The sequence below is a fragment of the Lysinibacillus sp. NPDC092081 genome (assembly GCF_044755845.1).
Taxonomy (GTDB): domain Bacteria; phylum Bacillota; class Bacilli; order Bacillales_A; family Planococcaceae; genus Lysinibacillus.
On record NZ_JBIVRU010000003.1, the window covers coordinates 115,343 to 173,013 of the forward strand.

The following is a 57,671-nucleotide window of genomic DNA, read 5'->3' on the forward strand; positions in this document are numbered from 1 at the left end:
GTTAGACTTAGTGCGTACGTAGGGAATAATGCTATTAAACTATATGAAAAAATGGGATTTAGTTTAAGAACAGTAGGTATGAAATTACAATTATAAAAGTCCTTATTTAATCTGAAAATGACAAATGACCAGCAATCGCTACAAAATGAGTACCTGGAAATCGAAATATACGACACAATGGTGATTATTACGAAGAAGGTAATGTGTTAACAACATATGATTTAAAACGATTTAAACCTGAAGAAATTGATAAATTAGTTAATACGGGTACCCTTAGAAAAATAAATGTTTAATTAGTTTTTGACGGATTCCATACTGTGAGGGTATTTATTATCAACAAGATCTAAGCAAAGCACTGTGCCGAGCAGTGCTATTTTTTATGATGTAAGCTATTCTTATAATTGACCAACAAAAAAGATTGAAGCAAATTAGCCTCAATCTTTCTTACTCACACATTCCTGTACACACGCTCGCCGTATTTTATTAGCCCCAATTTAGCCCCAAATACATGCTGTAATATGCAATAACTTGCCTTGGTCACAAGAGAGCCTGTTACCTTAAAACGGTTGATATACCAACGTTTTGTTGTTTAGTGTGTTCAATTTGCATTCCTGTCACTTTACATTTGGATAAATCATCGTCGCAGGGTCCACATATTCATCGAACTGTTCCTCTGTTAGTAAACCAGATGCAATCGCTGCTTCTTTTAATGTTGTTCCTTCTTTATGGGCTTTCTTCGCGATTTTTGCCGCATTTTCATAACCGATATAAGGGTTTAATGCAGTTACAAGCATTAATGAGTTTCGTAAATTATGGTCAAGCACTTCTTTATTTGGTTCGATGCCGACAGCACAATGATCATTAAATGATTTCATAGTGTCTGCTAATAGGCGAGTTGATTGTAAGAAGTTATAGATAATGACGGGCTTAAAGACATTTAGCTCAAAATTACCTTGGGAAGCGGCAAAGGCAATTGTTGCGTCATTACCAACGACTTGTGTAACAACCATTGTCATCGCTTCACTTTGTGTTGGATTCACTTTACCTGGCATAATGGATGAGCCTGGCTCGTTTTCTGGAATCGTAATTTCACCGATGCCTGAACGAGGACCACTCGCTAACCAGCGAACATCATTGGCAATTTTCATCAAGTCAGCTGCAAGCGCCTTTAATGCGCCATGTGCGACAACGGCTTCATCATGACTCGTCAGTGCATGGAATTTATTGGATGCTGAAGTAAATTGTTTTCCTGTTAATTCACTAATTTCCGTTGCTACACGCTCACCAAATTCAGGATGTGCATTAATACCTGTACCAACTGCTGTTCCACCAATCGCTAGTTCTTTCATATATTCAATATTTTGGATAATCATTTGCTCGGATTTAGCAAGCATTGCTGCCCAACCACTAATTTCTTGACCTAAAGTAAGTGGTGTTGCGTCTTGTAAATGGGTACGACCAATTTTAATAATATCTTTAAATTTCTCAGCTTTGTCATCAAGTGTTGCTTTTAGTAAGCGTAGTCGAGGCAGTAAATAATCTTCAACTTTTAATACTGCTGCGATATGCAAAGCTGTTGGGAATGTATCGTTTGAGCTTTGAGATTTGTTGACATCATCATTTGGATGAATACGATCAGCTTCACCAGCATTTTGTAAAATTTGGTTTGCTCGGTGCCCAATTACCTCGTTGACGTTCATATTTGACTGTGTACCACTACCAGTCTGCCAAACTACAAGAGGGAATTGATCGTCCCACTGACCATTTAAAATTTCATCAGCTGCTTGCACAATCGCATTTGCTTTAATATCTGAAAGCTTACCTAGTTTATTATTGGCGATCGCAGCACTTTTCTTTAAAATGGCCATTGCTTGAATTAGCTCAATAGGCATTTGTTCTGTTCCGATTTGGAAATTCTCTTTACTGCGCTGCGTTTGAGCACCCCAAATTTTATCTGCAGGTACTTTAATTTCACCCATCGTGTCTTTTTCAATACGATAATCCATGTAAAACAGCTCCTTTATTTATGTAAATATCTTAACGATCAATTATGCCTTGGCATAATTGCGTCCGGATTTGGCTTTGTGCTTGCACAAAGAACTCCTTTCCAAATCTGTGACATCCGCCGGGGGCTTTCAGTGGGTGGTAAATATCCGCTGATTAAAAAACGGATAATTCTTAGTCTGATGTAAGAATATCTGTTTAATACATGCTTATTTCAAAAAAATAGGGGGATTCTGAACTAAGCACTTCGGAGTAAAGAAATAATCTAATGATAATGATAATCGTTATCAGTTGAAAAATCAAATGTTTTGCTTGAGATATTTATCACATTGAGAAGCATAGGTAATGGATTGAGTTCGATTCCCACTTTTTAAAAGTTAAAACGCTACCATTAAATGATAGCGTCGATCGGTAAATAGGGAAGAGCTATCTCTTTTTCTTGCCAATCTCTTTTACTGGTTGTTTTTTAGGCACTTTTTCAAAAATGATACTTACGTGATAGTTGTTGCTGTCGTCGATTTGAACAATCTGGACAATCTTTGCTTTACGTCCTTTAATTTTAATGTTCTCTTCTACGGTAGGTAGACTTACTAGTAACTGGCTTAAAACGGACGTCTTATTTTCATAAAAATGAGTTACAAACATATTTTTTCTCCTTATAACTTTTTTATTGAACCTAGAAAAAAGCCCTTCCTTAATTATTCGTATGTAATGTAAAAGAGACAGAGTTTTTACGAGGTTATTAGCATGGGAAAGGTTTTACTCAATGTATGAAAAGAACTTATAATATAGAACATTTGTTATACTGCAGGGGAACCAATTTTGGATAGGCGCTTGACGAAAAAGTAGAATTCAATTATGATGTATCGAAAATAATTTAACAATGATTGGAAGTAAACAGGGGAAATGTATGGAGATTACAAAAAAACAGGCAACTACAGTAGGATTAGTAGCTCTTGTATTTTCAGCACTTTTAACCTCGATGAGCCAGGTTTTCTATGCAAAGCAGGTGCAAGAAGTACCGACATTTCTATTTACTGGTATTAGTTTTTTCATTACAGCTATTTATTTCTCTTTCTTTGCACGCAAACATAAACAAGCTAATCGGTGGAAGGGAAATATTAATTATGTAGTGAAGTTGAATGTCGCATCTGTGTTAGCATTTATGGGCTTTTATTTTGCTTTAAAATATGTAGAGTCAGCGATTGTAAGTGCGCTTGAGATGGGCATTGGACCGCTTTTTGTCTTGGTGTTAGCTGTTTTTGGCAAGGAATCCATTCCGAAAGCACAATGGGTAATTGCCACGGGGACATTTATTGCTTGTACTATATTAATATTAGCGGTTGTTAGTGGGAAATCAGCTGTTCAAATGGACCTAACATTGCCAGTGATTGTAGCATTAATAGCGAGTGTTGGCTGTGGAGTTGGAGCGGTACTTTGTACGATGTATTCTAAAAGATTAAGTGAGGCTGGTTGGACTACTTCAATGATTTTAGCCAATCGTTATTATGGCATAATTTTATTATCTTTTTTCGCGACTTTCGACATATTTTTTAAATATTTCTCGGGAAATATTTCATGGATAATCGCAGTAACAGCAGTGGGTGTCATGCTTCCGATGTATTTATTGCAGATAGGCATTCAGGATTGTTCAACTTTAATAGTAATGATGAGTTTATGCTTTGTTCCAATATTCACGTTTTTCTTTCAGATGTTTGATTCAAGGCTATCATGGTCGCCAATTTCCCTTTTAGGAATAAGTCTATTGTTTATTTTGGGAGTGTCTAGCTTGTATTTGGAGAAAAGGGCGGTTTCAGAGTAGCGAAAGCGCGTTATAATAGTAGTAAGGGAGGAAACGAAATGTATTTAAAATCATGTAAGGTAATACAGGGAGCTATTGTTGATAAAGATCAGTATCCCTTTAATATACCAAGTTTACAGGATTTACAAGAGCTAGAGTTTCCTACGAATGTGACCTTCTTTGTTGGAGAAAATGGCTCTGGGAAATCAACCCTATTGGAGGCTATAGCTGATCGCTGTGATTTTAATACTGCGGGAGGTGGTCGCCAAAATCTATTTGAAGTACATAAAGCGGAATCTGCACTCGGGGAATTCATCCGTTTATCCTGGTGGCCAAAGGTTTCAAATGGCTTTTTCCTACGTTCGGAAACGTTTTATCAATTTGCAAGTCATATTGATTTGTTAGATAGTCATCCAAATAAGTATGCCGCTTTTGGTGGTAAATCGTTACATCATCAATCACATGGCGAGTCCTTTTTATCGCTATTTATGCACCGCTTTAAAGGGAAGGCCATTTATTTATTGGATGAGCCTGAAGCGGCGTTGTCGCCAACGAGGCAGCTAAGCCTACTCAAAATTATTAAAGATTTAGAGCATGAGGCACAATTTATTATCGCCACACATTCACCTATTTTGCTTGGCTATCCAAATGCTACAATCTATAGTTTTGATAATGGGGAGATTGAATCTATTCGTTATGAGGATACTATACATTACATTGTTACGAAGCGCTTTTTAAATGCACCGGAAACCATTTTTTCAGAGTTATTTGATGAGGAGAGGGAATCATGAATCAACGTAAAGGCTTAGTTATGCGAGAAATTCGATTAGATGAAATGGCACAGTTTATAGATTTACTTAATTATGTTTTTCAAATGTCCATGTCCATTCATAAGGATCGTCGCTTTGTGAATGCCAAAAGTAAGCAATTTAATGAGGGGCATGCAATTGGTTGGTTCGATGGTTCACATCTTGTATCTCAAATTTTAAGCCTACCTTTTGAGGTAAATGTTCATGGAAAGATCTATGAAATGGGAGGTATCACTGCTGTTGGAACGTACCCTGAATATTCTGGGCATGGTTTGATGGAGAGCCTCATTATTGAGAGCCTAGAGCGGATGCGAAACGAAGGACAATGTATATCCTATTTATTTCCATATTCTATCCCTTATTACCGAAAAAGGGGCTGGGAAATTATGAGTGATATTGTGGAATTTCAGGTCAAGGATACGCAGCTTCCTCACTATAAAGGCTTAAACGGTAAAATCCGACGTGTCGATCCGAAACATGAAGACGTTGTGACCATTTATGCGCATTATTCAAAGAAGACGCACGGTGTCATGGTTCGTAATAGTATCGCTTGGAATGAAAAGTTTCAGGAAGATTTTTGGGAAGAAAAATTTATCGATAGTGATGTGAACCTTCAGGCTGCAGTGTATTATGACGAAGATGATATGCCGCAGGGTTATATGTTTTACCGTATTATGGAGGAAAATTATTACATCGATGAAATTGTCTATTTACAGGAAGAGGCGCGTAAAGGTTTATGGAATTTTGTCTCAGCACATAGCTCGATGATTTACAATGTTTATGGTAAAACAACCGGCAATGAAGCCGTTGCCTTTTTGTTAGAGGATAGTGAGATTATTCAAAAGGTATCCCCTTATTTTATGGCACGAATTGTAGACGTAAAAGAATTTCTGTTACGCTACCCATTCGCGGGAAATGATTTTCAACTTCGACTCGCTGTTAGTGATCGCATTGTCGCATGGAATAATGGCACATTTGTCATTACGAAGCAGAATGGAAAAGTTACTGTCGAAAAGGTGAGTGAGACACAATCTGAAAATGCTATTCAACTAACGGTTCAAACACTTGCTACGATGTTACTAGGCTATAAACGACCGAGCTATTTAGAAAAAATCGAGCGTTTACAAGGCAATGCCATTGAAATTGCATTATTAGAGACGGTGCTACCAGTAGGCATCCCAACGTTTATTGATTATTTTTAACTTCTTTCAGCAGGTGTTTGGATACCTGCTGAAAGAAGTTAAAGCCTCCGGCGGATGTCACGGAATCGGAAAGGAGTGCTTTGTGCATGCACAAAGCCGATTCCGGACGCAATTATGCCGAGGCATAATTGATGGAAATTATGGGAATTTGTGCAGAGACAGCTGTGCAGATTCCTTTTTTTATGGATTCAAAAGAAAATTGATCGGGTCAGCGCGAGAACTGATCGGGTCCCCCAAAAAACTGCTCTGATGAGTTATTTTCCTAATTCAGGAAACATCTACTCCTCTGAAATCGTCTCAATATAAACCGATTGGGGGATACAAATGAACGATGCCGAGAAGTTAGAAAGAAAGAAAATATACAAAAAAATGCTTCTAGTGCTACTTATTTGGATTTTGTTTTTTGCTGGTATTATAGGGTACGGTATTTATTGGCTGTTTTTTGATTGGACTAGATTTAAACAAGAGCTGATTGCTGAATCTACATCTCCACAAGGAACCTATACAGTGAAAGCTTATGTTTCAGACGCTGGTGCGACGACTTCTTATTCTGTGTTGGGAGAGTTAGTATTCAATCATGAGAAGAGAAAGTCCAAGAAAATATATTGGCAATATCGAGAAAATAGAGCATACATTAACTGGAGCGATGATGATACAGTAAGTATTAACGGTATGACATTGAATGTGCCTGATGAAACATATGATTATCGTGATAATGAGTAGCCATAACCGTTACAGTTATGGCTAATTATACCGTGATCCAAGCTTTTTTTAGCAGTCGTACACCGTGGATGATTTCCTCCGTTTTTAACTTACTAAAGCCTAATTGAATAATAGGAACAGTGCTTGACTGTTGTAGGAAATATGGGCTGGTAGAGTAAACTTTGACTCCGTAATGTTGTGCATTTTGAATGAGCTGCTCTTCTGAAAATTGTGTTTGCACCTTGACCAATATATATAGTCCAGATTGTTCTCCAAGTATCGTAACTTTTTCTCCGAACTGTTTGTTAAGCTCCTCTACAAGAGTATTTATTTTATGTTTATAAGTAATACGCATTCTTTTAATATGTCGTGCCCATTCACCTTGTTCTATGAATTTCGCCATTGTTAATTGATGTAAGGACGAGGCGTTATGTTCAAAATGAGCAAAGCGATCTTTATATGGCTTAACAAGTACTTTCGGTAGCACCATATAGCTTAAACGAATAGCTGGTAAAAATGATTTTGAAAATGTCCCCATATAAATCACACGTGACTTGTCAATTGAGGCGAGAGCAGGAAATGGCTGTTGCGTATAACGGAATTCCCCATCATAATCATCCTCAAGTATATAGCCATCAACATTTTTGGCCCACTGAATTAAAGCTTGCCGTTGCTGAATACTCATGGAAACACCGTATGGGAAATGATGAGAAGGTGTGACATAGAGTAGGCGCGAATGTAAATGCGCTAAATGGTCGAGCTGCGCACCGTTTTCCAACACAGGTAATGTCTCTATCTGAAAGTCATGCAGCTTGAACGCTTCTCGTGCACCGTTGTAGCCAGGGTCTTCTAAAATAACGCTTGGGAAATCTTGCTTTAATAGAAAGCCTAGATAAATTAACATTTGTTGCGTGCTGCTACCGATAATAAGGTCCTCTTCATTTACATGAACGCCACGAGCTTGAAGCAAATAATGCACAAGCTGTTCCTTTAAAAGTGGCTCACCGAAAGGGTCGCCATATTCATAACACTTTTTTAAAGGTAACACTTGATTTGCCATTTGACGCCATACTTTTAGAGGGAAATGCTGTTGATCGACAGCACCAGCCCGAAAGTCAATGATGATATCTCCACCGTTAGCTGTTCCTTTTTGAGTAAGGCTTGGTCGTTCCTCCTTCTGAAGAAAAACTTGTTCAAATTCATTCACGAAATATCCCTTTCGCCCTTCACCACGTATGTATCCTTCCGCTACAAGCTGTTCATAGGCAGTTAAGGTTGTATTCCGACTGACATGTAAAGTATCAGCTAACCTTCGAATAGAGGGAAGAGAATCATTCGTTTTCAATTTCCCTTGTTCGATTAACCATTTGATTTGCTGATAAATTTGTTTATATTTTGCCTCTTCATCTGTGAATAAGAAAATAAAATCCTTCATAATGTCCCTCCTTGACATGTTGGAATGTCTAAAACTGTTTCTTTTTAAATGTCAGTTTGTTTTTTATCATAATACAAGAATTACATATTAAAAGAAATGGGGAGAAACGAAAATGGAGATTTGTACAGTAACGTTAGCAACAGTTGGAGACGTGGTACCATTATTTAATGCTTATCGAGAATTTTATGGTCAACCATCCGACTTAGAGCAGGCTGAGCAGTTTCTCATGGAGCGTTTAAATAAGGAGGAGTCAGTCATTTTTCTAGCTTATTTGGATGCGCAGCCAGTTGGTTTTGTCCAGCTCTATCCTATTTTTTCATCTGTTGCGATGAAAAGGGCTTTTATATTAAACGATTTATTTGTGGCAGAGAATGCCAGGAAACAAGGTATAGCACATGGCCTAATTGAACAGTGTTATTCATACTGTTTACAGAAGGATGCACGTTATATGGGGTTAGAAACAGCGACAGACAACGTTCGTGCTCAAAAACTTTATGAGAAGCTTGGGATGAAAATAGACGATGGAGTATTTCATTATATTAAATATTGGTAAAAGGAGGTTCGAAAAATGACCGTAACAATTAAACAATTAATAACGCAGCAGGAATGGATGGAAGCATATGCTGTTATGGTGCAGCTTCGTATGGAATTAACATTAGAAAAGTACTTCCTATTATTAAAGGAAATGATCCAAGATGGCTATATGTTATTTGCTTTATACGAAAAAAATAACATTATGGCAGTCGCTGGATTAAGTTGGAGAGTCAACTTCTACAGTGAACGTCATATGTTTGTCTATGATTTAGTAACGGATGAGGCCTATCGTTCAAGAGGCTATGGTGAAAAATTATTGCATTATCTTCACCAATGGGGCAAAGAAAATGGCGCGCACTATATTGCTTTAGAGTCTGGTATTCAAAGGACTAGTGCGCATCGTTTTTATGAAGATCGATTAGGATATGAAAAATGGTGCTATTCTTTTCGAAAAGCATTGTGATGAAATATTGAACGAAATCCGAATAAAGATTGAAAGCGACTAGTGTTTTTCTAGTCGCATTTTTTGTGCATCTATTGATTAACATTTAATATTTAGTTATAAAAGATAATTATTTAATGATTATCATTAAGAATATCTTGATTTCAACTTTGCTATTTAATATGCTTAACATGAAGAAGGACGCAATATAGAGTACCGACGAAGCTTCCTCATTAAGCGACGGAAAAGCGGGAGTTAGCGGCGAAGTTTCCACATTAAGCGGCGGAAAAGCGGGAGTTAGCGGCGAAGTTTCCACATTAAGCGGCGGAAAAGCGGGAGTTAGCGGTGAAGTTTCCACATTAAGCGGCGGAAAAGCAAATGTTACCGGCGCGAACTTCAAACATCAACCAGCGATTTCAGGAAACACCTTACCATCGCTTGTCATTCTTCATGTAAAACATTTTGAACAGGGGGAAAGATTATGGTTCTGGAAAGTGCAATAAATGCAATTATACAAGTCATTTTATTTTCGGTCATACCGTTTATTTGGTGGTTTTTCTCAGCAAGAAAGGAACAATCATTTTTAAGATGGCTCGGTCTCAAAAAGCCTGTCATTGAAAATAAAGGGAATTATTTTGTATGGTTTTTATTTATTATGGTTTTATTATTCGTGCCACTTACTACAATTACCTATTTCTACCTAGACAGTTCAATTTTAGCGTCCAATCGTTTTATAGGACTTGGTTTTTCAGCGCTCATACCAGCACTTTTCTATGCTATGGTGCAAACAGGATTGTCAGAGGAGCTGTTGTTCCGAGGCTTCTTACTAAAAAGATTCAAGCATAAGTTTGGTTTTCAAATGGGAAATATCATGCAAAGTCTACTTTTTGGTATTTTACATGGATGGATGTTTTATTCTTTAGTTCCTTTTGGAGTTGTAGTATTAGTTGTTATGGCAACCGCGTTTACAGGTTATTTAATGGGATGGATCAATGAACGAAAATCCAATGGTTCCATCCTAACAAGCTGGGGCATACATGGCATTGGCAATCTGTTTGCCTCCTTCATGGCAATGTTTAATGTGCTCTAAAGACCTAGCTCATTTGCATTTCATCATTTTCCCTTGCATAATAAAGCAGAAGAGGTGATGGAAATGCAGTTCATCGAGCAGCTAGTAAAAGGATGCTTGATTATCGGTTTTATATTAATGGGAGGGCGTATTATCACCGCAATATGCCGTTATTATAATATAGCATTTACGACTTTTTTCGATGACTATCATGTCGCCTCACTAGTTATACTATTAATAGGTATTATAGGAACTGAGATACTTAATAGACGAAAAAGAAAGGGACGAGCATAAATGACGGAATGGCCAAAGGGAATAGCGAAGCCTGCTATACGTGCATTAAATGCGGCAGGGTATACACAATTAGAGCAATTGGAAAAGGTTGATTTATCAACGTTGGAAAATTTACACGGGATGGGACCGAAAGCGCTAGCGGCCATTGAAACAGCACTGAATGAAAGTAGGAAGCACAGTGAATAAACTGACGTTATTTTTACTGTTAATGGTGGTCTATTATATTTTGGTTGTTTTCTTGATTAGCAAGTTATTTATTATTCCTCTCATGAAGTTTATGGCGTTAGTATTCTTCCTTGGAGCTGGCTTTATTTTTTCTCGAAAAATGCGGAAGAAACTACAGTAGGAGGAATTATGAAAATTACAAAACTAGCCATATTTTACTTGTTCATTTTTATTTTAACATTATTACTATCATTAGCAGGAGTTCGTCTATTCATTACAATCGGCATTATTGCTCTTATTGCGATCGCAATGATTTATAGACATATACATATTTTATTTAGGACAAATAATATGAAGATGGTAGATAAACTACTAAAAGATCGTAAAAAAGATCCGTTTTTTGCCTATCCTTACGCTCTTGCTTATGGTACAAGGGAAGACCAGCTTCACTCATTAGAAACAGCCATCGTAAAATATAAGCAGCCAGCAATAAAGTATAACTGTAAATTTCTGATGGCGATCATGAAAGAGAATTTAGAGGAAGCAAAGGATGCGGCCGATAAAATAAATAAAGAGCCATTAACTAGCTATGCAAAATGTTATATCGCTGCACTTGAAGGACGAACAACTGACATGCGAAGCAATCAGCTTACAAAGCCGTGGATGCAGCCAGCAATTGAAGCGGTTTATGCATACAAAATGAAGAATGAAACAGCCCTTCATCATCATGCCCAGGAAAGCATTGAAATGGCTCGTGGTGTACAAAAATATGCGTTAATACATGCATTTGAAAAAATGAAAACGGATCTGTAAAAAGTTTTAGGCTACTTGATGCTATATGGTGTCAGGTAGCCTATTTTTTAACTTAGTAAATTTACACTTAAATATACAAATCTTGTTTACTCATTCGTCTAATAAAGTAAGAGAGGTGAGAAGATGGAGTTTGATGAGCTTTATGAACAATATTTTCAATGCATTTATCAATTTATTTACTATATGGTCTCGGATCCAGGTTTAGCGGAGGATTTAACGCAGGAAACCTTTATCCGCGTTTATAAAGGACAGTTTAGAAATGAGGCTGCTATGGGCACTTACATAAGGAGAATTGCACGAAACCTTGTTTATGACACATATAGAAAAAAAGCACTAATTAAATGGCTACCATTTCAAAGAGAACATGAAAAACGGGAGACGCAATATGTACCACATGATTGGATCGTGCAGTCTGAGGAGCGTCGGCTATTATATGAAGCAATCCAATTATTAAAGCCTGAATATCGAGAGGTTCTTATTTACAGAAAAATTGAAGAGTTGAATTTAGCCGAAACTTGTGAAATTTTAGGGTGGTCTACAGTGAAAATAGCGAATACACAGAGAAATGCTATGAAGGCTTTGGAGAAAATACTTGGAGGTGATGAATTTGGATTTAAACAATCGACTGAAGGAACTCAATAAATTACCAGAGGATAAGGCAGTAAAGGCCAGTATTTATGAACACATTCACCATAAGAAAAGAAATGGCTTAACGTTATGGCAGGAAAGTTTTTTACTACTAACGATTGCCACGATTGCTCTATTTTTAATTTTGATCCCACAAAATTTATCACCGCCTCAAACTGCTGATCAATCCATCCAAGCAATTTATAAGCATTTCGGAGGAAAAGAAGGGAAATTCTTTGCGCGAAGTTCGAGTTTGTATATTTCTATAAAGAAGGTTGAAGATACAATTGTTTATAGCTTTTTTGAAGACTTAACACAGTATGTCGAAAAGGCAGATGGAAAGTTAGGTAACCATATTGCAGATGTAGTCGTTGTTAAAGATTATCGGGAAGAGCGCTATCAGATTTCAGATGCAGGCATGCTAAATGTTGATTCGGGCCAGTTTTTTGTTGGGAATTCTGACATGTATGATGAAGTATTTCAAACATTATACTCTGTAGAAACAATACCATGGATATTTATCCTGCCACTTATTGTGGTAGCTGTAAATATATTCTCTATGTACTATTATAAACGTCATAATCTAGAAGGATCTAAACCATTTAGGCGTATATGGTGGCTGTTAGTACTTGTACTTGCGATGCTTTCAAGCGTTTTTGCTTGGGCAACATGGGTCGGTCCATTGTATAAACCATTAATGGTTATGTTTGCGTTTTTATATGGTTTCATTATTTGGCATAATCTAAAGCGAGAGGTACAGACATATTCCATATATAAAGTAGAAACAATAAAAATAAGTATTATTAGTGCAACACTTTTTTTAATTATTATGCTTTATTAATAGATTTAATAATAAAACCACCTATACCTTTTGCATAAGAGACAATTGCAAAGGTATAGGTGGTTTTAATTACCCATCAACGAAGTATTGGAGTGAGGTATGCTTTATTCCCTCTTACTCAATAAAATCCCACGAACGACTCCCATTATAAATATAGTACACAGTACAAATAGAAATAAATAAGCATGCCACTGCTGTAAAATACGATTATGGCCTAAAGCGACTGTTAAGTCATTGAAAAGTGAATATGTAAAGTACAGTAGTATACTATTTTTGATGAGACAAAAAATAATGATTCCATTTTGTCGCTCTGTATGAGATAAGGTAGACTTATTTTTACGTGGGATAGGATAAGCAACTCTAATCTCTAAGTAGTGTAAAAGTAAAAATAGCATGAAGGCAATAAAGGGTAAATAAAAAATAGCGATTTTCGGACCAAATTGCGCTTGTTCACTTGTAAAGCTTTGCAAAACGGGTATAGATGCGGGGAACTTACTGTATTGGATCAGCGTTGCGGTAATGGCAGCTAAAAAAATGGTCGCGACAATAAGCGTTAGTGGCTTACAAAAACGCGGTGTAAGTGTTTTTTGTTGTTCAAGCATTCGTTCACCTCGTAGTTTATCTATTTACAATTATACCTCGGCATAATTGTAGCTGACGCTTTACTTTCGCTACTAAAACATTTGTAGCTGACGCTTCGCTTTCGCTACTAAAACATTTGCTGAAAGAAGTTAAATAGCAGTCTGTTATACTGTATCATATGAATACCAGCATGTGTGGCATAGAAAGAAGGATTAGATGGAATACTTGTTGTTTTTAGTTATAGGCATCACTGGCAACGTCATTGGGACGTTAGTGGGAGGTGGCGGGTTAATTACATTACCGACCATGATGTTAATGGGGGTACCGGTCCATTCAGCGATAGGTGCGAATAAGGTTTCAAATATGGTCAGTGCCTTTTCAAGCTTCTATACGATTTTTAAAAGAAAAGAATTGTTATGGTCAGAAATGCGATCAGTATTACTTGTTTCCCTAGTAGGTGGTACACTTGGTGGACTGTTTGCATCGTTTATGAGCAGTCAAACATTGACGTTCATCGCAATTATTTTATTAGGCTTTGCACTTGTTATGTCCTTTATAGGTGGGGCTGAGTTTGGAGAAAAGGAAAGCTTTACAATGAATCGCAAAAACGGTCCAATACTTCTTGGTGTTGGTTTTTATGATGGGATGTTCGGTCCTGGGAGCAGTACACTGGCACTTTATACATATGCTCATGAGAAGATCTCTTATATGAAAGCTGTAGGCCTGTCACGTGTAGGTGTTTTTGCGATGTGCTCAGGAGCCGCAATTACGTATATTGCCACAGGTAAAATTGATTGGCCATTGACCATCGTTTTAATGGTTGGTTCTGTCATTGGTGCGCAAATAGGAATTATCCTTGCAAGAAAGGTGAAAGCAAATCAAGTAAAACTATTGCTACGTATTGTGACTATTGTGCTAATAGTACAACTCGTATACGATTTTATCAAACAGATATAGGGAGGCGATATCCATGTTTGAAATTACACCTTTTCCATCTTTTTCGTGGTCACTGTCACGTCATAAAACGTTAACAAGCTGTGCGCGAAAATATGGCTATGAATATTATTTTTCTCATAATGGCTGGCTAAGCTACAATGTGGAGCCATATCATCAACATGTCTATCGCTTAAAAAAGCTTCAATCCATGCCGATTTTATTTGGGCAAATCGTCCATCATTTAATAGAGCAATCGATCAATGATTATTTACAAACCGGTAAGGCGCCGACTGTTGCTGAACTTGTAAATCGTGCGCGTGGCCAGCTTAATGCTGCTTTTATCGATTCTACACGCCATATAGATTTATGGAGACACAAGCCTAATAAATTTTATATGATGCAGGAAATTTATTACGAAGGGCAGTTAAATCCTGAACTTGTACAGGACTATAAGGATCGCATGACGGCTGTCTTTGAGAACTTTCTTAATAGTGAAACGTTCCAGCAAATTACCGCACGAAAAGGCTCCCTACGAATCGGTGAGCCTGAACAATTTCGTTCCATGAAAATAGAGGGGATACAAGTTTTCGTCGTAATGGATTTTCATTATTATGATGAGATGGCAGACAAGTGGATCATTATCGACTGGAAAACAGGCGGAGAGTCCGATGACGATCGCCAGCAATTAGCGTTCTACGCTTACTATATACAGCAGAAGTATCGCGTATCTCTTGACCAGATTGATGTCTATAATGAATATTTATTGACTGGCAAACGAAAAAAATATGCCTTTACAGCATTTGATATGGACAATATTTTACATACGTTTCAGCGAAGTGTACTAGAAATGAAAAAATATCAGGCTGATATTTTCTCTAATGAACCCGTGGACTTTGAGAAATTTGAGCAAACCCTTGAAAAATGGCACTGTAAAGGGTGTAATTTTAAAGAATTATGTGTGCAGAATTAAGTAGAAGATGGAGCGAGTGATCAAAAAAGTGACCAACTAAATGAAGTCATCAAAATAGTCACTAGCCTTATTTTTTATCTTTACTAGTTAAATGGCTTTGAATGTTAACCGTCATTTTTATATCAGAGTGCCTAGAGATAACAAATTATTTTGGGGAGAATCACTCTATTTTTGTAAAATTACTTCCATTATCACATTTTAATTGGTAGGATATTGGATTGTTCGTATATACTAACAAATTGTGTTTTCTAAAATAAAGCTGAGTAGGGAGAGAATAATGAAAAAATTATTTATTGTGTTACTAGCAGCATTTGTATTTGCAGTAGTAAATCCAACAAAATCAGAGGCTATTGAAAGGTATGATGGAGCAGATGTACATAAAGACCAAACAGGAAAAATGACCTTTACAAAAGACATCAAGGTATACAAGAAAAATGAAGATGGTACATTTGATTCGCTAGTGGTGAAGCGAAATAATTATTTTAGAACGTATGATATTGAAAAATATGATGGCAAAACATTTTATCAAATGGGGCAATATCGGGTACAAGCAACCAATCTGGTAGTTTTTAAAGAAGTTCCGATGAAAATTCGCTCATCCTTCTATCCAAATCCAACTTATATTAATATTAATCGTGATAGCGGAGGATACGGGAAAATGTTCACTGAATGGCGCGATTCTCCAATAGTGGATATGAACGGTGATCAAATGTTGAAATATTGCAAGAGCGATGGGGAAGGGCTAAAGTGTGAAAAGTATTATCCTGGTTCAGATATGAAAGTAGCTGATACAAAATTTAGAAAAACAGGTGTACGTTATGAGGTAACAGAAGATACCAAAGCAAAATCCTATCCATTAATAGATTCTAAAACTGAAAAAGTCATGCAAAAAGGAAGCATTGTTTATTCAGTGAGTGATTCAATTAATGCTTATCTATGTGTAAAGGATAACTTGGAAGCAAATGACGAACAATGTATTTGGCTTCCGGTAGGTATATTAAAGCCAGTTTATTAAAGCCAGTTGAAGATAAGTGATAGATTAAGAATTATATAAAGCCCTCTTAATAAATATTTGTTAAGGGGGCTTTTTTATATGGTAGGTTGACATGCTGATATTTGTACACAATCGAAAATTGGCTGGAATGGTAGAAGGGTAAAATTATGTTAAGGTAAAACACGCTGTTTTTGTTAAATTTATTTCGTATTATTATGTTTTTGTTAGTAAAATATTGAAATGTTAGTATATAATACGAAGAAATTAAGTTTTATAAATTTAATTTGAGTAGGGGGATAATAATGAAAAAATTATTTATTGGGTTACTAGCAGCATTTGTATTAGCGGTAGTAAATCCAACAAAATCAGAAGCGAAAGTGATGTATGATGGAGCAGAGGTTGTAAAAGACCAAACCGGAAAAATGACCTTTACAAAAGACATCAAGGTATACAAGAAAAATCCAAATGGTACATTTGATTCGTTAGTGGTAAAGCGAAATAACTTCTTTAGAACGTATGATATTGAAAAATATGATGGCAAAACATTTTATCAGATGGGGCAATATCGCGTACAAGCAACAGATTTGGTAGTTTTCAAAGAAGTACCATTAAAAATGCGTTCATCTTTCTATAACAATCCATCTTATATCTTTATCAATCGTAATGGTATTTATAGTGCCTCATTATACGGAACGTGGTTCACAGGAAGCGACCCGGGTATTTCTATTACAAATAATGGACAACAACTTTCTTTTTGCGGTGGCAATGATGTTGGTACTATAGAGTGTTCACAGTATCCTGGTACAGATCTTAAAATCGCTGAGACGAAAAGAAGCGAAAAAGGCGTGCGTTTTGAGCTAACAAAAGATGCAGATTTTAAACAGAATCCATTAAAAACATCTGCAACTATAAGTACATTGAAAAATGGAAGAATTTTATATTCAGAAGGTCTTGAAATTAATGGTTATCTATATGTCACTTGGAAAAAAGATGACAACAATGAGTTCACATATTGGATTTCGGTGAATTTATTAAAACCAGTTGGAAATAAGTGATAGATTAGGAATTATATAGCTCTCTTAATAAATATTTGTTAAGAGGGCTATTTTATATGGTTGGTTGACATGCGGATAGGATGTTTGTATTTTCTCCAATGAACCAATTGATAGCATTATGTTTGCAGAGTTAAGTAGAAGATGGAGCATATAGAATGTCATACCTAACGAGGTGTGACATTTTATTATGTTTCATATTTTTTGTCATTACAACCCATTATATAAGTAGATGGGAGGTGTTGATTTATGGAGTATGAATATACAGTAAAGTTTTACTTTGACGAAGGGCGTGAAGAAGAATATAAAATCAAGAATAATATTGAACAAGAAACATTTACAGAAGAACTTTCTAATGGGTTCATTGAGAAGTCTTGGTATTCATTTACTGAAACAGAACATTATAAAACGATTTTAATCAGTACTAAAGAAGTTTATCAAGTAGTAGTAGAAAAAAATATTTTAGAATTTGATTAATCAAATGTATGAAGTCACATCTTCTAACAAGGTGTGGCTTTTATTATGCTTTGAAAGGATGAAATAAATTATGTCATTTTTAAAAGCTTTTTCTAAAAGTATGTTGCTGTTAAAAATAAAGACAGGATTAATCTATAAATTCTTGTAGAATCATTTTCTGTCTTTATTTTGTTCATGGCTCATTGAATTATTAAACTGTTTGCAATCAAATATTATTACGTATAAAAGTTTGATACATTATAGCAGTTAAAGAGGCGATTTCATCATTGATTGCTTCAATATGGATACGATTCGTTAAATTTGTATTTGTACTATCTAAATTTCTAATTACAGCAATTTTTTCACCGTTTAACGTTAAGGTACCTGAAGAAGTGTAATCTTTCTCAAATTGGTACACGTCCCCGTTGATAGTAAAAGATTGCACTTTTTCAATTAATTGCACACGCTTTTGAGTAATTGAAACCTTATCCATTGTATTGCGGCTATAAAGTGTATAACGAACACCAGTAAATACGCAATCAATTTTGTATATTGGACTTTTATCAATTGAAAAAGCGTTATAGCAGTATGGCATTCCATATCGGAGAAGCATCTGAAACAGTTGTGTTAGGATACGGTGGCGATTTTTTTTGAGGATACTTATCACTTTGTTGTCCTTATTATAAATAGGAATACTTGTGTAATAAGAATCAGATTCTGGGATGCTATATGAATAAATCTGCATGGATGTCTCTCCTCAATGATCACTCTTAAATAATTCAATCAATATCAATTAAATCGTACCGTTTGTTGAATAACAACATTTTTTTTAGAAAACAGCCTCTTTGAAAGATTGTGTATTAAAAAGTATACAACGTCATGGTTATTCAAAAGCGGATGCAGAAAATGTAATTCATCTTTTCCGGACTTTAGTTTATGGAATGTAAGATACCAGACAAAATTACTACCTTCTTGCCTGAATTAAGGTAAACCAAATATCCCCATTAAATTTCCCGGAAACTCTGTATATTGGCTGATAGAAGCCTTTCGTGTCATACATATACGAAAGTTCAATTGTTTCTATTTCAAGTTGGTCTCCTTTTTTTATAACAAGTTGTTCTTCTGTTATCAGAGCATTAATTTTTATTTGGGGAAAATCACCTTTCTCTATTTTCTCATACACTTCAGCAGGAGATAGTATATTCACTTCTCGTATAAATTGATATTTATGCAGACTATATGTTAACGAATAAACACTGCCATCTTGTTTAAGACCAAGCGTTAAATCTCCAGCACAATAATCTATGTTTGAATCATGACTATCTGGAAGATTCCATTCAAATTCACCATTTTCCAATACAGTAAATGCAGCATCTTGGGGTAGTATAGAAAGTTCGTCCATAATTGCCTGTGCCTTTTCGATCATTGGCTTTTGTCCTGCAGATGAAGTTTGCTCCGGTGTATAATTGTTCGCTGTTAACGACCAATTTCCCTCTGAACTTATAAACAATGTGTATTGGACCCCTGCTTTGTCTTCCAATAGAAGCTCACGATCGTTATGAATAACCTGTGTATTCAACTCTGTTAATCCTAATTTCTGTTGCAACAGAGCTTCCACTCCATCATTATTAACGATTTTCTTGTAGACTGGGGCAGCTGTGGGTAATGAGCTAAATTCCAATGAAGTTGATAAACGAACATCTGACATATTCGATTTTGTATAGAAGTTTATTGCTAAATTACCAAACTCCTGCTGGGCGTAGACAATATTTATACCAACAAAAATCAAACCCATCGATAGAGGTATTGCAAGGTTTCCAACCAGACTTTTTATTTTTACTTTTTTGTTTTGAGCAATGGAAGCCACAAGTCTATATAACTGATATCCAATAATACCGCCGAGTGAGTTGTTAATTATATCATCAAGCTCAAAAATCCCCGCTCCTGAAAGTGTCTGATACGTCTCAATAGATACCGTAGCACTAACAACTACAAGAAGAAGCCACTTAAACACTTTAAATTTTTGGCTAATTAAAGGCAACATTAATCCTAATGGAATAAACATTAATATGTTAAAAATACAATTTTGAAGATCACGTAAAGAGTATTTATTCCACGCTTCAATATAACTACTGAACGGATGAAGGTTCATCTGTAAGTAATGTGAAGTGCCACGGCCAAAAATAGTTAGCTCAAACACAAAAACAATATACCCGATGAAGACTGCACAAATAAGAAGCTTCTTTATGTGAATCTGTTTATTTTGATCTGAATGTTGTTTTCTATAATAAAAGAAATAATATAGTGCAATAAGTATAAACTCTATTCCAATAATAATTATTACTGGCAACATTAATTGTTGAATGTAACTAGAAATTTCTGTAAAATCCAAGGTGATTCTCCTTACTTATTTTATTTTGGATGATTTTCACACATTTTTAGCGGTCTACAAATGATTAGAAAATCACTCAGATTTTCTAAGGGTTTTATTTCATTGATTCCTTGGCTTTATCATTATTGTAAATGGAAATTATTAATAATTAATGAGGTTATTTATGAAGATTTCTTAAGAACTTGCACTATTTAAATAGTGCTTTATATGTTGTAGGGCAATGCAACGGACTGTTTATTAATAAACGAACGTAAGTGTGAGTGAGGGACTAATTAAGGTTATGAGGCGAAATCAATTGGTGAAAATGATGTGTGTATCTAAGTCGGAGAAGTAAAAAAAGATGTAAATGATATGACTAATACACCTTTTTCAGGTTCTCGTTATCCTTAGAAGTGGGTAAAACACATTGAAATGATGGTCGAAGGATATACACTTCCAAAAATAGCTGAACGATTAGAAATTCATCTATCAACTGCATTTTATTGGAGACATAAAATCTTGATTGCGTTAGAAGAAACGGTTTCAATCATTTGTAAGGCATGATTGAAATGTGACGAAACATTCTTTCGTGAGTCAATGAAAGGTCGGGAAATTACTCATAGAAAGGCAAAGGAACGTGGGGAAAAGGGTGAAAAAAGAGGGATTTCAAAACTCAAAATTGCCGTTGTAGTAGCACAAGACAGGAACGGAAGCGTAGTTGCTCGTAAAGCAGGAACAGGTCGAGTGAAGGCAGAACAAATCGATGCTGTGATTGGCGAATACATTCACCCGTCTGCTTTGCGCTGATACAGCTACTAACTACAAGAAGTTTGCTAAAAATAAGAAGTTACAACACGAAACAGTGAATGAACGTTAACAAGAACGAGTGAAGAAAGGGATATATCATATTCAACACGTTAATAATTTTCATCATCGTTTAAAAGGTTGACTGGAACGGTTCCAGGGTGTTGCCATTAAATACTTGGATAACTATCTCTACTGGTTCCGTTGACTTGAATTTGGAAAGAGTTTAGCATTTGAAAAACAAGTGGAACTAATGCTTATTTTAGCGTGTCGAAATTCTGTTATTACAACTGTTGAAATGATTAGAAGAGCATAAAAACGACCCCATTAAAGAGGTCAGATACTTATCTATTATCCTTCGAGCATCTTCAGATAAGGTATTTCCTTGCAATCTACAATAGCAATATCGATTGGTGTATCGGTTTCATAAATTATGGTTCCAACGGGTAGTTTGTTAGATGTTCCGTTTTCAAAACCCTTTGCTTTATTGGTTTGTTTTGTTATTTCGCCAATTTCTTTACCTATTGTGTAATCTAATTTTTTTACCCAATCTATGTTTTCAACATTAGAATATACAATATCATCCAGAACAAAGATGTCTGCTTTACCATCTTTAAGAAAATCCTTTGGTGTAGGATTACCATTAGTTACACATCCCGATAAAACTACAAGTGAGAGGCAAAGAAATAAGAGAAATTTTTCTTTCAAGCAAAATGATTTTTTCACTTTTTTCCCCCTGATAATCAATTGTTCATCTAAACCCCTTACAATTTCTTACACTTATTTTACCAGAAAGTTTAATCATTAAAAACTTATTCTAAAAGCAACAATCTTTTAGAAAACCGCCTTTGCAAAACATGAATCATACAAGCAAGATAGTTTAATAAGGGCATAAACAATAATAGATGAGAGATTTTAATGTAAAATAGAAAGGTGTGTTTAATTTTGGTATTTTTACCTTGATTTTACGTATATCTATAAATAGTATTTAATGGAGGGAGGGATATTACTTTGGCTAAAAAACAAAAACATATTCCATTTTTGAAAAGACCTTGGGTATCTTCTATTGGTGTATTTGTATTGTCGCAGATCATCTTTATTACATTTGAAGCAACAGGGTGGATACCTAATTATCGAGATATTAGTGGAACGTTATTTGGGAGAATTACTGAATCTTCCATTTTCAGAGAGTGGTTTACTTTTTATGAAACACAACATTTCAATTTACTTACTATCTTTTTTGCCATCGTATTTCTCGTGCCGGGAATAATAGGTGCGATAAAAAACGTTTTTTCACCAAGGTCTACATAAGTAAAAACTATAAAAGACTGTTGTCGAGTAATAGCCAATAAAATCTATTTAAACGACCACTCCTTGTGTGAAGGGTAGTCACTTATGTTTTTGGCGACCAATTTATGATAAAAGAAGATAATTAATTTATTATTGACCATTCTATGATCGACATCATATTAAAAGGTGCTGCTCCATAGTCAAAAAACTACAGCGACAGCACCTAGTCATTTATTAGTGGAAATATTTGTCGACACGTTGAAGTACTTCGTCAGCAGAAAGACCATCAGCGTCAATAATAGGTCCTGCCATGATAGGATCACTAATTCCCATAATATCTCTGTCTTGCCCAGTGATTACACAGGCATCACATTTTTTTGCATCTTCTTCAGTACGAAGTTGAATAACTTCATAACCTTTTGACTTTAAAGCGTCTTCAACGTTTGTTAATGTTTGTTCCACACCAATTATTTTAGACATTATTCTTCCACCTCCTATATGTAATGTGTCATATAGGCTTGCTAATTATTCACTTAATTCATTTTTTTGTTATACATAATTTAAATGGCGGGTTAGTAAAATTCATTTTCCACTGCAACGAAATGATATTAGCAATTATATATGCTGAATAGGAGAGATTTTAAATGAGAAGTCTAAAGATAAAAATAATTAGTATGTTATTTATTATCGCATTTATCTGGATGATTATGCTACTTAATGCTGGACCACCAAAGCCTGTTGTATTGTCTGAGGATAAAGAAGTACCAACAGTACAAGGTACATATTGTTGGCGAAATATTATAAATAATGAATGTGTTAATAAAATTCCACCGCCGGATATTATTGCTAATAATAAAATTGTTCCGTTTACTGTTTTACCTCAAAGTGAAATTAAAATCAATTTTAAGAAACCACCAATTGATAGGATAGAAGTGGAAAAATGGTTGAGTCATGATGAGATTGAGCTAGTAAAGGTAAAAGATAATGTTTTCTCTGTACCGAAAGAGAAGGGGACTTATATATATAGTATTTCCGGAAGATGGGACAAAGGAGGTTCTTCTTATATTTTTGCTATAGAGGTAAAATGAATAGTATAAGAAGTGATTGATTTAAAATAATAAAAGACACATTGAAGGTTAATTTCCAATGTGTCTATAAATTATAAATTACTTAACTATACGATTGATTGCATAAATTGGATAACTTGATCCTCTTGAATGGAATCAACAGCTATTTTATTTCGACTAATCTTTTGACATTTTGTACATTGATGGATAAGTTGAAAGCCTTTTTTTCCTGTATAATCGACTCCAATTGGTCTCATCAAACCTTTACAAGTACTCGCTCTGTCTCCAGAAATATGATCCATATGTTTTGAAAATAAACAGTTTGGACAATGATTTCTGAAACTTCCGTTGGTTAATGGTTCAACCATCGTACTGCAATTTTCACATTGAAACGCTGTATTCTCATTTTTTCTACTCAATTGCTCTTCCTCCAATATATTATTTCAACATTGGAGAAAGGGTTCCGTTTTATTTTTCTACTATAGTAGTATCAGGCTTTTATAGGGAATTAACCAATTCACCGTCTTGCTCTTCAAAACGATTACTTCTAGTTCCTGCTTCACAAAGACTTATTTCATCCTTTGATCCGGACCACGATTGATTTTGTTTATATTTGTCACAACCACTGTAAGACGGACCGCTCCATCTTCCATTAGTAGGTGTTCTCCTATAATCACTGACTTCGGCATTCGTCCCCTAACGAGCAATTGTTTTGAATAGATAAAATGTCAATTCATCACCCCTTATCATATAAGCATTCGTATTAACCATTTAAAGGTTATCAAATTTATCGAATTATTTAAATAGTTTATTTTTGCGACAAAGTTTACTTTATGTCTAAAAAAGGGGAATCCCACCAATCATTTTCAATGATTGGTGAGACACCCCGATTCTTTTACTTATTGTGGAAGATATACTTGGCCGTTAATTGTTATTTTAGAAGCAGAGAGTAGAATTTCTTTATTTGCTTTAAAATATGGTTCTAAAATATTGTTAATTGCTTCCCATTTCTCTTCAATTTTTGCTTGCTCTTCTTTATTATCTAGCTTTAAGATTTCTTCATAAAGCTGTTTTAATTGCTTGTTATCTGCTTCACTAACTTCGAATTCAAAGTCAGCCATGTATTCTTCAAATGTTGGTTGCTTAAAGAACTGACTAACGATTCCATGGAATTCATTCCATAGCTTTTCACTTAATTCATCATTTTCAGCTTTTTCTGCTTTTTGAGCATCATCATAAATAATTTTTAGTTTTGCTAAAGTTTCAGCAGGGATATCTAACTCCATGCCTTCCATGTATTCTTCAAATGTTGGAGGTGGATAAAGTTCATTTAGATATGGTTGAAGTATTTTGTAAAATTCATCCATTTTTTCGTTAGACTTTTCCTCTTGACCATCTTTTTCAAGTTTTACCCATGCTTCATAAATAGCTTTAAGATCTTTTTTATCATTTTCTGCAATAACTATATTTTTTTCACTAAATCCGTAATCTTCTAAATACTCTTCAAATGTTTGAGGCTGCCAATTTGCTAAATAATATGGCTTAGTGATTTTATACATTTCTTCATAAATTTTATTCATTTCATCAAATAACTTTTCTTGCTCTTCTTCTGTCATATTTGTCTTTTCTTTTTCTTCTTTTTGAAGCGTCTTTACTTCATTAAACATTTTTTCTAATTTTGTTAGTTCTTCTTTTGTTACTTCTTTAGGCAATTCTTTTTTATAAACGTCGAATGTAAAGAAGTCTGAATAATCCTCTACTACACTTCCTTCTACAGTGATTTCCTGTCCTTCAACTAAGTTCATTTTTGCTAGTTGTTCTTCAGAGAATTTATAGAAACTGATATAGTAGTTTTTACCGTCTCTTCCTTTTAGGTCCATCCCGTCTCCGTAGATTCCTTTAATCGTTCCTGTAATTTGTTGTTCGATTTGAACAGTAACACCATTTGTTGGTTCTACTGAAGTAGCTCCTGCTTGAAGTGGCGTCAAAACAGCCATTCCTATTGTTAGTGCTGAAGCAATCATCCACGTTTTTTTAATCGGTTTTTTCATGATCATTTCCCCTTTTATTTACTCTGGAACTTAACACTTCCAATATTTAGACGGATTACCAATTGAAAAGGTTCATTACTTTTTAAAAAATTTATAACATTCCATGTTAAGTACTTAAATAGTTGTATAACATCAAAGTTTGAGCAGTCTGATTAAATAAAGTACCAATAGTACAAGGTACATATTGTTGGGGAAATCTTATTAATAATGAATGTGTTGATAAAATTCTACCACCAGAAATTATTGCTAATAAAAAGATTGCTCCGTTTTCTGTTTCACCACAAATTAAAATTAGATTTAAGAAACCACCTATTGAGGGGATAGAAGTAGAAAAATGGTTAAGCAGCGATGAAATTGAGCTAGTAAAAGTACAAGGTAATGTTTTCTCTGTTTCAAAAGAGAAGGGGACTTATATTGGAAAATGGGCAGAAGGAAGATCTCCTTATATTTTTTCTATAGTAGTAAGCTGATTACACTATGGTATAGACTTTGGATAAAATCCCTAAATATTAATGTGGAATTAACAAAAAGAGGAATCCCAACAATCATTTTCAATGAATGTTGAGACACCTCGATTCTTGTACTTATTGTGGAAGGTATTCTTGGGCGTTAATTATTACTTTAGAAGCAGAGATTAGAATTTCTTTATTTGCTTTAAAATAGGGCTCTAAAATATTGTTAAATGCTTCCCATTTCTCTTCAATTTTTGCTTTGTCTTCTTTTTTATCTAGCTTTAAGATTTCTTCATAAAGCTGTTTTAATTGCTTGTTATCCGCTTCACTAACTTTGAATTCATAGTCAGCCATGTATTCTTCAAATGTTTGAGGCTTTATGAATGGATCAATAATGTCATAGAATTCCTCCCATAGTTTTTCAGACAAATCAGCATTGTCATCTTTTTCTGCTTTTTGAGCATTCTCATAAATATTTTTTAATTTTGTTAAAGCTTCAGCAGGGATATCAAACTCAAATCTTTCCATGAATACTTCAAATGTTGGAGTTGGATAAAGTTTATCTAAATATGGTTGAAGGGTTTTATAAAATTCATTCATTTTTTCGTCAGCCTTTTCCTCTTGACCATCTTTTTCAAGTTTTACCCATTCTTCATAAATAACCTTAAGCTGTTTATTATCATTTTCTTCAATAACTATATTTTTTTCACTAAATCGGAAATCTGCTATAAATTCTTCAAATGTTTGAGGTTGCCACTTAGCTAATATATATGGCTTTGTAATTTTATACATGTCTTTATGGATTTTACCAATTTCTTCGAATTTCTTTTCTGATTCTTCTTCTGTCATTTCTTTTGACAATTCTTTTTGCAGTTTTTTCATTTCATTAAACAAATTTTCTAATTTTGTTAGGTCTTCTTCCGTTACCTCTTTAGGCAACCCTTTTTTATAGGCTTCAAATGTAAAGAAGTCTAAATAATCCTCTGCTACGCTACCTTCAACTGTGATTTCCTGTCCTTCAACTAAGTTCATTTTTGCTATTTGTTCATCAGGAAATTTATTGAAGCCTATATAGTAATTTTTACCATCTCTACCTTTTAGATCAATCCCATCTCCGTAGATGCCTTTAATCGTTCCTGTAATTTGTTGTTCGATTTGAACAGTAACACCATTTGTTGGTTCTACTGAAGTAGCTCCTGCTTGAAGTGGCGTCAGAACAGCCATTCCTATTGTTAGTGCTGAAGCAATCATCCAAGTTTTTTTAATCGGTTTTTTCATTATCATTTCTCCCTTTTTTTACTCTGGAACTTGAAGTTTCCAATATTTAGACGAATTACCAAATGGAAAGGTTCATCTTTTTTTCGAAAAAGTTAAAAAGTTTAAAATATTCCATGTTAAGTGTTTAAATAGTTGAATAACAATAAAGTTTGAGGGGACGAATTTAGGTAAAGACTTCAGAAGAATTAACGACAAGAAACTAAATTCGGAATGACGAAAATCAGGTATCTGGTGGTGTGAATATGGGAATCGCAGAAGTATTAACAATTGTCTTTGTAGCATTAAAGCTAACGGATGTTATTGCATGGTCTTGGTGGTTAGTGCTTTTGCCAACGATCATTTCCTTTACCATTTACGCATTAATTTTGGTGATGAAATTAGTAATGGTGATGATAGCGGTAGTGGCAGTGAAAAAACGTAAAGAATTGTAGAATGGAGGATTAATTAAAGGGGATGCATACTAATGATTCATGCGGTGATTTTTGATTTAGATGGAACATTGTTAGATCGTGACAGTTCAGTAAGCTCATTTATTGATCAGCAATACGAGCGATTAAAGCCGAATCTATCACACATTTTAAATGAGAACTATGTTCAACGCTTTATTGAGCTGGATAATCGAGGCTATGTATGGAAAGATAAAGTTTATCAGCAATTAATCGAAGAATTTTCTATTGAGTTATCTCCAAAAGCAATGTCAGAGGATTACATACGGGAATTTAAGCATTATTGTGTTCCATTTGTAAATTTGATAGAAATTCAAGGTATCTTAAAGGTTTGGCAAGGCACTTGAAAAGACTAAAATTCATATACCTTCTGATTTAGGAGAAAGTAAAGGAAAATGAAATCAGGAGGTTAAAAAACAATTGAAGAAAATAAGTGTATGTCTTTTACTATTTCTATGTTTTCAAATCAATCATGCGGAAGCAATTACTACTGATTTAGAAAAAATCTATTTAGAAGGTGGAGAGTATACAGAGGTTAATGAAGCAATTCAAGAAAGTGAAGTGTTTTTCAAACGTGATATACCTTTACCCACACGACTTCCACCTATTACTTTCACGCATGTTTTTGGATCATTTAATCATAAACATCCTCAACTATCTATCGAATATTTAGTAGAGGACGCAGGTCGTACACATTATACGATAGTAATAACAGACAATGAGTATGGACGTTTATTTCCGAAGAGTGCGAAGACAGTGAAATTACCTGATGGAAATGAAATTGTTTATTTTAAAAGCTTAGATTTTGTCATTTTTAATATCGTGAAAAATGATTTTCAATACACTTTTATTGTTGATGAAGTTAGTGCAAACGCTATTACCATTGATGGCATGGTGAAAATAATTAGTTCCATGAGATAATGGGGAAGGCCAGTGATTCACAAATGTTGAATACTGGCCTTTTCGATATTAACTTATTTACTTATCTTATATCTTTTAACTCAAGGAATTTAGCGGAGGAAAAAACAACTTATTAAAGTTAACTTACATTGCATCGCTATCATGCTTATATTGAAAAATTATCACGAACGCTATCGCAAGAACGAGTGTATACGCTCAAAAAACCAACCAAATATTTTGCCAATCCCTTACACCGTCTACAGTGAAATAATCAACTACTTTTCCACTAATAATAGCCCCTGCATAGGCACCAACCCCATTTACCATAGTGCTGAATAAGCCTTGAGCGCTTGCATGAATTCGAGGATCTACTTCTTTTTCTACAAAAATGGCACCCGAAATATTAAAGAAATCAAATGTACAACCGTAAACAATCATAGATAGTATTAACAAGAGGAATCCTACACCGGCTGGATTTCCGAATCCGAAAAATACAAATCGTAATGTCCATGCCAGAGTGCTAATTATTTTTGTGAAAATAGGCTAATAAAAGGGGTAATGTATTTGTCTTACGAATATATTCTTATTAATTATTTGTTGTAGGAAAATAGAATGTAGTCAATATTTGTAAATTCAGTTTGGTGATTTAATGACTGTAATTTTTGCAAGTGCTTATACAATTAATCTGGTAGCTGGAAGAGGAAATGGTGCGAGGGGGAGATATATGAAAAAAATATTGCTTTTTGTAGTACCTGCTTTTTTATTACTATATTTACTTTTCAATCAAGGAGATCCAAATACAAAAAAGGTAACACTGTATAGCCAAGCATTAGAAAAAAATATGAAGGTAAATATCTATTTGCCAGAAGAATATTCCACTGATAAAAAATATCCTGTTCTGTTTTTATTTCACGGTAAAGATGGAAATGAAGATAGTTTTATGAATGGATTTTATGGATTTAATGGTATAAAAATAGATCGTACAGCGGATGAATTGATTCAAAAGGGAGAAATAATACCTCTTGTTATTGTATCACCTGAAATTGACAACAGTTACGGCATTAATTCCTCTGCAACAACGATTTCAAGGGATGGCTATAATTTAGGAATGTATGAAGATTATATTTTAAAGGAATTGGTTCCTTATATTCAAGATCACTACTCGGTAGAGAAAACTCGTGATGGAAGTTTTATAGGAGGAATATCCATGGGAGGATTTGTGGCTTTGAATCTGGGGTTATCACATCCTGATGTGTTCAGTAAAATCGGTGGGCACAGTGCAGCGATATGGGAAAATCAAAACGATATTCCAAAGGGTTTGTCTTGGTTGGCAAAATCAGACATGAATCTTTTTGAGCTTGCAAAAAAACAGGATCTTACAGGGATTCAACTGTACCTGGATCATGGCGATATGGACCATGATTGGCTTATTCAAGGGAATACTTATCTATATAATCTTTTAGACTCACAGGGTGTTAAAACACAGCTCCATGTAAGAAATGGAGGACATGATTATTCGTATTGGAAATCGCAAGTTGAAAATTATCTGTTGTTTTATAACAACTAAGATATCTGGAAATGAAACAAAAACATAAGCAGTTAGATTATTATTTTTTACCTAATAAGTGAAAAGAGTATTTTCCCATGGAAGCTCTATATAAAAGTAAGATTGGAAAAAATGTACTTAAAGTAAAGGGGGCTTTAGTTGAAGATTCGGTTTGCAAAATATAAGTATTTAATATTACACCCAATTTCATTGACGAAATAGTTTTTTAAAACTACATGAAAAACAGCTGAAATCGTATATTTCAGCTGTTGAGTATGTAAGATAGTAAAGAATTTTTAAAAAATCCAGTACAATATCCTATAGTTCCATGGTTAAAGAAGTCTTTATTCATTTATTCGTTTGATATGTTTTAACTGCAGGTGGAACATAGGCTGCACATTTATCTAATAGTCCCACAACGTCTTCATCTACAAGTAGGGCATTTCGATATTGGGCTTGTAAAAATTGTTCGTTTTGCATATGGTCAAATAACCCAATGAGTAAATCGTAATAATGATTGATATTTAAAAGTCCACAAGGCTTTTGCAGGAGACCGATTTGATTCCAAGTGAATACTTCAAAAAATTCTTCTAACGTACCAGGTCCTCCAGGCAAAGCGATAAAACCATCAGCTAGTTCCATCATTTTGCTTTTGCGCTCATGCATAGAATTGACGACTATTAGCTCTGTTAAATGCTTATGAGAAATTTCGCGCTCCTCTAACAACGTCGGAATAACGCCAATCACCTTACCACCTTCACGAAGAACCGTGTCTGCAACTGTTCCCATCACACCTACACTCGCTCCGCCATAAATTAAGGTAATATTACGTTTTGCTAATTCTTTTCCTAGAAGAATAGCTCCTTCTTTATATGCCTCAGAAGCTCCGATGCTTGATCCGCAAAATACTGCAATACTATCCATCATTGTTCCTCCATATCTGCTAAGTTTCTTTCCGCATTAACGGGTAGTGAACTTTAAGTGGGGATGAAAAAACCCCACTGATTCACGTTTCACTTTTATAGTATAATTTAATTTTGAAAAGAAAGAAATGGAGGAAATAGAAATGGAATTAAATGAATTTCAAAAATGGTTGAAGGATTACTATGATACACGTGGTTGGTCTGATTTAAGTATTTTTACGCGTATTGGCTTCCTAGCTGAAGAAACTGGGGAAGTTGCAAGAGCCATACGAGCGTTAGAGATTGGTAGAGATAGACCAGATGAAAAGATACAATCATATGAAGAAAATAAGCAAGAATTAGTAGAGGAGCTTGGAGACGTTTTAGGGAATATTATTGTTATCGCTAATAAATATGATATTACACTGGAAGAAATTTTTTCAGCTCATCAGGAAAAGCTAATGGAGCGTTATAAAGCATAGAATACATATGGAAAGGAGATTCATATGGATTATCAAGTAGAAGTTTTATTGGAAAAACACGATGACTTTACTACGTTTTTAAATGCAAAGATTAAAGAGTACAACGATGAACATTCACCGTATCATAAAGAAAGTAGACAAAAGGGTTCTGTTCGTCCGTTAAACTTAATCGTTACGGATCATCAACAGCAATGGATAGGCGGCATCACTGCTGAAGTATATTGGGGATGGGTAGAAATCAACAAGTTTTGGTTTAGCAAAGAATACCGTGGACAAGGTATTGGTGGAAAGTTACTGGCGAATGTTGAAGAAACAGCCAAGCAAATGGGAGCAACGAGGGCATTGTTAACTACATATGACTTTCAAGCACGTACGTTTTATGAGGCGAGGGGCTATGAGGTTGTAGGTGAAATAAAAGATTATCCTCCTGGAAGTAGCTATTATACAATGGTAAAACATCTAATTTAAGTTTAGAAAGGCTGTCTTTTAGCTCTTTGTGACAGCCTTCTGTTATATCTCTACATATCCACGAATCCCCAATATTAAGTGAACAATACCACAAGACTTGTCAACCGCTATTATTAAAGCTTTCATGTCATTTCCTACAGGTACGCAATCTCCTCGAAATCAGATTATTGTTTAAAAAATATATGGCTGAAAGATGACTAAAAAAACGCCCTAATGTCAAACTTATAATAAAGGGGAGATTAGTGTGTATTCGATATCAAATTTTAAATTACTTGTTGATAAGCAGACAGAAATTGATACCATTCATCAAAATTGTGATCAATTAATACAGACAACTGTAACACCTAAATTGGATGCGGAAGTCAATACTTTGTTAGATGCCATAAATAAAAAACTAACCGAACAAGGCTTTACGATTACAGTGACATCTACTGGACTAATCGCAAAATATAGTGAAGCAGTCATTAATGTTGACAAGCATTCGAAAGATTTGGAGGAGTGCTTTTTCATTAATTTAAATAATTATGCGGAGGATCAAGTGGCCATTGTTTTAGACGTTTCGGATACAATGATGCCGAAAATCTCCAATAATCTCGACGGTTACGCTGAGATTATCGAGCAAATGACCGATACATTAAAGTACGCAAAAAGTCTCGAAAAAGCTTGTACTTCACCAAAGTTTATTTATAAAACTCAAAGCAATATCATTTTTCATTCTGCTGATGAAGTAGTCAATCACTATTTTCAGTAAAGAACAGCCACCCTAATAGATATATAGGGTGGCCGATAAAGGAAGTGCTATTGATTATATATTCCCGCTACAATATTTTAAACAATAAACCTTCTTCCGAATAATAACAGTATCATCGATAGGATGAAGAAATATAGTGGCATGATCATCAATGAACCATTATGCAGGAAGCTCATACCTGATGTTATGAAGCTTACTAGTAAGTAATAGCCTAAGCTGAAAATCGCGCCAGCTGTCCCAATAACGTCCTGAAAGTTAACAAGCGCAAGGCTTAAGCAGTTAGGTAGAGCAATCCCTGATCCTAATAACGTTATAAAAATGGTTACTAAAATGCCTATTAGTAAGGCAATATTAGGCAATGGTAATGTACTAACGATTAATAGTAATAAAGCACCGACAGTCATCACAAAACAACCGAGATGAATTATTTTTTCTGGCTGATATTTGTTGACGAGTCTTTTGGAAATCATGGCACCAATAATAGAGGCAAGAGCCACAATTATGCCAAGAAAACCATAAAGTCCTGGTGATAAATTGAAATGGTCAATAATGATAAAGGGAGCTTCAGCATAGTAACTGAATAACACGCCGTTTATCCCACCAATTAGCAATCCAAATACAAGAACCCTTGGTGATGAAATAATACGTTTTACAACTGGGAAAATAGCAATTCTTTTTCTCGCTGATTTATCTGTTGTTTCAGGAAGTCTGAAATAAGCGTAGATAAACAACAAAATACTCATCGCAACGAGCACAAAGAAAACAGCTCTAAAACCAAGGGCTTGATCGACCCAGCCACCAATCAGCGGCCCTACAGCAGGGGTAAAGGCAATCACCGCAGAAATTTGGGCAAACATTGCATGCCTTTTACTGCCAGATACGCTTTCTCGCAAAATGGTTTGCGTAATAATCGAGCCTGTCGCTGCCCCAAAAGCTTGTATAATTCTACTTACTAATAGAAAAGTAATTGTTTCTGCATAAAAACACATGAAACACCCAATACCATAAAAAATTAAACCGCCAAGCATGGCCGGTCTTCGTCCAATAAAATCAGAAATCCATCCCCAACAAAAGACACCAATAGCAAACCCTATAAAATAAATACTTAAGGTTAACTGAACAGAGCTATTGGAAGCATTAAATGCGTCTGAAATATCAGGTAGAGATGGTGTATAGATTGTCTCGCTAATCTGTGGAAAAGCTACAAGAACAATCATTAATAATAAAGATGGTGCTACATGTTTTTTCAACTTATTGCCCTCCTACAAGCAAAATCTACTTCTTTAGAAAAGAGTAGACGTAGCTAGGGAAACGGCGGGACCATTATAAGTATTCGTTCATAAGATGTCATTTTCAATCACCTAAATATGCTTAAAGTAGGAGTGCATAGTCTAGCTACTATTATAGAGATATTTGCTATTTTTAATAGACTTAAATAGAAATTATTTCAACATTTATTGAAATTTAGGTAAATGATTGTGGTATAAGGTTTGAGTAACATGTTTCTTAAAACCGTTGCTATGTATAAAATTTAATTAGAGTGGAGACTGGACGCCCCCAGGAAAGCGCCCAGTCGGAACGGAAATCAATCTCACGTTATGATGATAAATCTAAATTTTTTTAAAATTCCACTTGTACATAATAGAGTATGCATTTAAAATAGAAACAAATGTTCTTAATTAAGGAGAGAAGAATGGCTACATTTAATCAATTACAGTTAGTAGTATTCGATGCAAATGATATTCCAGGTTTAATGGCTCTTTCTGATTCTGTCGGCTGGGATTACGATGAATTTGAAATTAGAACGGTGATGATGTCAGGCAAAATAGTTGGGCACAAAAATGCTGAGGGGGAGATTGTTTCAAGTGCTGCCATTATCACATATGATTCACATTTAGCTTCGATAGGTATGGTCATTGTACATGAAAATTACAGAGGACTTGGTTTAGGGAGATTAGCTACTCAAAAATGTATTGAAAGTGTTTCAGAACATACAGCAATTATGCTCGTCGCAACGAAAGATGGTGAACCGATGTATAAGAAAATGGGCTTTACCACAGTAGATTATGTACATAAATATCTGACTGACAATTATGTCGGTGCCTATAACTTAACTTCTAATGAGTATACGATTGAAGATTTTACTGAGCAAGATTTTGCTGAAATTGTCAGCCTAGATGCAGCTGCCTTTGGAGATAAAAGAAGTAATTTTCTACGAAATAGGATAAAGCAATCAAAGAATTGTATTGTTGTCAAAGATCACCATGCCAATATTATAGGCTTTGGATTATCAATTTTAGGGCCAATCAATCTAATTTTAGGTCCGATTATAGCACCTGATTCTAAAACAGCTAGTCTTATAATTAATATTTTAGCGAAAGACCATAATGGGAAATTTAGAATTGATATACCATCTGGTCATGTTGAATTTATAAAATGGTTAGAACAAAGTGGTTTTACAGAGGCAAATACACCTCCTGTTATGATTCTTCATGCCGAGAAAATGCCGAATAGAAATAATACGTTATTTGCCATAGCAGCGCAAATTTTTGGATAAAATCTCTCTTAAAAAATTTGAGCATACTTATTATTGAGTGTGCTTTTTTGTTTTTAAAGGATTTTAATGGAAGTTTGGAGAATAGATGATAATAAAGGGGGAGAATCAATGTTTCCAAATTTAGAGACAGAAAGACTTATTTTAAGAGAGCTGACGCAGGAGGATGCGGTAAGTGTCTTTAATTGCTTTTCTAATGAAGAAGTCACTCGCTATTATGGACTAGAGCCATTTAAAGAGATACAGCAAGCAGAAAATTTAGTGGAATTATTTTCAAAGAACTTTGCTGGAAAAAGAGGAGTAAGATGGGGAATTGAAAGAAAAGAAACAAAGGGTATAATCGGGACAATTGGTTTTAACCTCTGGTCGCCTATCCATAGACGAGCAGAGATCGGTTATGAAATTCATCCTGATTATTGGAGAAAAGGATATACGGAAGAAGCGGTAACCGAAATTGTGTCGTATGGCTTTGAGCATATGGGGCTGACTCGAATAGGTGCTGTTGTATTTATAGAAAATGAAGCCTCCAATAAGCTACTAACTAAAATTGGCTTTCAACAGGAAGGAATTCTAAGAGATTATATGGTTCAAAATGGCCAGGCACATGATACATTTGTCTATTCCATTTTGAAAAATAGATAAACTCAACATTAAATTCTCTTAATCTACGGAAATATATTTATTAGTACAGTTATATACCTTTTGTTGGATAATAAATAGTATCTAAGACGTGGTTTCGGGCTTACTTTTTTCGGTTATAGTGCTAGTAAAGGCTAGTATTTTTAATTAGTAGTGAAAAAGTAACGGTAAGGAGCTTAGGGAGAATGGAAATACAATATAGCGCAGCTTATTTTGAAAAGTTAGATTTACTTGAAATTCTATATGCAGGGCAGGAAGCGTTAAAAGAAGCGCTACCTACGCACAATATCAGTAAAAGTCATTTGGAGCGCTTTGAACAAATAGAAGCGGCTATTGCTAAGCTAAATAAGGAAATACGTATTCTTGAGCTAAATATTATCCAGTCCGTAGATTCAAAATAAATAAAATAAAAAAACTCATGCAAAAAGTAATTAATTGCATGAGTTTTTTGTTGGGAATAATAGCTTTTTATTTAGGATTGTCGAAAGTGCCACGACTTAGTTAAGTTAATTTCTCATTCTTAATAAAATGGTAAGAGAAAAATACTAGTCTCATAGTTTTCTTTATCCTTGGATGATTTCTAAAAGTGAGAAAATCCAATTTTATAAAAAAATTAAGATTTTGGGATTATTGGAGATGGTATTTATATATTAAATGTTAAAACCAATAACTCTTTGTTTGCACTGATTATATAAAAAATGAAACTCAAATATGATTAAGGGGCTGTCCTAATAGAAAAAAATAAAGTTAAAAATCCGTGTAGACTCCTGATGCTTTTTCAGCTGTAACGAAGCATGACTCTTTCATAGTAATTCTCCTTTCAGATAATGTACACTGTGTTGATTATTTCTTGCTTTGATTATATACTCTAAAAAACCACTTCCTATAATCAAAAGTAGCCAAAGTGTTCAATACTAAACATATAAAAAATGTGTTCATTAAAAGGGAGAAATGATTCCATGACAAAAACGGATCGACGAATTATACGAACAAAAAATGAAATTAAACAAGCATTTTTCTCTTTGCTTTCTGAAAAGAATTTTGAAGCTATCACGGTTCGAGATATTACGGAGCGTGCCAATATTAACCGCGGTACTTTTTATCTACATTACGTAGATAAATACAATTTGTTAGAACAGTACGAGAACAAAATTTTTGAAAAGTTCAACGCGATTTTAGATGAAACTACAAACTTAGAGTTGGATGTCAATCAGTTTAAACAAGACCGATTGCCTGTAATGATCCAAATTTTACAAGTGTTTTATGATGAAGCTGATTTCTTAAAATTAATATTAGGTCCCAATGGTGACCCATTTTTCCATGAAAAAATGAGACAGTTTTTTGTGAGATACTTCAATACTTATCTAGGTAATCGTATTGATAAAAACAATTGGAGATTTCCGATTGAATTAATATTAGCGTATAACTCAAATGCTCTTTTGGGAGTCATTACGTATTGGCTTCAACACGATATGCAACAATCACCAGAGGAAATTGCTACTATGTTGATAGAAACCATGTTAAAAGGAACTTTTGAAGCTAGTGGATTACGTTCAATTATTGAAAAAGAAAGTGAGTAGAGGGAAATAAATAGGTACCTGGGGTCGTTGGAAACTCGACGAAATTTTCAGTATCACTGCCAATCGTCATAATAAAAACTTATGGAAATTAATAATTAACATTGATTTTACTTATGTATAAAATGGATGTAAAATAATGTTAGCAAGAATATCCGTAAAGATTGGTATAAAAAACAGAAAAGAGTGATGAAGATGGGCATTGATTTTCACAATAAGGACAATCAAACTACTTATACAACTCGACATGCTGACCACACGTGGATGGAAGCAATGAAAGAACTTGTCCATAACAGGAATATTTCGAAGGCTGCAGATATTGGCTGTGGCGGAGGAATTTATGCGAAAGCATTAGAAGATTTGGGCGTAACTTCTGTGATAGGAGTTGATTTTTCACAGGCTATGCTCGTTGGGGCAAAAGAAAATTGTAAAGACTATCATAATATTACTTTCAAGCAAGGAAATGCATTGGCTACAGGCTTAGACAATGACAGCTTCCAGTTAGTACTGGAAAGAGCTTTAATTCATCATATCCAAGATTTAAAGGCTTGTTTTCAAGAGGCATATAGAATTTTGGAGGATAAAGGGGCCTATATTATCCAAGACCGTACACCTGAAGATTGTTTATTAAAAGGTGATGACTACCATATTAGAGGCTATTTCTTTGAGCGTTTTCCAAAATTAAAGGAACAAGAAATTAAACGCAGACATAGTAGTGAGTTAGTGTTTGAGACACTTAAGGCAATTGGGTTTAGCGAGATTGAAGAAGTGAAATTATGGGAAACAAGAAATTTGTATGAACAGAAAGAGCAATTGTTAAAAGATTTACGGGAAAGAACAGGTAGAAGTATTTTACACGAGTTAGACAATGACGAATTAAATGACTTAGTGAATTATATTGACAAGTCGATTTCAACTGAGAGTTCTATAGTTGAAAAGGACAGATGGACCATTTGGAAAGCAGTGAAATGATTATTGATTTAGAAAGTGTTGAGGGAAGCTATCCGTCAGTTCGGCCTTTCTATCCGTCAATTTAATAAAATGAAGCTCTCGTTCGCAGTTCAAACGAGAGCTTTTTTCTATTTATTCTCCTACTAAAGCGAGGAGGTATTTGTCTCGATCTGCTTCCTCCTGCATTTTATTATCGATCAGCATTGCACCGTTTCTCACATTTGTCATATCACGATTAACTAAAAATTGAACATTCACTTTTGCTGTTTTATTATTGACAGGACAGTCTCCTTTATATTCTACAACATCCTGTCCTTTTTGAGTTTCAAAATACACCCAATACGGATTTTGACAAGCGTTTGCAAAGCCGGATTCTATTGTTTTACTACTATTTTCGAATGAATAGTTTTTAACATATGTAATATATTCATTATCGGTAATGTCCTTTTGCGGACCGTAAAAGTACCAGAATACCCCTAAAATTCCGATTGGCACAATCCACAGTATATTCCTTTTGCTTAATTTTCCCATATATGAAGCCCCCTTTATTAAAGTATTTTATCATCTTTATACTCATTTTTGCTAGCTTACAATAATATTTTCTAGCTTAGGATTTAATCTTATAGAAAGCGTTTTAGGGAGAGGTATGGATTTTCCCCAGCTCGTCTGAAGTTTGTTGATGAATTTTGTAAATAAAAGAAACTATAAGGCTTATAATGACGTCATTTATGAAAGTAAGCAGGTATTAAACTGGAATTATTTGAATTAAGTCTCTACTTTTGGACAACTATAACACTAAGCTCACGTTTACCTCCTTATTATTAGAGGACATTACTTGCTACATTTTTTAAAATGAATTGGAGGCACTTTATTTTTTAACCGAGAAATCAATATTAAAAGCAAGGAGATTTACAAAATGAATTATGGAATATTTCACTGGATTAATGATTTAGCTGGTCGCTATCCTTTACTAGATAAAGGGATGATTTTCATCACTGACAGCGTTCCTTATGTCGTAATCCTATTTATGTTATTTTTATGGTTTACTGCAAACAAGGAAAAAAGGGCAGAAAAACAATATACTGCAATATACATTGTCTTTACATGTTTACTTGGATTGGGTCTAAACGCACTCATTCACTTTGTAAACTATCATCCACGACCATTCATAACGTATAATGTTCATCAGTTAGTACCGCATGCTGATGACTCTTCGTTTGTAAGTGATCATGCAGTATTAGTATTCGCAGTAGCATGTACATTGCTTTTACGAAAAGACTCGTGGAAGTATCCTGTATTAGTATGGGCTATCCTAGTAGGGATTTCACGTATCTTCGTCGGCGTTCATTATCCAGCGGACGTGATTGGCGGAGCCCTTCTGTCATTAGGGGCAAGTTTTGTCATTATCAAGTTCTCCAAAAAATTGGAGCCGGTCGTACAAGTCCTATTTAATATTTATAACAAACTTACAAAACGTATCCCTTTTTTAGCAAAATTCGGCCATAAAGATCTAAGTCAGGGAAATTAAAAAAACAAAGATGGGAGTCACATTTTAATGTGGCTCTTTTAATTTGTTAACAAAAGAATAATTATAATTTGATTTTCACTCCGAGTGGGCGCTTTCTGGGGGCTTTGCTTAAATTCATAGCTGTTAGCTTGAAAAATGTATGCAATATTGCGGGTTTAAGTTACTTTTTCAGTGGGTGTGTGACCAACATCACGTTGGCCCAAAGTCTCCGGCAGATGTCACAAAATCGGAAAGGAGTTCTTAAAGGATGTTAGCCGTTATCGCATTCATGCGATAACGGCTAACTGACCTGCATCGGTAAAAACGCCACGTCCTGTGGCATTACCGAAACGGCCGACATCGTGTCGGCCCTCAGGCAGGCCTAATGTTAGTGTAGCTAATTTCATACTTGTATTGATCTATTTACTTGTTGAAAAATAGAGTGTTAGTTAAATTCTGAAGTAATCTCAATTCCAACATCAATTGTTTGTTCTGTGCCAAGTAAATTTAAGATTATTTTAGCTCTATTCTTTCGTTTATCTATTTTTTTAATAATGAATTCCATTTCTTTTAAGGGGCCTGATTTGACGAAAAAATCAGAATTTTCAAAATGTATTTTTGAGTATTCTATGATTTCTCCATTCTCTAATAGGCGGAGCAACAGTTCTACTTCTTTCTCATCAATCTTAGAATAATAAGTTCCTTTTTCTTTAGAATAATATAAACCAGAGTTCACTAAACGGTAACATCTAGGTATTTCTCTTATTTTGCGAAATATAAGACCATTCATATTTGTTTTTATAAGTACATATCCAGGAAATATCTTTTTTAAAACAGGATAAACAATCCCTGCTTTTTTCTCGGGAACTTTTCTTTTAGGTACAATTGGGTATATAGAGTGTTCGTCAAAATGTAATTGGATGTACCTTTTTACAATTTCCTCTTTGCCATTTTCTACAAAAAGAACATACCATTCCATTGAAAGTGTGCCTCCTAATAAGTTAATTAGTTTTCTTAGTATAAATTGATTACTACTAAAGGTAAGGTTAATAAAATCAACAATTTATTTCCTGCGAAGGCATAGGAAACATCCTCTAAGGAGTGGCCATGAAATTAGGAGCTTTGTCATTTTCCGTTTGGTTACGCTGGAATCTTAATGCGACCCGTTGGTGTCCGTTTATCTTTACTACTAATATGTGTGTTGATTGGTTCGTTCTTCCACGGATTAGTTTTATGTTTTGCAAAATTTTAAATATAGATGTGATAAAAATGCATTGTTATGACAAGAAAAAAGAAGCTTACATTTGGACAAAATGATGATTGTTAGTTTCGCTTTATAAATGTTTTTTTGAATTAAACACAAGTTAAAGTGATGTATTAAATTAAAATATTTGCCATCTATAACCAATTATAAATCATGATAATTAAAATTAATGGTTAATTAAATAGGTCGTTTTTACTTTTTTTGAATTTTATGGATAAGATATTTCATTCTTCAATTAATATTTGTTATTATTGTATTGGAATGTTCTGACAATTCGTGTTGTATTAATATTAAAAGTAAAAATTATGGGGGTAAGAAGAGTGAGGAAAGAAATAGTATTTATGTTTTCTGGACAAGGATCACAATACTTTCAGATGGGAAAAGAGCTATTCGAAAAACACTCAATATTTCGAGACTGGATGATTAAATTAGATCAAATTGTAGATAACTTAATTGGAGAATCTATTATAGAACAAATATATGATGTTAATAAAAAAAGGGACCAAGAATTTTATCGTATTTTACATACAAGCCCCGCAATTTTTATGGTGGAATACTCCTTGGCACAAACTTTAATTGAAAGTGGAATAAAGCCTAACTATGTTTTAGGTACTAGTTTAGGTGAATTTACAGCAGCTGCGGTTGCTCAAGTTATGAGTGTTGAAGAGATTTTAGAAGTAATTATAAGAAAATCAGATTATATAGAAAAACATTGCCCAGCAGGAGGAATGCTTGCAATTCTTCATGCATCGAGCTTATATTTTGAAACACCCTTCCTTTATGAGAATAGTGAGTTAGCATCTATCAATTACTCCGATCATTTTGTGATTTCTGGCAAAATAAATAATTTAACTGATATTCAACATTTCTTAAATAATAAGGGAATTATTAATCAGAGATTACCAGTACGTTATGGTTTTCATTCCCATCTTATAGATAACTTAGAAGTACCTATTAAACAGTTTCTAGAAGGAAAAAATATGCATGAACCAAAGATCCCTTTTATTTCTTGTTTGGAAGGTAGAATTATAGAACAGTTATCAAAGGATTATTTTTGGAAGGTTATAAGGGAGCCGATTAACATTCCCAAATTTTTAAATAAGTTAGAGAAAAATAACGCTTATATATATTTAGATTTAGGTACATCAGGTACAATGGGCAACTTTGTGAAAAGAAATATAAATCGTAACTCACAATCAGAGATATTTTCCATAATGTCTATTTTTAATCAAGATTTTGAGAATTTAGAACATGTCAAAAGTTTATTTGTTAAAAAAAGCTTTTTAGGAAGATGAAAAGAAGGGGAGGTAAAAAAGAATATTCGATTACTTTCTCCGTTAAAACATTTCATCTTGCATTTAGGTATTTTTTGTAAAATTTTAATAAATAATATTGACTAATTTATTTTAATTTAATTATAATTGTTATTATTAGAAATAATTGTATTTTATTAGCCCTGGAATAGATTTAGTTTATATAGACAAACCCCTTTGGTAATTTAATCGCTGTTTCGGCACGTTAAAGGACATTGGGGCATATAAAGAACTGTGCTGTAGTGTGAGTTTAAACAGACGACATGGGATATGTATGTCTTCATGGGTACTATATATGCTCTTGATGTAAATATATATAATATTTTACCATTATTTGAATATCGTGATAAAACTGATTTAACTTTTGTTTATATAGACAAACTCCTTAGAGAATTTAATCGCTGTTTCGGCACGTTAAAGGACGTTGGGGAATATAAAGAACTAGTACTGTAGTGTGCGTTTAAACAGACGACATGGGATAAGTATGTCTTCATGCATATTTTATGTTATCTTAATGTAAAATATTTACAATTTCATCACAATTTACTGAAGTGATAAAATTGCTTTAACTTTTATTTGTATATAGACAAACTCCTTAGAGAATTTAATCGCTGTCTCGGCACGTTAAAGGACATTGGGGCTCATAGTTTATGTAGATGACTTGGGAAAAGAGTTTATCTTCATACATGCTTTAAACACTATCGTTTTATCTAGAAAGTGTATTTGTAACAATATATCAAATTATACAAAACAGGTTTAAAGGGAGAGAACTATGGCAACCAGTCGTTTTCCTCAAATAATTACAACGGAACTGATATTAAGAAGTGAGAATGAAGATTATATAGCTAGTTTGTGTATATGTTATTCTTCTATACTTGAACAATATTTAGAAACAGTTGAATATCTACACCCTAAAGAGTTAGATTACTTTTTAAAACTTAGTTTTGCACGAAGAATTAAAAGTTTTCTTGCAGGGAGATATACAGCAAAAAATGCTGTTTCATTTTTAACTAATGATAAAAAACTAAATCAAATTTTAATTAAAAATGGAATATTTAATCAACCTATAGTGGTCTATCCCAATAACTCCAATATTCAAGTCAGTATAACACATTGTGATGATCTCGGAGCCGCAATTGCTTTTCCAGAGTCGCTTCCTATGGGGATAGATATAGAAAGGATAGACGATAATATTAAAGATGTCCTAGAAAGCCAAATAACAGACAGTGAGAAACGTATTATTCAGTTGTTACCATATCCATATGAAACATCACTTACTCTTTTGTGGACAATTAAAGAATCTCTTTCGAAAATTCTGAGAACAGGTTTAACAACTCCTCTTCATATTTTTGAAATAAATAAAATTGAAATACAGAACGAAAATATATATAGCGACTTTATATATTTCTCACAATACCGAACTACATCATTTATTTTTGATCGGTATGTATGTTCAATTGTATATCCCAAAAGTGTAGAATTTAATAAAGTGGCTATTAAGAAAATTTTCCTTAAATTAGAACAATTAATCACTTATTCAAAAAATGATTAATATAAAAGGACCATCAAGCTAGAATATGCGTGTGAACTAATTAAAACGAGACTGGACATAGTTGAATGTTCAGTCTCGTTTTAATTAGATTATACAAATAAAAAATAGGGGGGATTTTACTAAGAAACAGATAAGTCTTAGCCACTATGTTTATCAATTTTTTACAATAACCTTAATTAGGAGGGAAAATATGAAATTTTATAGCAATATTAGTGACTTGGAGAAAGTAAACGGTAAAAAGGTGTTTAAAATCACAAAACAAACAGAAGAAGTAGTTGACGTTTGGGTCTCAGAAGGAGAAGAAGATATTTCAGAAGGCCGAGATGGAATGATTACTTATAGAAAATCCGAAGAAGGAATATTTGGCAGTATTGAGTGTGAGATAAAATTAGGTGATGGAAATAATATAGAAAGTACTGCAACTACTTTGTATAGGCAGATATTTAAATTCATTACAGAACTACCAGAATATAAGTTAGTAAGGATATGGAATTACGTTCCAATAATATTGGGAGATGTGAGCCAGTCTGCACCTGATTTAGATATTTATCGCTGTTTTAATAGAGGAAGATATAAGGCCTTTTCAGAAAAATATGGTCAGGATATGGAAAAGTGGATAATTCCAGCAGCATCTGCAGTGGGATCAACTAATAATGTTCTTAAAATTGAATTTTTTGTTTCGAAAGAAGACTGTATATTCTTCGAAAATAAAGTACAAACACCGGCCTATCATTATTCAGCTAAATACGGTAAATTGCCTCCTGTTTTTTCGAGAGGGGCATTATATAAATTTAAAGATGAGATTTTACTTATTAGTTCAGGTACGGCCAGTGTGTTGAATGAAGACAGCTCACATATAAATGACATATATAAACAAGTTAGGCAATCTATTGAAAATCTTTTAATTCTTGTAAGTAGTTCCAATCTCCAACAATATAGTATAGATGATTCGTTTGACATACAAGATCTTGTTTTGCTAAGAGTTTATTATAAATCAGATCAAGATAGAGATTTTATTGAGGAAGAAATAAGAAAAAGTATAAACGCAAAATGCCAAATATGTTTCATGAAGGCAGATATATGTAGGGATAACCTTCTGGTTGAAATAGAAGGGATATTTCAAAAAAAAGGAATAAAAGATCATAGCAATTCAGAAAAAGAATACGCGATAAAAAACTGATTGTTAAGGGGAAATTTATAATTTAACTTCTTTCAGCAAATGTCTTTCGTACCGAAAGCGTAGAAACAGGTGCAAATGTTTTATGTAGTGAAAGTAAAGCGTCAGCTACAGAAGTCTCTCACCTCTATAGATGGTGAGATGAATGCGGTTTTAAGTCACTTTTCAGCGGGTGTCCAAACATCCGCTGAAAAAAGTTAAAGCCTCCGAACGCATTATTCCGAGGCATAATTAATCCAGTTATTTATTGTTCTCGATATAAAAATGTATTTATTTTTATTCCAGGTAGGTGAAAACAAATGAAACAAGAAGTTAATCAAGATTATATTTTAGATATTCCAACTGTTATTTTTACTGAAAATTGCGAAAAGTACGCTAAGAAAAAGTTATTTACTTTTTTAGATGAAAAAGGTGATGTCGAATATTTAACAGGAAATACTCTTCTGTATAAAACAAAGGCACTAGGTAGTATTTTACAACAAAAGGTGCAAGTGCAGGAAAAGGCAGTAATTCTTTTGCCGCAGGGAATAGAGTACATTTATACTTTAACGGCATGTCTCTATGCAAATATCATTGCGGTACCGGCTCCAATTACAGATTTATCAGACAGGAATAAAGCTCTAGAAAAAATAAACCAAATCCTAAAAGACTCGGAAGCATCTTTTATTATAACAAATAGTTATTTTAAAGAGTTTCTCTTAAAAGAACAATTATTAAATGTTGCTTCGATACTAGATATACAAGATTTGGATTTCCAAAATTTGATTATCGAAGAACCGAGAAAACCAAAGCTAGATGACCATGCGATTCTACTCTACACTTCAGGTTCTACTTCAGGACCAAAAGGAGTAATAATTAGCCAACGAAATCTATTATCAAGAGCATCTGTTTCGGCGATTCAATGGGATATTAATGAGGACAGCTGTTTAGTTTCCTGGTTGGCGCAGTATCATAGTTTTGCCCTTGATTTTAATATATTTGCCCCTTTGTTAAAAGGAGCATGCAGCATATTTTTTACTCCGGGTAGTTTTATTAGTAGGCCAGAAGAATGGTTTAAAGTAATCGATAAGTATAAGGCTACTCATACAGGTGCACCCAATTTTGCTTTTGATTATTGCTGTTCTTCAATTGATATAGAGACTGTTAAAGAATACTCACTTAACTCCATTAAAGCCATCATTAGTGGAGGAGAGCCTGTGAGAAAGGAATCGTATGTAACATTTGTTAAGAAGTTTCAGTGCCTGGGTTTAGAAAAAAATGTATTTAGTCCTCTATATGGTATGTCTGAAATGGGTACTATTACTACTAAAAATCCTGGTCAACCAATGAGATTTCTATCATTAGATATACCGAGTTTGGAGCAAGGGATAATTAAAACTACTAGAAAGAGAAAACAGGCAAAATATGTGGCTAGCTGTGGTGAGGTTGAGCAGGATCATACAATATTAATTGTAAATCCTGATAATTGCGAACTTTGTTTACCTGAAGAGGTAGGGGAGATATGGGTTAAGTCCCCGTCTGTTGGTGTGGGGTATTTAAATAGGAAACAGGAGACAGAAGAAACTTTTAATGGCGTTATTAGTAATACAAAGGAAGAGGGCTTTTTACGTACAGGAGATCTAGGATTCAAAGTAAAAAACCATCTTTACATTATTGGTCGAGAAAAAGAAGTAATCATTATCAATGGAAAAAATCACTATCCAGTTAACATTGAGTGGACAATCAAAAAATATATACCAAGTCTTATTTTACCCAATGCAGTCTTTTCCAATGAGATTGATAGAGAAGAAAAGGTAATAGTAGTACAAGAATTAGAGCCTTCTCTTGAAGGGTTTGATTATAAGAAAGTCGCTCAAGAAATAATGTTTGCTCTATCAGAGACGCACGGAATTAATGTATATGAAGTAATTTTTGTTAAGGAAGGAAGTATCCCAAAAACAGGAGGACATAAGATACAAAGAAAAGCTTGCCGAAACCTTTATGTCTTACAAGGGCTAGAGGTCATTTATAAATACGGACCTAAAACCGCAAAAAGGGTAGAGTCTGAATCTAAAAAGTCGCTTGAAGAAAAGCGGAATCTTACCATCAGCCCTCACAAGTCTACTCAGGAAAATATAGAAGAATATATTTTGCATTTTTTATCTACTAATTTAAAGATTTCACGTGATCAAATTAAGTTAAAAGATAGTATTCATACTTATGGTGGAGATTCTATCTTCATTATGAAATTTATTCGGGACTTTGAAAAATACTTTAATATCAAAATTACGACACGAGAGTTATTTGAAAATCGGACCATTAAATCCTTATCAAATTACCTTACTGAGAAAATTGAGAATAAGGATAATCAGTATTTGGGACAAACAGGGGATATAAATACAAAAATAGAACCTCAAGAAATAAGTGAAAATAGGTATCCTCTCTCTGAAGGACAAAAGGGTTTATGGATGTTAGAGAAAATGTCTCCAAACATGACTGCGTACAATGTTCCTATCTGTTTCCATGTCTATCAAAAGATTGACTTGGAAAAGTTTAAACAAGCTTATAGCTTTGTGTTGGAACAACATCCAATCTTAAATAGTAATATTAGGACAGAAAAAGGTATTCCATATCAATTTATTAATTCGACACAACCTGTGCTATTCCGACATGAAGATATTTCAACTATTGAAACTCATAATATTCTTCCATATTTAAAGGAAAAAGTGAGAGAACCCTTTTCATTAGAAAATGGACCATTAATCCGTATGCATCTTTTTTCAAAAACACAGCAAGAGCATATTGTCCTTATTAATGTTAATCATATTATTTTTGATGGAAGTTCTGTAGTTCCTTTCCTAACAACTCTTTTAAATGCATATAAAAATATTACTGAAGGAATAGAGCCAACTAAGCAAGCTTCTACTATAAATTATAATGAATTTGTTAAATGGCAGCAGGAAATGCTTGTAGATGATCAAGAAAGGGAAAAACATCTATCTTATTGGAAACAAAGATTATCAGGGGTATTGCCTACTTTAGATCTCCCTGTAGACCGACCTCGTTCATCTTTACAGAATTTTAAAGGACAAGTATACACAATGTCCCTTTCGCAGGATTTTAGTAAACAGGTTAGACTTTTCGCTCGCTCCCAACATATCAATTTATCGGTTGTATTTTTAGGTATTTTTAAGGCGATGTTACATCAATATTCGGATCAGGACGATATTATTGTAGGGATGCCAGTGATAGGGCGTTCAGAAGAACGTTTTGATTCATTGATCGGCCATTTTATAAATATGATTGCTATTCGTAGTCAGGAGATTGGGGTTAAAACATTTGAAGAATTTGCGCAGGAATTGCAGCTAAACTTAGCTGAGGCACTGGATTACGCTTTATATCCTTTTCCAACATTAGTTAAAGAGTTAAACATACCTCGTACAGTAATGAGTTCTCCTGTATTTCAAGTAGCGTTCTTTTATCAGAATTTTATGAGACCTGACGATTTAGAAAATCTAAAAAGTGTCCTCCCTATAGAATTTGTTGATGGAATTCAACAGGAAGGAGAATATGATTTTACATTAGAGGTAATAGAAAAGGAAAATGAATTTACCTTAAACATAAAGTACAATCCGGAATTGTTCGATTTTTCAACAATTACCCGAATGATGGGACATTATAATAAACTTGCGGAAGGTATTATCAATGATCCAACCTTAATCCTAGGTGAATATCCATTAATGACAGAAGATGAGCGAAATACCTTACTTTTTGATTGGAATAATACAGAGGAAGAGTATCTAGATAAATGTTTTCATGAGTTATTTGAAATACAAGCCCAAACAAAACCTGATGCTGTTGCTATAGTCTTTAATGGAGAATCTCTCACTTATAGGGAGCTAAATGAAAAAAGCGAAAAACTAGCAATCTACCTACAAAAGCAAGGCGTAGTTCCAGATTCTTTAGTAGGGATTTGCGTAGAAAGATCATTAGAGATGGTTGTAGGGCTATTAGCAATTATGAAAGCAGGTGGAGCTTACGTTCCATTAGATCCGGATTATCCAGTAGAACGTTTAAATTATATTATTCAAGAAAGTCAGGTGTCACTGTTACTCACTCAATCAACATTACTTGAGAAAATGTACTCATTATTTGAAAAAAATATTAAGACAATAGTTTTTGATAGAGATTTTGAGCAAATAGAAAATGAAGTAAAAGAAAGTTTTATTATGAAACGGGAGGTACAACCTAATCACTTAGCGTATGTGCTTTATACATCTGGCAGTACCGGGAAACCAAAAGGAGTAATGATTACTCATAAAGCATTAACTAATTTCCTCATTTCAATGGGAAGAAAGCCTGGAATTAGCTCGGATGATAGACTGCTTGCAGTTACTACCTATTGTTTTGATATTGCCGCACTTGAGTTATATTTACCTTTGGTATTTGGTGCTCAATGTTATATCTGTAGCGCAGAAAATACCAAAAATGTAGAAGGACTTATAAATGAAATTCAAAGAATAAAACCTACGATTATGCAGGCTACACCAGCCACATGGTTAATGATGTTCCTTGGTGGGTGGAGAAACAAGGAGAAAACTAAGATTCTCTGTGGAGGCGAAGCATTACCAGAAAAATTGAAACAATATTTTATTACAACCAACAGTACCTCATGGAATATGTTTGGTCCCACAGAAACAACTATTTGGTCTACGATTCATGAGATTAATAAGGAAGAACCCATCTCAATTGGTAAACCGATTGGGAATACCCAGATTTATATACTTGATAAGCATTTAAAACTTGCTCCCATTGGAATTACAGGTGAACTTTGCATATCAGGTGATGGAGTAGCAAAGGGTTATTTAAATAATCCTAATCTTACAGCAAAAAAATTTATCGATAATCCTTATAATCCCGGAACAAAACTTTATAAAACAGGAGATTTAGCTCGATGGCTTCCTAACGGCAATATTCAATATGTAGGACGTACTGATGATCAGGTTAAAATTCGTGGATATCGTATTGAACTAAAAGACATAGAGAGTCACCTTAATTCTCATCAGGATATTGAAAATAGTGTTGTAGTTGTGAAAGAGTACAAAGGGAGTAAAAGATTAGTAGCATTTTATATTCGGGTTAAAAATGGTACTGATATAGACAAAAGAAAGAAGGTCCTTATTCAATCAGAAGTATTACGCAATTATCTAAAGGCGAAATTACCTGGTTACATGATTCCAGTAGTTTATATTGAGCTTAAGACATTTCCTCTTACACCTAATGGCAAAGTTGATAGAAAGGAATTAATGAATTATGGGTTCAGTTCTAATACAGAGGGAAAAACACTTCATCCACAGTCGAAAATTGAAGAAGAAGTTTTAAAGATATGGAAGAGCGTCCTTTGCCAAAATAATATAAATGTTACAGATAATTTTTTTGAAGTAGGAGGAGATTCACTTTTAGCAGTTAACGTATCAGAAAGAATTAAAGAGCATTTAAATTGTGATTTCAATGTTACCTTATTGTTTAAATATCCTAATATCAAAGAAATTAGTAACTTTATTGTTGAAACCAAAGAAAGTAATATTCTATTAATAGAGCAAGTTGAAGATATCAAAACTATCGATAGAAGGTGTGATGATAAACCTTTTGATGAGGAGATATATCCCGATTATTATCAGGATAGTATAGCGATTATTGGAATCTCTTGTAGTTTTCCAGGAGCTAAAAATCATATGGAATTTTGGAAGAACCTAACGAAAGGTCAAGAAAGTAGCAAATTTTTTACAAAAGATGAGTTAGACCAAATGAATTATTCAAAGGAATTAACTAATAAGACCAACTATATTCCAATGCAAATGACCATTGAAGGAAAAGATTTGTTTGACCCAGAGTTCTTTAATATTTCTAACAGAGATGCAGAGTTTATGGATCCTCAAATGAGATTATTACTGCAACATTCTTGGGGAGCAATAGAAGACGCAGGTTATGTTTCTAAAGACATTCCTGAAACTAGTGTCTTTATGTCTGCGAGTAATAGTTTTTATCAAGCATTTTTAAGGGATACTACTTCGCCTCCTATTATGATGATGAAAGATAGCGATGAATATGTATCGTGGGTATTAGCTCAGGGTGGAACCATTCCAACAATGATTTCAAATAAATTAGGTTTAAAAGGACCTAGTTTTTTTGTGCATTCTAACTGTTCCTCTTCTTTAGTAGGATTATATTCAGCTTACCAAGGCCTAAAATCAGGCGAATCGAAATATGCTTTAGTTGGAGGTGCAACTATATTTCCTTCTCCAAACATTGGGTATTTGCATCAACCAGGATTAAATTTCTCAAGTGATGGACATTGTAAAGCGTTTGATGCATCAGCGGATGGGATGGTAGGAGGTGAAGGGGTTGCGGTTATTGTACTAAAAAATACTCTAGATGCTATTAGAGATGGCGATAATATTTATTGCCTTCTTAGAGGAATTGGTATCAACAATGATGGGGCTGAAAAAGTTGGATTTTATGCTCCAAGTATAAAAGGCCAATCCGAGGTCATTCAAAAAGTTTTGACCTCTACTAATATCAATCCGGAATCTATTGGATATATAGAAGCACATGGGACAGGAACAAAGTTAGGCGATCCAATAGAACTAACAGCGCTAAGCGATGTTTATAAAAAATATACAAATAAGAAGCAATTCTGTGGGATTGGCTCTGTTAAAACAAATATAGGGCATCTAGATACAGCAGCAGGTTTAGCTGGTTGTATTAAAACTGTATTAAGTTTATACAATAATGCAATCCCTCCATCGCTGCATTATAAAGAGCCAAACCCTAATATTGATTTAGAAAATTCTCCTTTTTATGTGGTTGATAAAATTAGAAATTGGCCAGCCAATTCAGTACCTAATAGGGCAGCTCTTAGTTCTTTCGGTATTGGAGGAACAAATGGACATGCAATTTTTGAACAGTACACAATGCGAGAGAATAAAAAAGATCCTGAATTAAATTCTCTGTATATAATTCCTATTTCTGCTAAAAATAATGAGCGGCTTAAAGCTTATGCAGTAAAACTTCTTCATTACCTAAAACAAAGTACAGTTAATAACAAAGAAAATCAAATAGTTAACCTGGAAGAGAACATTAGGAGAGAGATTTTTGAGTATCTTTCTAATCTCCTTGAGACCCCAGAAGAAGCTATTGATAGTGATCGTGATTTTGTGGAGCAAGCAATAGATTATGTACAGCTTTCTTTAATTCACCAGTATTTTCAAGAAAAATGGGGGATTGATATAAACTTAAAAACAGTTATTCAATCTGAATCCATTAACAATCTAACAAATCAACTAATTAATTATCATCAAAAGGATCTAGTGAAATATTTTGAGGAAAAGGGAACGTTATCGGTTGGCTCTGTGCCTACATTTATACAGTCTGAAATTAATTTAGCGAATTTAGCTTACACTCTTCAGGTAGGACGGGAAGAGATGGAAAGCAGAGCAATCTTTCTCGTTAATACTATGAATGAATTAATCAATAGACTAGAAGAATTTATCGATGGAGAAGAATGTATCGAGAATTGCTATCAGGGTGAAGTAGAGAGTTTAAATGATACCCTTAGTTTATTTGAAAAAGATGAAGACTCTACAGAATTAATCAATAAATGGTTGACGAAGGGGAAAGTTAATAAAATAGCAGAGATATGGGTAAAGGGACTTTATGTTGATTGGACTATAATGTATCGTGGTGCTCAAACTCATAGAATCAGCTTGCCAACCTATCCATTTGCTGAAGAACGTTACTGGATTCCTGAATTTGAAACAAAAGTTATAAACACCAATGATACGAAGAAGAAAGATTTAACAAATAGCATTCATCCGTTATTACACCAAAATACTTCAGATTTCAAGGAACAGCGTTACAGTTCAACTTTTACTGGTCAAGAGTTTTTCTTAACGGATCATATAATTAGAGAACAAAAAATTATGCCAGGTGTGGCTTACCTTGAAATGGTAAGAGCGGCAGTAGATCATGCTACAAGAAGTTTAAGAAATGAAGAAACAATTATTTTTCTTAAAGATGTGATTTGGTTACGGCCTATTGTAGTAGAAGAGGATCCAGTTAATATCCACATTAGTTTGTATCCTGAAAAGGATGAAATTATTAAGTTTGAGATATTTGGAGAATCCAAAGACGGCCTTACTGAACGGATTACGTACTGCCAAGGTAGTGTAAAATTAAGTATAAGAGAAGAATCTACTATTCATTTAGATTTACATGGACTTCAAACGGAATGTAACGAATCAACAATTTCAGCAAATCAACACTATGAGAGTTTTAAAAAGATGGGAATCGAATATGGTACAGGGCATAAAGCAGTTGAAAAAATTTATGTAGGATTAGAGAAAAGACTAGCTAAGTTATCTCTACCTACTTCTGTTATTAAAACACAACCTGACTTTGTACTGCATCCGAGTTTAATGGATTCTGCATTACAAGCATCGTTAGATCTAATGATGAGCTCAAATTACTCTGAAGGTAAAGAAAATTCTAAATTAATTTTACCTTTTGCCCTTAAAGAATTGGAAATTTTAGGAGCATGTACTTCTGAAATGTGGGCATTTATTCAAGTTAGCGATAACCCAAAAGGTAGGAGTAATCTACGAAAACTTGATATTGATTTGTGTGATGAACAAGGAAAGATTTGTGTACGGATAAAGGGCTTTTCCTCAAGAGAACTGGTAAAGGAAAATCAATCATTAAATTTTTTAAATCAAGAAACAATTATGTTGCAACCCATTTGGGAAGAGAAGAGAGAAATCGGTCAGGATGTATCTTCTAATTATAGCCAACATATTGTATTTCTTTTTGAGCAGGATGAGAATTTTTCTCATAATATCGAAAGGAATATGAATGGAGTTCGTTGCTTTAACTTCCAATCCGAACTAGGCGGTATAGATGAGCGTTTTAAATTATATACTGTACAGATGTTTGAGGAAATACAGAGAATGCTTAAAGGCAAATTAACAGGAAAGGTACTAATTCAAATAGTTGTTCAGCTTGAAGGAGAACAGCAGCTTTTTAGTGGTCTATTTGGATTATTAAAAAGTGCACAGCTTGAAAATCCAAATCTTACTGTACAATTAATTGAAGTACAACCGAACGAAATCTTGGAAGGAATTATTGAGAAACTTCAAGAAAATAGTAAAAGCCCGAATAGCCATCGGATTCAATATAGAAACGAAAAGTGTTTTGTATTTGGATGGAACGAAGTTAAAGAAGTTAATAAAATAGCCTATCTTCCTTGGAAAGAAGGGGGAACATATTTAATTACCGGAGGTGCTGGAGAACTTGGCAAAATTTTTGTCAAGGAAATTACAGAGCGAGTTAAAGATGTTACCTTAGTACTTACAGGAAGAACCGCACTTAGTGAAGAGAAAAAGTTAAAACTAGATGCGTTAAAGAGTTCCGGTGTAAATATTGACTATAAACAAATCGATATGTCTATAGAATTAGAGGTTGAACGTTTAATTTGCGATATTACCGATCAGTTTGGTCAACTCGACGGAATTATTCACAGTGCAGGGATAGTTCAAGATAATTTTATTCTCAAAAAAGATAAGAAAGAAATAGAAGAAGTTTTAGCTCCTAAAGTTGCTGGTCTAGTAAATTTAGATCATGCTAGCCAAAACTTGAATCTGGATTTCTTTATTTTCTTTTCATCGGTATCCGGAGTGTTAGGTAATATAGGTCAGACTGATTATGCCGCTGCCAATGCTTTCATGGATGTCTATGCTAAGTATCGAAATGATTTGGTGGCTTCAAAACAACGTTACGGACAAACATTATCAATGAATTGGCCTTCTTGGAAAGAAGGAGGGATGCATGTTTCTAAAGAAACTGAAGAAATAACAAGTGAAACTTTGGGAATGGTACCTATGCAAACCCAAAATGGAATTCAAGCTTTGTATAACAGTCTTTCATTGGGGAAAGATCAGGCAATGGTTATTGAGGGAGATTTAACGAAATTGAGAAAATTGTTAGGGCTAACTTCAACATCCTTTGTAGAAGAAAAAGAAACTAATGAAAATCCTAATATATCTCATGAATCTTTACGATCTCCTACACTAAGTCTGATCAAACAAACTCTTGTAAATATAGTAAAAGTATCTCCCGAGAAGATTGAAATAGAAACAGCCTTTGAAAAATATGGAATTGATTCTATCTCCCAGATAAGTATCATTCGAGAGTTAGAAAAAGTAACTGGGGAACTTCCAAAAACTCTTCTTTTTGAATATAGCAATTGTAAAGAACTAATGGATTATTTAATTACTAACCATTCACTTAGATTAGCAGAACTTTTTGTAGAAGTTAAAACCGAAAAGAAACCAAAACAAGAAATCTCTTTCCGAAATAGTCATCCTAAAATGCCTTCCGTTAAGCAGATAAGTAGAAATCTATCCAAAACAAATAAAGAAAGTGAAAACATTACAAATCGTAAGGCGGAAGATATTGCTATTATTGGTATTAGTGGTCGATACCCAATGTCTGATTCCTTGGAAGAGCTTTGGGAACACTTAAAAGCAGGAAACAATTGTATTACTGAAGTAGCTGATAATCGATGGAATGAATCATTAATTAGCTCTTTGGTTCAAGAGCGACGATCTAATCCGCTAAATAAGAAACGCTACGGTGGCTTTTTAAAACATATTAACAAATTTGACCATCATTTGTTTGAAATTACAAAAAATCAAGTTTTAAAGCTCTCACCAGAGACAAGATTATTTCTTGAAACTGTTTGGGAAGCCTTTGAAGATGGAGGTTATGCTAAGTCTGAACTAGAAAAACTACAAAATAGGTATCAGGCTGGGATTGGAGTATTTGTTGGTACTATGTATAACCAATACCAATGGAATATTCCTTCATTAGATGAAGCTATGTTAAATTCTAATGGTACCGAGTGGCATATTGCGAATCGAACATCTCATTTCTTTAATCTTATGGGCCCAAGTATAGCCATTAATTCTGCTTGTTCTAGTTCATTAACGGCAATCCATCTTGCTTGTGAAAGTCTTCAACAAAAAAGTTGTTCAATGGCCATTGCTGGAGGAGTTAATCTAACATTAAATCCTTCAAAGTATGAGGCGTTAGAACATGTGAAATTTCTTGATAGCGGAAGTGAGAGTAAAAGTTTTGGAACTGGCAGTGGATATATTCCTGGTGAAGGGGTAGGTGCAGTTTTGTTAAAACCCTTATCTTTAGCCATTCAAGATAACGACAGAATATATGCAGTTATTAAAAGTAGCTTTGTAAATCATAGTGGCGGAAGACAAATGTACTCAGCTCCTGATCCAAAACAACAGACACAATTAATTGTGAACTCGATTGAAAAGTCAGGGATTGACCCAGCCACTATCACTTATGTTGAGTCAGCTGCGAATGGTTCCACATTAGGAGACCCTATTGAGGTAATTGCTCTTAGTAAAGCGTTTAAACATTTTACTAAGAAAAGGCAATACTGTGCACTTGGCTCGGTAAAATCAAATTTAGGCCATTTGGAGGCAGCTTCTGGCATTTCTCAACTAAGCAAAGTTTTATTGCAACTAAAACATCAAATTCTCGTACCATCAATTAACGCAAATCCAAGGAATCCAAATATTAACTTAGAAGATTCAGCGTTTTACCTTCAGGAAGGAATAAATTCATGGACTCAATTGAAAGACTCTGAAACAGGAACAAGTATACCAAGAAGAAGTATGATTAATTCCTTTGGGGCTGGAGGGAGTTATGCAAATCTAATAGTAGAGGAATTTATAGGAGAGCCTGAGAGCTATAGTAGAGACATCTCTATTAATACAGAGCAAGTTATTATTTTTTCAGCAAAAACTGAAAAGAGTTTGATAAAGTATCTTGATAAGGTGAAAGCCCTTTTACAAGGAAATTCAAATGTTGAATTGCTTGAAATTGCAAAAGCATTTAGTAGGATTAATCATTCTTTGGAGTACAAGGTTGCCATATTGGCATCTTCTATTACTGAACTACTAGAGAAGATTAATCTATTCCAAAATTCAAGAGGTACTATTCTGGATTCAGCTATTTATACGTCACTTGATCAGAAAGGGAACAAACGCAACATAAGTGAATCAGCTATTCAACAAGCTTTAGAAAGGAGAGATTTTCAATATCTAGCACAATTATGGGTAGAGGGAACAAATGTCGATTTTAGGAGTATATATATGAACCTGGGAATTTCACAGATAGACATACCTAAATATGCTTTTGATTATGGAACTTCAGTCCATTTTCAAGACGACCAATCTGTGAAAGTGGAGGAACTAGAACAATTTAATGACAAGCGGTTTTATTTAGACCTGGTAGAAAAGATATCGAAAGGCGAGCTAAATGAAGAGGAAGTTGAGAAATTAATTATTTCTAAATGAAGTTGTTTGGTAGCAATTTATAGAAGATTGAATAGAAGGTTCAGAGAAGGCGTCATTAAATGACGCCTTTTATCTTGACCTCGTAAAGAATATCAAAAGGTGAATTTATGATTAAAGTGTAGCTGTGATAATTTAAAAACGAGGAGAGAGAGAATATGAGTGATGAGCTAAAGGTTTTATACCGA

Annotated in this window: 53 protein-coding genes and 1 pseudogene (2 of these 54 running past the window's edge); 38 read left to right on the plus strand and 16 right to left on the minus strand. The window is 34.1% G+C overall.

Annotated features, from left to right (window positions below):
• Positions 1-96: the 3' end of a GNAT family N-acetyltransferase gene (locus ACIQLB_RS07975; RefSeq protein WP_400723459.1), read on the plus strand. 342 nt of this gene lie to the left of the window's left edge; 96 of the gene's 438 nt are visible here — the last part of the coding sequence; the start codon falls outside the window, past its left edge; its stop codon occupies positions 94-96.
• A gap of 518 nt (positions 97-614) precedes the next feature.
• Here ACIQLB_RS07975 and fumC read toward each other — a convergent pair.
• A complete protein-coding gene (gene fumC / locus ACIQLB_RS07980) occupies positions 615-2,006 on the minus strand; it encodes a class II fumarate hydratase (protein WP_400723462.1) in 1,392 nt (463 codons plus the stop codon).
• A 424-nt stretch (positions 2,007-2,430) separates the two neighbouring features.
• Complete coding sequence (locus ACIQLB_RS07985) at positions 2,431-2,649, minus strand: hypothetical protein (RefSeq protein WP_400723465.1); 219 nt, start codon at positions 2,647-2,649, stop codon at positions 2,431-2,433.
• 265 nt (positions 2,650-2,914) lie between these two features.
• On the opposite strand from ACIQLB_RS07985, the gene ACIQLB_RS07990 reads away from it, so the two are divergent.
• The 4 genes from ACIQLB_RS07990 to ACIQLB_RS08005 all read left to right on the plus strand — a co-directional run bounded on the left by ACIQLB_RS07990 (position 2,915) and on the right by ACIQLB_RS08005 (position 6,539).
• Positions 2,915-3,826 (plus strand): EamA family transporter, encoded by a 912-nt coding sequence (locus ACIQLB_RS07990; RefSeq protein ID WP_400723468.1) that lies wholly within the window; start codon positions 2,915-2,917, stop codon positions 3,824-3,826.
• A gap of 38 nt (positions 3,827-3,864) precedes the next feature.
• Entirely contained in the window at positions 3,865-4,596 is a 732-nt protein-coding gene (locus ACIQLB_RS07995) for an AAA family ATPase (RefSeq protein ID WP_400723471.1), read from the plus strand.
• Complete coding sequence (locus tag ACIQLB_RS08000; protein WP_400723474.1) at positions 4,593-5,816, plus strand: GNAT family N-acetyltransferase; 1,224 nt, start codon at positions 4,593-4,595, stop codon at positions 5,814-5,816. Before ACIQLB_RS07995 ends, ACIQLB_RS08000 begins: the two co-directional genes overlap by 4 nt.
• A gap of 324 nt (positions 5,817-6,140) precedes the next feature.
• Positions 6,141-6,539 (plus strand): DUF5412 domain-containing protein, encoded by a 399-nt coding sequence (locus ACIQLB_RS08005; RefSeq protein ID WP_400723477.1) that lies wholly within the window; start codon positions 6,141-6,143, stop codon positions 6,537-6,539.
• Positions 6,540-6,564: 25 nt separating this feature from the next.
• Here the strand turns inward: ACIQLB_RS08005 and pdxR are convergent, their stop codons facing one another.
• Complete coding sequence (pdxR, locus tag ACIQLB_RS08010; RefSeq protein WP_400723480.1) at positions 6,565-7,953, minus strand: MocR-like pyridoxine biosynthesis transcription factor PdxR; 1,389 nt, start codon at positions 7,951-7,953, stop codon at positions 6,565-6,567.
• Between the two features lie 112 nt (positions 7,954-8,065).
• On the opposite strand from pdxR, the gene ACIQLB_RS08015 reads away from it, so the two are divergent.
• The 7 genes from ACIQLB_RS08015 (at position 8,066) to ACIQLB_RS08045 (ending at position 12,738) form a co-directional block, all read left to right on the plus strand.
• A complete protein-coding gene (locus ACIQLB_RS08015; RefSeq protein WP_400723483.1) occupies positions 8,066-8,506 on the plus strand; it encodes a GNAT family N-acetyltransferase in 441 nt (146 codons plus the stop codon).
• Positions 8,507-8,521: 15 nt separating this feature from the next.
• Entirely contained in the window at positions 8,522-8,950 is a 429-nt protein-coding gene (locus ACIQLB_RS08020) for a GNAT family N-acetyltransferase (protein WP_400723486.1), read from the plus strand.
• Between the two features lie 460 nt (positions 8,951-9,410).
• Positions 9,411-10,019, plus strand: coding sequence for a CPBP family intramembrane glutamic endopeptidase (locus tag ACIQLB_RS08025; protein ID WP_400723489.1), 609 nt, complete (start codon positions 9,411-9,413; stop codon positions 10,017-10,019).
• A 273-nt stretch (positions 10,020-10,292) separates the two neighbouring features.
• Entirely contained in the window at positions 10,293-10,478 is a 186-nt protein-coding gene (locus ACIQLB_RS08030) for a helix-hairpin-helix domain-containing protein (RefSeq protein WP_400723492.1), read from the plus strand.
• A gap of 168 nt (positions 10,479-10,646) precedes the next feature.
• Complete coding sequence (locus ACIQLB_RS08035; protein WP_400723495.1) at positions 10,647-11,270, plus strand: hypothetical protein; 624 nt, start codon at positions 10,647-10,649, stop codon at positions 11,268-11,270.
• Between the two features lie 123 nt (positions 11,271-11,393).
• Positions 11,394-11,912: an RNA polymerase sigma factor gene (locus ACIQLB_RS08040; RefSeq protein ID WP_400723498.1), complete on the plus strand. Its 519-nt coding sequence runs from the start codon at positions 11,394-11,396 to the stop codon at positions 11,910-11,912.
• Entirely contained in the window at positions 11,878-12,738 is an 861-nt protein-coding gene (locus ACIQLB_RS08045) for a hypothetical protein (RefSeq protein WP_400723501.1), read from the plus strand. Before ACIQLB_RS08040 ends, ACIQLB_RS08045 begins: the two co-directional genes overlap by 35 nt.
• Positions 12,739-12,842: 104 nt before the next feature.
• On the opposite strand, the gene ACIQLB_RS08050 is transcribed toward ACIQLB_RS08045, so the two are convergent.
• Positions 12,843-13,340 carry a DUF1648 domain-containing protein gene (locus ACIQLB_RS08050; RefSeq protein ID WP_400723504.1) on the minus strand — a complete coding sequence of 166 codons (498 nt, stop codon included), beginning with the start codon at positions 13,338-13,340 and terminating at the stop codon, positions 12,843-12,845.
• 196 nt (positions 13,341-13,536) lie between these two features.
• Between ACIQLB_RS08050 and ACIQLB_RS08055 the strand changes: the two genes are divergently transcribed.
• The 5 genes from ACIQLB_RS08055 to ACIQLB_RS08075 all read left to right on the plus strand — a co-directional run bounded on the left by ACIQLB_RS08055 (position 13,537) and on the right by ACIQLB_RS08075 (position 17,749).
• The gene (locus ACIQLB_RS08055; protein WP_400723507.1) at positions 13,537-14,277 is read left to right on the plus strand and encodes a sulfite exporter TauE/SafE family protein; all 741 of its coding nucleotides are present in this window, start codon (positions 13,537-13,539) and stop codon (positions 14,275-14,277) included.
• Positions 14,278-14,290: 13 nt separating this feature from the next.
• Positions 14,291-15,226 carry a PD-(D/E)XK nuclease family protein gene (locus ACIQLB_RS08060; protein ID WP_400723510.1) on the plus strand — a complete coding sequence of 312 codons (936 nt, stop codon included), beginning with the start codon at positions 14,291-14,293 and terminating at the stop codon, positions 15,224-15,226.
• 277 nt (positions 15,227-15,503) lie between these two features.
• On the plus strand, positions 15,504-16,241 hold the full coding sequence (locus ACIQLB_RS08065; RefSeq protein WP_400723513.1) for a hypothetical protein: 738 nt from the start codon (positions 15,504-15,506) through the stop codon (positions 16,239-16,241).
• A gap of 281 nt (positions 16,242-16,522) precedes the next feature.
• The gene (locus ACIQLB_RS08070; protein ID WP_400723516.1) at positions 16,523-17,275 is read left to right on the plus strand and encodes a hypothetical protein; all 753 of its coding nucleotides are present in this window, start codon (positions 16,523-16,525) and stop codon (positions 17,273-17,275) included.
• Positions 17,276-17,521: 246 nt separating this feature from the next.
• Positions 17,522-17,749 (plus strand): hypothetical protein, encoded by a 228-nt coding sequence (locus tag ACIQLB_RS08075; RefSeq protein ID WP_400723519.1) that lies wholly within the window; start codon positions 17,522-17,524, stop codon positions 17,747-17,749.
• Positions 17,750-17,954: 205 nt separating this feature from the next.
• Here the strand turns inward: ACIQLB_RS08075 and ACIQLB_RS08080 are convergent, their stop codons facing one another.
• Complete coding sequence (locus ACIQLB_RS08080) at positions 17,955-18,473, minus strand: tubby C-terminal domain-like protein (protein ID WP_400723522.1); 519 nt, start codon at positions 18,471-18,473, stop codon at positions 17,955-17,957.
• Between the two features lie 219 nt (positions 18,474-18,692).
• A complete protein-coding gene (locus ACIQLB_RS08085; RefSeq protein ID WP_400723525.1) occupies positions 18,693-20,120 on the minus strand; it encodes a VanZ family protein in 1,428 nt (475 codons plus the stop codon).
• Positions 20,121-20,456: 336 nt separating this feature from the next.
• On the opposite strand from ACIQLB_RS08085, the pseudogene ACIQLB_RS08090 reads away from it, so the two are divergent.
• Positions 20,457-21,219: pseudogene (locus ACIQLB_RS08090) on the plus strand (IS1595 family transposase); the annotation flags it as partial.
• A 35-nt stretch (positions 21,220-21,254) separates the two neighbouring features.
• Here ACIQLB_RS08090 and ACIQLB_RS08095 read toward each other — a convergent pair.
• Positions 21,255-21,629: a hypothetical protein gene (locus ACIQLB_RS08095; RefSeq protein WP_400723528.1), complete on the minus strand. Its 375-nt coding sequence runs from the start codon at positions 21,627-21,629 to the stop codon at positions 21,255-21,257.
• Positions 21,630-21,914: 285 nt separating this feature from the next.
• Here ACIQLB_RS08095 and ACIQLB_RS08100 point away from each other — a divergent pair, with 285 nt between their 5' ends.
• Positions 21,915-22,214 carry a YfzA family protein gene (locus tag ACIQLB_RS08100; protein WP_400723531.1) on the plus strand — a complete coding sequence of 100 codons (300 nt, stop codon included), beginning with the start codon at positions 21,915-21,917 and terminating at the stop codon, positions 22,212-22,214.
• 213 nt (positions 22,215-22,427) lie between these two features.
• On the opposite strand, the gene ACIQLB_RS08105 is transcribed toward ACIQLB_RS08100, so the two are convergent.
• Complete coding sequence (locus ACIQLB_RS08105) at positions 22,428-22,673, minus strand: YkuS family protein (protein ID WP_400723534.1); 246 nt, start codon at positions 22,671-22,673, stop codon at positions 22,428-22,430.
• Between the two features lie 164 nt (positions 22,674-22,837).
• On the opposite strand from ACIQLB_RS08105, the gene ACIQLB_RS08110 reads away from it, so the two are divergent.
• A complete protein-coding gene (locus tag ACIQLB_RS08110) occupies positions 22,838-23,281 on the plus strand; it encodes a hypothetical protein (RefSeq protein ID WP_400723537.1) in 444 nt (147 codons plus the stop codon).
• An 86-nt stretch (positions 23,282-23,367) separates the two neighbouring features.
• On the opposite strand, the gene ACIQLB_RS08115 is transcribed toward ACIQLB_RS08110, so the two are convergent.
• From ACIQLB_RS08115 to ACIQLB_RS08125, 3 genes are all read right to left on the minus strand, one after another.
• A complete protein-coding gene (locus ACIQLB_RS08115) occupies positions 23,368-23,679 on the minus strand; it encodes an RNHCP domain-containing protein (RefSeq protein WP_400723540.1) in 312 nt (103 codons plus the stop codon).
• Positions 23,680-24,159: 480 nt separating this feature from the next.
• Positions 24,160-25,311 carry a hypothetical protein gene (locus ACIQLB_RS08120; RefSeq protein ID WP_400723543.1) on the minus strand — a complete coding sequence of 384 codons (1,152 nt, stop codon included), beginning with the start codon at positions 25,309-25,311 and terminating at the stop codon, positions 24,160-24,162.
• A 584-nt stretch (positions 25,312-25,895) separates the two neighbouring features.
• A complete protein-coding gene (locus ACIQLB_RS08125; protein ID WP_400723546.1) occupies positions 25,896-27,041 on the minus strand; it encodes a hypothetical protein in 1,146 nt (381 codons plus the stop codon).
• 242 nt (positions 27,042-27,283) lie between these two features.
• On the opposite strand from ACIQLB_RS08125, the gene ACIQLB_RS08130 reads away from it, so the two are divergent.
• The 3 genes from ACIQLB_RS08130 (at position 27,284) to ACIQLB_RS08140 (ending at position 28,408) form a co-directional block, all read left to right on the plus strand.
• On the plus strand, positions 27,284-27,472 hold the full coding sequence (locus tag ACIQLB_RS08130) for a transmembrane Fragile-X-F protein (protein WP_400723549.1): 189 nt from the start codon (positions 27,284-27,286) through the stop codon (positions 27,470-27,472).
• A 32-nt stretch (positions 27,473-27,504) separates the two neighbouring features.
• Positions 27,505-27,834, plus strand: coding sequence for an HAD hydrolase-like protein (locus tag ACIQLB_RS08135; protein ID WP_400723552.1), 330 nt, complete (start codon positions 27,505-27,507; stop codon positions 27,832-27,834).
• Positions 27,835-27,907: 73 nt separating this feature from the next.
• Complete coding sequence (locus tag ACIQLB_RS08140) at positions 27,908-28,408, plus strand: hypothetical protein (RefSeq protein ID WP_400723555.1); 501 nt, start codon at positions 27,908-27,910, stop codon at positions 28,406-28,408.
• 195 nt (positions 28,409-28,603) lie between these two features.
• Here the strand turns inward: ACIQLB_RS08140 and ACIQLB_RS08145 are convergent, their stop codons facing one another.
• Entirely contained in the window at positions 28,604-28,927 is a 324-nt protein-coding gene (locus ACIQLB_RS08145) for an MFS transporter (protein ID WP_400724044.1), read from the minus strand.
• Positions 28,928-29,111: 184 nt separating this feature from the next.
• Here ACIQLB_RS08145 and ACIQLB_RS08150 point away from each other — a divergent pair, with 184 nt between their 5' ends.
• On the plus strand, positions 29,112-29,954 hold the full coding sequence (locus ACIQLB_RS08150) for an alpha/beta hydrolase (protein WP_400723556.1): 843 nt from the start codon (positions 29,112-29,114) through the stop codon (positions 29,952-29,954).
• 327 nt (positions 29,955-30,281) lie between these two features.
• Here ACIQLB_RS08150 and ACIQLB_RS08155 read toward each other — a convergent pair whose 3' ends face one another.
• The gene (locus ACIQLB_RS08155; protein ID WP_400724047.1) at positions 30,282-30,857 is read right to left on the minus strand and encodes an LOG family protein; all 576 of its coding nucleotides are present in this window, start codon (positions 30,855-30,857) and stop codon (positions 30,282-30,284) included.
• 142 nt (positions 30,858-30,999) lie between these two features.
• On the opposite strand from ACIQLB_RS08155, the gene ACIQLB_RS08160 reads away from it, so the two are divergent.
• The 3 genes from ACIQLB_RS08160 to ACIQLB_RS08170 all read left to right on the plus strand — a co-directional run bounded on the left by ACIQLB_RS08160 (position 31,000) and on the right by ACIQLB_RS08170 (position 32,536).
• Complete coding sequence (locus ACIQLB_RS08160) at positions 31,000-31,317, plus strand: MazG nucleotide pyrophosphohydrolase domain-containing protein (protein ID WP_400723558.1); 318 nt, start codon at positions 31,000-31,002, stop codon at positions 31,315-31,317.
• Positions 31,318-31,341: 24 nt separating this feature from the next.
• Entirely contained in the window at positions 31,342-31,785 is a 444-nt protein-coding gene (locus ACIQLB_RS08165) for a GNAT family N-acetyltransferase (RefSeq protein WP_400723561.1), read from the plus strand.
• A 244-nt stretch (positions 31,786-32,029) separates the two neighbouring features.
• Complete coding sequence (locus ACIQLB_RS08170; protein WP_400723564.1) at positions 32,030-32,536, plus strand: response regulator; 507 nt, start codon at positions 32,030-32,032, stop codon at positions 32,534-32,536.
• A gap of 77 nt (positions 32,537-32,613) precedes the next feature.
• Here ACIQLB_RS08170 and ACIQLB_RS08175 read toward each other — a convergent pair whose 3' ends face one another.
• A complete protein-coding gene (locus ACIQLB_RS08175; RefSeq protein WP_400723567.1) occupies positions 32,614-33,786 on the minus strand; it encodes a multidrug effflux MFS transporter in 1,173 nt (390 codons plus the stop codon).
• A 443-nt stretch (positions 33,787-34,229) separates the two neighbouring features.
• On the opposite strand from ACIQLB_RS08175, the gene ACIQLB_RS08180 reads away from it, so the two are divergent.
• The 5 genes from ACIQLB_RS08180 to ACIQLB_RS08200 all read left to right on the plus strand — a co-directional run bounded on the left by ACIQLB_RS08180 (position 34,230) and on the right by ACIQLB_RS08200 (position 38,278).
• On the plus strand, positions 34,230-35,093 hold the full coding sequence (locus tag ACIQLB_RS08180; protein ID WP_400723570.1) for a GNAT family N-acetyltransferase: 864 nt from the start codon (positions 34,230-34,232) through the stop codon (positions 35,091-35,093).
• 108 nt (positions 35,094-35,201) lie between these two features.
• Positions 35,202-35,732: a GNAT family N-acetyltransferase gene (locus ACIQLB_RS08185; protein WP_400723573.1), complete on the plus strand. Its 531-nt coding sequence runs from the start codon at positions 35,202-35,204 to the stop codon at positions 35,730-35,732.
• 182 nt (positions 35,733-35,914) lie between these two features.
• Positions 35,915-36,130 carry a hypothetical protein gene (locus ACIQLB_RS08190; RefSeq protein ID WP_400723576.1) on the plus strand — a complete coding sequence of 72 codons (216 nt, stop codon included), beginning with the start codon at positions 35,915-35,917 and terminating at the stop codon, positions 36,128-36,130.
• 558 nt (positions 36,131-36,688) lie between these two features.
• Complete coding sequence (locus tag ACIQLB_RS08195) at positions 36,689-37,309, plus strand: TetR/AcrR family transcriptional regulator (protein ID WP_400723579.1); 621 nt, start codon at positions 36,689-36,691, stop codon at positions 37,307-37,309.
• A gap of 192 nt (positions 37,310-37,501) precedes the next feature.
• A complete protein-coding gene (locus ACIQLB_RS08200; protein ID WP_400723582.1) occupies positions 37,502-38,278 on the plus strand; it encodes a class I SAM-dependent methyltransferase in 777 nt (258 codons plus the stop codon).
• Positions 38,279-38,389: 111 nt separating this feature from the next.
• On the opposite strand, the gene ACIQLB_RS08205 is transcribed toward ACIQLB_RS08200, so the two are convergent.
• Positions 38,390-38,788 (minus strand): glucosamine 6-phosphate synthetase, encoded by a 399-nt coding sequence (locus ACIQLB_RS08205; protein WP_400723585.1) that lies wholly within the window; start codon positions 38,786-38,788, stop codon positions 38,390-38,392.
• A gap of 385 nt (positions 38,789-39,173) precedes the next feature.
• Here ACIQLB_RS08205 and ACIQLB_RS08210 point away from each other — a divergent pair, with 385 nt between their 5' ends.
• Positions 39,174-39,785, plus strand: coding sequence for an undecaprenyl-diphosphatase (locus ACIQLB_RS08210; RefSeq protein WP_400723588.1), 612 nt, complete (start codon positions 39,174-39,176; stop codon positions 39,783-39,785).
• A 424-nt stretch (positions 39,786-40,209) separates the two neighbouring features.
• Here ACIQLB_RS08210 and loaP read toward each other — a convergent pair whose 3' ends face one another.
• A complete protein-coding gene (gene loaP, locus ACIQLB_RS08215) occupies positions 40,210-40,743 on the minus strand; it encodes an antiterminator LoaP (RefSeq protein ID WP_400723591.1) in 534 nt (177 codons plus the stop codon).
• A gap of 605 nt (positions 40,744-41,348) precedes the next feature.
• Here loaP and ACIQLB_RS08220 point away from each other — a divergent pair.
• The 5 genes from ACIQLB_RS08220 to ACIQLB_RS08240 all read left to right on the plus strand — a co-directional run.
• Entirely contained in the window at positions 41,349-42,323 is a 975-nt protein-coding gene (locus tag ACIQLB_RS08220) for an acyltransferase domain-containing protein (RefSeq protein WP_400723594.1), read from the plus strand.
• Between the two features lie 790 nt (positions 42,324-43,113).
• Positions 43,114-43,893: a 4'-phosphopantetheinyl transferase family protein gene (locus ACIQLB_RS08225; RefSeq protein ID WP_400723597.1), complete on the plus strand. Its 780-nt coding sequence runs from the start codon at positions 43,114-43,116 to the stop codon at positions 43,891-43,893.
• 190 nt (positions 43,894-44,083) lie between these two features.
• Positions 44,084-45,073, plus strand: a complete 990-nt coding sequence (locus ACIQLB_RS08230; RefSeq protein WP_400723600.1) for a chorismate transformation FkbO/Hyg5 family protein — start codon at positions 44,084-44,086, stop codon at positions 45,071-45,073.
• 296 nt (positions 45,074-45,369) lie between these two features.
• Positions 45,370-57,486 carry an amino acid adenylation domain-containing protein gene (locus ACIQLB_RS08235; RefSeq protein ID WP_400723603.1) on the plus strand — a complete coding sequence of 4,039 codons (12,117 nt, stop codon included), beginning with the start codon at positions 45,370-45,372 and terminating at the stop codon, positions 57,484-57,486.
• Between the two features lie 155 nt (positions 57,487-57,641).
• Positions 57,642-57,671, plus strand: the 5' portion of a protein-coding gene (locus ACIQLB_RS08240) for a beta-ketoacyl synthase N-terminal-like domain-containing protein (protein ID WP_400723606.1). Its footprint extends 4,233 nt past the window's final position; only the first 30 of its 4,263 coding nucleotides appear in the window; it begins with the start codon at positions 57,642-57,644; the stop codon falls past the right edge of the window.

Excerpts from the sequence above, each read along its gene's own strand:
- ACIQLB_RS08130 (WP_400723549.1), top strand. The coding sequence starts at position 27,284 with ATGGGAATCGCAGAAGTATTAACAATTGTCTTTGTAGCATTAAAGCTA.
- ACIQLB_RS08005 (WP_400723477.1), top strand. The coding sequence starts at position 6,141 with ATGAACGATGCCGAGAAGTTAGAAAGAAAGAAAATATACAAAAAAATG.
- ACIQLB_RS08235 (WP_400723603.1), top strand. The coding sequence starts at position 45,370 with ATGAAACAAGAAGTTAATCAAGATTATATTTTAGATATTCCAACTGTT.
- pdxR (WP_400723480.1), bottom strand. The coding sequence starts at position 7,953 with ATGAAGGATTTTATTTTCTTATTCACAGATGAAGAGGCAAAATATAAA.
- ACIQLB_RS08190 (WP_400723576.1), top strand. The coding sequence starts at position 35,915 with ATGGAAATACAATATAGCGCAGCTTATTTTGAAAAGTTAGATTTACTT.
- ACIQLB_RS08035 (WP_400723495.1), top strand. The coding sequence starts at position 10,647 with ATGAAAATTACAAAACTAGCCATATTTTACTTGTTCATTTTTATTTTA.
- ACIQLB_RS08180 (WP_400723570.1), top strand. The coding sequence starts at position 34,230 with ATGGCTACATTTAATCAATTACAGTTAGTAGTATTCGATGCAAATGAT.
- ACIQLB_RS08200 (WP_400723582.1), top strand. The coding sequence starts at position 37,502 with ATGGGCATTGATTTTCACAATAAGGACAATCAAACTACTTATACAACT.
- ACIQLB_RS08055 (WP_400723507.1), top strand. The coding sequence starts at position 13,537 with ATGGAATACTTGTTGTTTTTAGTTATAGGCATCACTGGCAACGTCATT.
- ACIQLB_RS08025 (WP_400723489.1), top strand. The coding sequence starts at position 9,411 with ATGGTTCTGGAAAGTGCAATAAATGCAATTATACAAGTCATTTTATTT.
- ACIQLB_RS08075 (WP_400723519.1), top strand. The coding sequence starts at position 17,522 with ATGGAGTATGAATATACAGTAAAGTTTTACTTTGACGAAGGGCGTGAA.
- ACIQLB_RS08160 (WP_400723558.1), top strand. The coding sequence starts at position 31,000 with ATGGAATTAAATGAATTTCAAAAATGGTTGAAGGATTACTATGATACA.
- ACIQLB_RS08210 (WP_400723588.1), top strand. The coding sequence starts at position 39,174 with ATGAATTATGGAATATTTCACTGGATTAATGATTTAGCTGGTCGCTAT.
- fumC (WP_400723462.1), bottom strand. The coding sequence starts at position 2,006 with ATGGATTATCGTATTGAAAAAGACACGATGGGTGAAATTAAAGTACCT.
- ACIQLB_RS08070 (WP_400723516.1), top strand. The coding sequence starts at position 16,523 with ATGAAAAAATTATTTATTGGGTTACTAGCAGCATTTGTATTAGCGGTA.
- ACIQLB_RS08225 (WP_400723597.1), top strand. The coding sequence starts at position 43,114 with ATGGCAACCAGTCGTTTTCCTCAAATAATTACAACGGAACTGATATTA.
- ACIQLB_RS07985 (WP_400723465.1), bottom strand. The coding sequence starts at position 2,649 with ATGTTTGTAACTCATTTTTATGAAAATAAGACGTCCGTTTTAAGCCAG.
- ACIQLB_RS08150 (WP_400723556.1), top strand. The coding sequence starts at position 29,112 with ATGAAAAAAATATTGCTTTTTGTAGTACCTGCTTTTTTATTACTATAT.
- ACIQLB_RS08120 (WP_400723543.1), bottom strand. The coding sequence starts at position 25,311 with ATGAAAAAACCGATTAAAAAAACGTGGATGATTGCTTCAGCACTAACA.
- loaP (WP_400723591.1), bottom strand. The coding sequence starts at position 40,743 with ATGGAATGGTATGTTCTTTTTGTAGAAAATGGCAAAGAGGAAATTGTA.
- ACIQLB_RS08030 (WP_400723492.1), top strand. The coding sequence starts at position 10,293 with ATGACGGAATGGCCAAAGGGAATAGCGAAGCCTGCTATACGTGCATTA.
- ACIQLB_RS08185 (WP_400723573.1), top strand. The coding sequence starts at position 35,202 with ATGTTTCCAAATTTAGAGACAGAAAGACTTATTTTAAGAGAGCTGACG.
- ACIQLB_RS08135 (WP_400723552.1), top strand. The coding sequence starts at position 27,505 with ATGATTCATGCGGTGATTTTTGATTTAGATGGAACATTGTTAGATCGT.
- ACIQLB_RS08050 (WP_400723504.1), bottom strand. The coding sequence starts at position 13,340 with ATGCTTGAACAACAAAAAACACTTACACCGCGTTTTTGTAAGCCACTA.
- ACIQLB_RS08205 (WP_400723585.1), bottom strand. The coding sequence starts at position 38,788 with ATGGGAAAATTAAGCAAAAGGAATATACTGTGGATTGTGCCAATCGGA.
- ACIQLB_RS08000 (WP_400723474.1), top strand. The coding sequence starts at position 4,593 with ATGAATCAACGTAAAGGCTTAGTTATGCGAGAAATTCGATTAGATGAA.
- ACIQLB_RS08040 (WP_400723498.1), top strand. The coding sequence starts at position 11,394 with ATGGAGTTTGATGAGCTTTATGAACAATATTTTCAATGCATTTATCAA.
- ACIQLB_RS07990 (WP_400723468.1), top strand. The coding sequence starts at position 2,915 with ATGGAGATTACAAAAAAACAGGCAACTACAGTAGGATTAGTAGCTCTT.
- ACIQLB_RS08155 (WP_400724047.1), bottom strand. The coding sequence starts at position 30,857 with ATGGATAGTATTGCAGTATTTTGCGGATCAAGCATCGGAGCTTCTGAG.
- ACIQLB_RS07995 (WP_400723471.1), top strand. The coding sequence starts at position 3,865 with ATGTATTTAAAATCATGTAAGGTAATACAGGGAGCTATTGTTGATAAA.
- ACIQLB_RS08105 (WP_400723534.1), bottom strand. The coding sequence starts at position 22,673 with ATGTCTAAAATAATTGGTGTGGAACAAACATTAACAAACGTTGAAGAC.
- ACIQLB_RS08065 (WP_400723513.1), top strand. The coding sequence starts at position 15,504 with ATGAAAAAATTATTTATTGTGTTACTAGCAGCATTTGTATTTGCAGTA.
- ACIQLB_RS08080 (WP_400723522.1), bottom strand. The coding sequence starts at position 18,473 with ATGCAGATTTATTCATATAGCATCCCAGAATCTGATTCTTATTACACA.
- ACIQLB_RS08125 (WP_400723546.1), bottom strand. The coding sequence starts at position 27,041 with ATGAAAAAACCGATTAAAAAAACTTGGATGATTGCTTCAGCACTAACA.
- ACIQLB_RS08015 (WP_400723483.1), top strand. The coding sequence starts at position 8,066 with ATGGAGATTTGTACAGTAACGTTAGCAACAGTTGGAGACGTGGTACCA.
- ACIQLB_RS08020 (WP_400723486.1), top strand. The coding sequence starts at position 8,522 with ATGACCGTAACAATTAAACAATTAATAACGCAGCAGGAATGGATGGAA.
- ACIQLB_RS08110 (WP_400723537.1), top strand. The coding sequence starts at position 22,838 with ATGAGAAGTCTAAAGATAAAAATAATTAGTATGTTATTTATTATCGCA.
- ACIQLB_RS08195 (WP_400723579.1), top strand. The coding sequence starts at position 36,689 with ATGACAAAAACGGATCGACGAATTATACGAACAAAAAATGAAATTAAA.
- ACIQLB_RS08060 (WP_400723510.1), top strand. The coding sequence starts at position 14,291 with ATGTTTGAAATTACACCTTTTCCATCTTTTTCGTGGTCACTGTCACGT.
- ACIQLB_RS08165 (WP_400723561.1), top strand. The coding sequence starts at position 31,342 with ATGGATTATCAAGTAGAAGTTTTATTGGAAAAACACGATGACTTTACT.
- ACIQLB_RS08230 (WP_400723600.1), top strand. The coding sequence starts at position 44,084 with ATGAAATTTTATAGCAATATTAGTGACTTGGAGAAAGTAAACGGTAAA.